At 59.2% G+C, this 50,602-nt stretch carries 43 protein-coding genes, 1 tRNA gene and 2 pseudogenes (1 of these 46 running past the window's edge); 21 read left to right on the top strand and 25 right to left on the bottom strand.

Annotated elements, in window-relative coordinates:
- The first annotated feature begins 64 nt into the window (after positions 1-64).
- Entirely contained in the window at positions 65-1,342 is a 1,278-nt protein-coding gene (locus tag QDX22_RS12010) for an integrase catalytic domain-containing protein (protein ID WP_210403473.1), read from the top strand.
- Positions 1,343-1,424: 82 nt separating this feature from the next.
- On the opposite strand, the gene QDX22_RS12005 is transcribed toward QDX22_RS12010, so the two are convergent.
- The 7 genes and pseudogenes from QDX22_RS12005 to QDX22_RS11975 all read right to left on the bottom strand — a co-directional run bounded on the left by QDX22_RS12005 (position 1,425) and on the right by QDX22_RS11975 (position 6,055).
- Positions 1,425-1,745, bottom strand: a complete 321-nt coding sequence (locus QDX22_RS12005) for a TSUP family transporter (protein ID WP_233492078.1) — start codon at positions 1,743-1,745, stop codon at positions 1,425-1,427.
- Positions 1,746-2,787: 1,042 nt separating this feature from the next.
- Positions 2,788-3,552, bottom strand: a complete 765-nt coding sequence (locus tag QDX22_RS12000; protein WP_110099999.1) for a sulfite exporter TauE/SafE family protein — start codon at positions 3,550-3,552, stop codon at positions 2,788-2,790.
- Positions 3,553-3,610: 58 nt separating this feature from the next.
- Entirely contained in the window at positions 3,611-3,916 is a 306-nt protein-coding gene (locus QDX22_RS11995) for a hypothetical protein (protein WP_146206324.1), read from the bottom strand.
- 260 nt (positions 3,917-4,176) lie between these two features.
- Complete coding sequence (locus tag QDX22_RS11990) at positions 4,177-4,410, bottom strand: hypothetical protein (RefSeq protein WP_110100198.1); 234 nt, start codon at positions 4,408-4,410, stop codon at positions 4,177-4,179.
- A 150-nt stretch (positions 4,411-4,560) separates the two neighbouring features.
- A complete protein-coding gene (locus QDX22_RS11985) occupies positions 4,561-4,866 on the bottom strand; it encodes a helix-turn-helix domain-containing protein (protein WP_110100392.1) in 306 nt (101 codons plus the stop codon).
- Between the two features lie 5 nt (positions 4,867-4,871).
- Positions 4,872-5,108, bottom strand: a pseudogene (locus QDX22_RS11980) (type II toxin-antitoxin system RelE/ParE family toxin); the annotation flags it as partial.
- Between the two features lie 221 nt (positions 5,109-5,329).
- Positions 5,330-6,055, bottom strand: a complete 726-nt coding sequence (locus tag QDX22_RS11975) for a hypothetical protein (protein WP_110100197.1) — start codon at positions 6,053-6,055, stop codon at positions 5,330-5,332.
- A gap of 197 nt (positions 6,056-6,252) precedes the next feature.
- On the opposite strand from QDX22_RS11975, the gene QDX22_RS11970 reads away from it, so the two are divergent.
- A complete protein-coding gene (locus tag QDX22_RS11970; RefSeq protein ID WP_110100196.1) occupies positions 6,253-6,453 on the top strand; it encodes a hypothetical protein in 201 nt (66 codons plus the stop codon).
- A gap of 145 nt (positions 6,454-6,598) precedes the next feature.
- Here QDX22_RS11970 and QDX22_RS11965 read toward each other — a convergent pair whose 3' ends face one another.
- From QDX22_RS11965 to ychF, 4 genes are all read right to left on the bottom strand, one after another.
- On the bottom strand, positions 6,599-7,135 hold the full coding sequence (locus QDX22_RS11965) for a GNAT family protein (RefSeq protein ID WP_158524689.1): 537 nt from the start codon (positions 7,133-7,135) through the stop codon (positions 6,599-6,601).
- Between the two features lie 12 nt (positions 7,136-7,147).
- Positions 7,148-7,573: a type II toxin-antitoxin system VapC family toxin gene (locus QDX22_RS11960; protein WP_110100194.1), complete on the bottom strand. Its 426-nt coding sequence runs from the start codon at positions 7,571-7,573 to the stop codon at positions 7,148-7,150.
- Positions 7,570-7,803: a FitA-like ribbon-helix-helix domain-containing protein gene (locus tag QDX22_RS11955; RefSeq protein WP_110100006.1), complete on the bottom strand. Its 234-nt coding sequence runs from the start codon at positions 7,801-7,803 to the stop codon at positions 7,570-7,572. The genes QDX22_RS11960 and QDX22_RS11955 overlap by 4 nt, the downstream gene beginning before the upstream one ends.
- A 147-nt stretch (positions 7,804-7,950) precedes the next feature.
- Positions 7,951-9,036 carry a redox-regulated ATPase YchF gene (gene ychF / locus QDX22_RS11950; RefSeq protein ID WP_110100193.1) on the bottom strand — a complete coding sequence of 362 codons (1,086 nt, stop codon included), beginning with the start codon at positions 9,034-9,036 and terminating at the stop codon, positions 7,951-7,953.
- A 294-nt stretch (positions 9,037-9,330) separates the two neighbouring features.
- Between ychF and betT the strand changes: the two genes are divergently transcribed.
- The 4 genes from betT to QDX22_RS11930 all read left to right on the top strand — a co-directional run bounded on the left by betT (position 9,331) and on the right by QDX22_RS11930 (position 16,800).
- The gene (gene betT / locus QDX22_RS11945; RefSeq protein ID WP_110100192.1) at positions 9,331-11,538 is read left to right on the top strand and encodes a choline BCCT transporter BetT; all 2,208 of its coding nucleotides are present in this window, start codon (positions 9,331-9,333) and stop codon (positions 11,536-11,538) included.
- Positions 11,539-11,576: 38 nt separating this feature from the next.
- Positions 11,577-13,061 (top strand): aldehyde dehydrogenase family protein, encoded by a 1,485-nt coding sequence (locus QDX22_RS11940; RefSeq protein ID WP_110100191.1) that lies wholly within the window; start codon positions 11,577-11,579, stop codon positions 13,059-13,061.
- 63 nt (positions 13,062-13,124) lie between these two features.
- Positions 13,125-14,702 carry a GMC family oxidoreductase gene (locus QDX22_RS11935; protein ID WP_110100190.1) on the top strand — a complete coding sequence of 526 codons (1,578 nt, stop codon included), beginning with the start codon at positions 13,125-13,127 and terminating at the stop codon, positions 14,700-14,702.
- A 238-nt stretch (positions 14,703-14,940) separates the two neighbouring features.
- Positions 14,941-16,800 (top strand): HNH endonuclease signature motif containing protein, encoded by a 1,860-nt coding sequence (locus QDX22_RS11930; protein ID WP_279696024.1) that lies wholly within the window; start codon positions 14,941-14,943, stop codon positions 16,798-16,800.
- Here the strand turns inward: QDX22_RS11930 and QDX22_RS11925 are convergent.
- Both QDX22_RS11925 and QDX22_RS11920 read right to left on the bottom strand, forming a co-directional pair.
- Positions 16,794-17,366, bottom strand: coding sequence for a cysteine hydrolase family protein (locus QDX22_RS11925; protein WP_110123219.1), 573 nt, complete (start codon positions 17,364-17,366; stop codon positions 16,794-16,796). The two genes, QDX22_RS11930 and QDX22_RS11925, sit on opposite strands and share 7 nt — an antisense overlap.
- A gap of 5 nt (positions 17,367-17,371) precedes the next feature.
- On the bottom strand, positions 17,372-18,205 hold the full coding sequence (locus tag QDX22_RS11920; protein ID WP_110123220.1) for an SDR family oxidoreductase: 834 nt from the start codon (positions 18,203-18,205) through the stop codon (positions 17,372-17,374).
- A 184-nt stretch (positions 18,206-18,389) separates the two neighbouring features.
- Between QDX22_RS11920 and QDX22_RS11915 the strand changes: the two genes are divergently transcribed.
- The 4 genes from QDX22_RS11915 to QDX22_RS11900 are packed head-to-tail and all read left to right on the top strand — an operon-like array spanning position 18,390 to position 21,788.
- Positions 18,390-19,256 (top strand): ABC transporter ATP-binding protein, encoded by an 867-nt coding sequence (locus QDX22_RS11915; RefSeq protein ID WP_110100187.1) that lies wholly within the window; start codon positions 18,390-18,392, stop codon positions 19,254-19,256.
- Complete coding sequence (locus QDX22_RS11910; RefSeq protein ID WP_279673603.1) at positions 19,253-20,095, top strand: ABC transporter permease; 843 nt, start codon at positions 19,253-19,255, stop codon at positions 20,093-20,095. The genes QDX22_RS11915 and QDX22_RS11910 overlap by 4 nt, the downstream gene beginning before the upstream one ends.
- 11 nt (positions 20,096-20,106) lie before the next feature.
- A complete protein-coding gene (locus QDX22_RS11905) occupies positions 20,107-21,186 on the top strand; it encodes a sensor histidine kinase (RefSeq protein WP_279673602.1) in 1,080 nt (359 codons plus the stop codon).
- Entirely contained in the window at positions 21,183-21,788 is a 606-nt protein-coding gene (locus QDX22_RS11900; protein ID WP_279673601.1) for a response regulator transcription factor, read from the top strand. The genes QDX22_RS11905 and QDX22_RS11900 overlap by 4 nt, the downstream gene beginning before the upstream one ends.
- Before the next feature lie 8 nt (positions 21,789-21,796).
- Here the strand turns inward: QDX22_RS11900 and QDX22_RS11895 are convergent, their stop codons facing one another.
- Both QDX22_RS11895 and QDX22_RS11890 read right to left on the bottom strand, forming a co-directional pair.
- Complete coding sequence (locus QDX22_RS11895) at positions 21,797-23,437, bottom strand: SLC13 family permease (RefSeq protein ID WP_279673600.1); 1,641 nt, start codon at positions 23,435-23,437, stop codon at positions 21,797-21,799.
- Positions 23,438-23,580: 143 nt separating this feature from the next.
- Entirely contained in the window at positions 23,581-24,468 is an 888-nt protein-coding gene (locus tag QDX22_RS11890; RefSeq protein ID WP_279673599.1) for a hypothetical protein, read from the bottom strand.
- A gap of 91 nt (positions 24,469-24,559) precedes the next feature.
- Here QDX22_RS11890 and xseA point away from each other — a divergent pair, with 91 nt between their 5' ends.
- Both xseA and QDX22_RS11880 read left to right on the top strand, forming a co-directional pair.
- Positions 24,560-25,813: an exodeoxyribonuclease VII large subunit gene (gene xseA / locus QDX22_RS11885; RefSeq protein ID WP_279717886.1), complete on the top strand. Its 1,254-nt coding sequence runs from the start codon at positions 24,560-24,562 to the stop codon at positions 25,811-25,813.
- Positions 25,810-26,082, top strand: coding sequence for an exodeoxyribonuclease VII small subunit (locus QDX22_RS11880; protein ID WP_233487795.1), 273 nt, complete (start codon positions 25,810-25,812; stop codon positions 26,080-26,082). The genes xseA and QDX22_RS11880 overlap by 4 nt, the downstream gene beginning before the upstream one ends.
- Positions 26,083-26,085: 3 nt before the next feature.
- On the opposite strand, the gene QDX22_RS11875 is transcribed toward QDX22_RS11880, so the two are convergent.
- Together QDX22_RS11875 and QDX22_RS11870 are read right to left on the bottom strand one after the other, a co-directional pair.
- Positions 26,086-27,318, bottom strand: a complete 1,233-nt coding sequence (locus tag QDX22_RS11875; protein ID WP_279674867.1) for a pyridoxal phosphate-dependent aminotransferase — start codon at positions 27,316-27,318, stop codon at positions 26,086-26,088.
- A gap of 36 nt (positions 27,319-27,354) precedes the next feature.
- Positions 27,355-28,392: a hypothetical protein gene (locus QDX22_RS11870; RefSeq protein WP_110100180.1), complete on the bottom strand. Its 1,038-nt coding sequence runs from the start codon at positions 28,390-28,392 to the stop codon at positions 27,355-27,357.
- Between the two features lie 74 nt (positions 28,393-28,466).
- Between QDX22_RS11870 and QDX22_RS11865 the strand changes: the two genes are divergently transcribed.
- Entirely contained in the window at positions 28,467-30,278 is a 1,812-nt protein-coding gene (locus QDX22_RS11865) for a tetratricopeptide repeat protein (RefSeq protein WP_110100179.1), read from the top strand.
- Between the two features lie 28 nt (positions 30,279-30,306).
- Here the strand turns inward: QDX22_RS11865 and QDX22_RS11860 are convergent, their stop codons facing one another.
- The 3 genes from QDX22_RS11860 to QDX22_RS11850 all read right to left on the bottom strand — a co-directional run bounded on the left by QDX22_RS11860 (position 30,307) and on the right by QDX22_RS11850 (position 33,150).
- The gene (locus QDX22_RS11860; RefSeq protein WP_110100178.1) at positions 30,307-31,494 is read right to left on the bottom strand and encodes a phosphotransferase; all 1,188 of its coding nucleotides are present in this window, start codon (positions 31,492-31,494) and stop codon (positions 30,307-30,309) included.
- Between the two features lie 65 nt (positions 31,495-31,559).
- Entirely contained in the window at positions 31,560-32,480 is a 921-nt protein-coding gene (locus tag QDX22_RS11855) for a UbiA family prenyltransferase (RefSeq protein ID WP_279717885.1), read from the bottom strand.
- Positions 32,481-32,490: 10 nt separating this feature from the next.
- Positions 32,491-33,150: a GNAT family N-acetyltransferase gene (locus tag QDX22_RS11850; protein WP_110100176.1), complete on the bottom strand. Its 660-nt coding sequence runs from the start codon at positions 33,148-33,150 to the stop codon at positions 32,491-32,493.
- 158 nt (positions 33,151-33,308) lie between these two features.
- Between QDX22_RS11850 and QDX22_RS11845 the strand changes: the two genes are divergently transcribed.
- The 4 genes and pseudogenes from QDX22_RS11845 (at position 33,309) to QDX22_RS11830 (ending at position 35,175) form a co-directional block, all read left to right on the top strand.
- The gene (locus QDX22_RS11845; protein WP_110100175.1) at positions 33,309-33,956 is read left to right on the top strand and encodes a 5-formyltetrahydrofolate cyclo-ligase; all 648 of its coding nucleotides are present in this window, start codon (positions 33,309-33,311) and stop codon (positions 33,954-33,956) included.
- Positions 33,957-34,012: 56 nt separating this feature from the next.
- Positions 34,013-34,153: pseudogene (locus QDX22_RS12040) on the top strand (FmdB family zinc ribbon protein); the annotation flags it as partial.
- Between the two features lie 196 nt (positions 34,154-34,349).
- Entirely contained in the window at positions 34,350-34,625 is a 276-nt protein-coding gene (locus QDX22_RS11835; protein WP_279717884.1) for a hypothetical protein, read from the top strand.
- 82 nt (positions 34,626-34,707) lie between these two features.
- Positions 34,708-35,175 (top strand): RNA polymerase sigma factor, encoded by a 468-nt coding sequence (locus QDX22_RS11830; RefSeq protein ID WP_255410727.1) that lies wholly within the window; start codon positions 34,708-34,710, stop codon positions 35,173-35,175.
- A 1,223-nt stretch (positions 35,176-36,398) separates the two neighbouring features.
- On the opposite strand, the gene QDX22_RS11825 is transcribed toward QDX22_RS11830, so the two are convergent.
- Complete coding sequence (locus tag QDX22_RS11825) at positions 36,399-37,070, bottom strand: type I restriction-modification system subunit M N-terminal domain-containing protein (RefSeq protein ID WP_279717883.1); 672 nt, start codon at positions 37,068-37,070, stop codon at positions 36,399-36,401.
- A gap of 346 nt (positions 37,071-37,416) precedes the next feature.
- Between QDX22_RS11825 and QDX22_RS11820 the strand changes: the two genes are divergently transcribed.
- Positions 37,417-37,490, top strand: a tRNA-Pro gene (locus QDX22_RS11820).
- Positions 37,491-37,581: 91 nt separating this feature from the next.
- Here QDX22_RS11820 and QDX22_RS11815 read toward each other — a convergent pair.
- Entirely contained in the window at positions 37,582-39,213 is a 1,632-nt protein-coding gene (locus tag QDX22_RS11815; protein WP_110100170.1) for an ABC-F family ATP-binding cassette domain-containing protein, read from the bottom strand.
- Positions 39,214-39,495: 282 nt separating this feature from the next.
- On the opposite strand from QDX22_RS11815, the gene QDX22_RS11810 reads away from it, so the two are divergent.
- The 3 genes from QDX22_RS11810 (at position 39,496) to QDX22_RS11800 (ending at position 44,517) form a co-directional block, all read left to right on the top strand.
- Complete coding sequence (locus tag QDX22_RS11810; protein ID WP_279717882.1) at positions 39,496-40,764, top strand: integrase catalytic domain-containing protein; 1,269 nt, start codon at positions 39,496-39,498, stop codon at positions 40,762-40,764.
- Positions 40,765-41,854: 1,090 nt separating this feature from the next.
- A complete protein-coding gene (locus QDX22_RS11805) occupies positions 41,855-43,063 on the top strand; it encodes an IS110 family RNA-guided transposase (RefSeq protein WP_279717881.1) in 1,209 nt (402 codons plus the stop codon).
- A 254-nt stretch (positions 43,064-43,317) separates the two neighbouring features.
- A complete protein-coding gene (locus tag QDX22_RS11800; RefSeq protein WP_110100105.1) occupies positions 43,318-44,517 on the top strand; it encodes an IS110 family RNA-guided transposase in 1,200 nt (399 codons plus the stop codon).
- 403 nt (positions 44,518-44,920) lie between these two features.
- Here QDX22_RS11800 and QDX22_RS11795 read toward each other — a convergent pair whose 3' ends face one another.
- The 3 genes from QDX22_RS11795 to QDX22_RS11785 form a co-directional block, all read right to left on the bottom strand.
- Entirely contained in the window at positions 44,921-48,841 is a 3,921-nt protein-coding gene (locus QDX22_RS11795; protein WP_279717880.1) for a DUF4011 domain-containing protein, read from the bottom strand.
- A 117-nt stretch (positions 48,842-48,958) separates the two neighbouring features.
- Positions 48,959-50,569, bottom strand: a complete 1,611-nt coding sequence (gene guaA, locus QDX22_RS11790; protein WP_279717879.1) for a glutamine-hydrolyzing GMP synthase — start codon at positions 50,567-50,569, stop codon at positions 48,959-48,961.
- Between the two features lie 4 nt (positions 50,570-50,573).
- On the bottom strand, positions 50,574-50,602 hold the 3' portion of the coding sequence (locus QDX22_RS11785; RefSeq protein ID WP_279717878.1) for a DedA family protein. The gene runs 661 nt beyond the window's last position; 29 of the gene's 690 nt are visible here — the last part of the coding sequence; its start codon lies off the right edge, out of view; the stop codon is at positions 50,574-50,576.

The following is a 50,602-nucleotide window of genomic DNA, read 5'->3' as shown; positions in this document are numbered from 1 at the left end:
ATATTGAGCGCGTAGCTCAGGTCGTGCCTCACGTATCGTGAGCGCGAAGCCATAGTGTGAACGCATGGATAAGGACATTGTCTCGATGAGTGCTCGGATTGAAGTCACCAAGCAATTACGTAGGGATTATCGCACGGGGTCCAAGGCGGAGAAGTCAGCGATTTTAGATCAGTTTTGTGCTTCCACTGGGTTGGGCCGGTCCACGGCCAGGCGGTATCTGACGTCGCAGACCATCGGGGTCAAAAACGTGGTGCGCATTGACCGTCGAAAGCATAAACCCACGAAGTATTCGGCGAATGCGAAAAAGCAGTTGATCCGGGTGTGGCGGTTGATGGGCATGCCCTCGGGCAAATACATGAAACCGGTGATGGAAGACTGGTTAGACGCGTTAGAAGCCCACGATGAGTTGGCGTTTGGCCGCTCCGGGTATAACCCCACGGTGCGTGCCCAGCTGGTGGCCATGAGTGCCGCCACGATTGACCGGTATCTCAAGGCCGAACGCGACCGGTTACGCCTCAAAGGCATCGCTACGACCAAGCCTGGGGCCTTGTTGCGCAACTCGATTACGGTGCGACAAGCCGGCGATGAGGTCGAAGACGAACCAGGGTTTTTCGAAACCGACACGGTGGCCCATTGCGGGCCAACCCTGCAAGGCGAATTCGCCCGCACCCTAACCATGACTGATGTGCGCACCGGGTGGGTGCACCTAGAAGTGCTCCGTCATAACGCCCAAGTGCACATCCTGGCAGGATTGGACCGGGCCGCAGCCGCCATCCCCTATGGGATCGCGGGCTTAGATTGTGACAACGGGTCAGAGTTCATCAACCACGAAGTCATGCACTGGGCTGCTGACCGGTTGATCTTTTTCACCCGGGGCCGGCCGTATCAAAAAAATGATCAAGCCACCGTGGAATCCAAAAACAACCACGCCGTGCGAAAATTTGGGTTTCACTACCGGTACGACACCGCAGATGAACGCGCCATCCTGGCGGCCCTATGGCAGGTGGTGGGTTTGAAACTCAACTACTTCACCGCCACCAAAAAACCCACCGGCTGGACCCAAGACGCCAGCGGGCGGCGCAAACGCCTCTATGACAAACCCAAGACTCCCTACCACCGGCTGCTGGATGCCGGGATCCTCTCCACCGCCCAACAAGAAGAGCTAGCGGCCATCTACCGCAGGATCAATCCAGCCCAGCTGACCCGCCAAATCCTGACCTACCAAGACCGGCTGATCAGCCTGGCCAAAGACAAAACCCTCACCATCGCCGCCGACCTCGACAGCAAGCACCAGGCCCGGCAAAAACGCCGCACCACCGGCATCCGCACCAAAGCCAGCTAACCCAAGTTTTCGCGCTCAAACTAGCTGAGGCACGACACTGCAGCCACGCGACCTCTCGCGCTCACGATCTGTGAGGCACGACTTACCCTTCGCGCTCAGTTTGACATGAGGCACTACGCCACGCGGCAGAAAGCTGACTCACCAGCCAGGCGCCCGCCCACGCACCTGGAAGGGCCGGGATAATGATCCACCAATACTGGCGCCAACGAATTCTTGACCACACGCTGAGCATAAGCAGAAAGCCAGAAATCGTCGTGGTCATGTTGGTCAGCAACACCCCGGCGGTCGGCCCAAGAACCAACGACAGTACCGGAGCGACGACCAATCCCACGCCGGTCCCTGACAATCGTTGCAGGACCGTGCCAACCATCACGGCTAGCACGATGATGATAAGCGTGCCCACGATCTCATCGTATGTCAGCACCGAAAACTATGTGATGTGTTGCACGCTTTCAGCGAGACACCGCCCCTCATGAACCGGTTGACTGGAGTCTTGGACCCACGGCACATAACCAATGCGTCGCCCATTGTGGTCGATGAGCACGCCCATCCTTTTGAAGTACTGCAGCACGAGGCTCCGGTCTACAACCCGTACCGGAAGATCGGAGACAATCTCAGCTTCTGTCTCAGCAGCATCACGGAGGGACTTCAACCACGTGACAACATACAAATTCGCGCCTCCGCCCACGAGTGTTGCGCATAATCTGGCACCTGGTATCTGTTCGATTCGCCTCGAAACGTCCAGGAGGCGATGTGCTGAGACCATCATCCACAGCACCAGGACTCCTGACCACTGATCTTGCATATGAGCTGCTTCAACTCGTTGGGCTATCTGCCGGGACCCGAGCAACCGCCGTACGATACGGCGAGCTTGAGCAGGCCCGAGGTTCAGACGCCGACTCGCCGTTGCGGAATCTACTCGACCGTCACATTCCAGAAGACTCAGAACAGTATAACTACGGTCGTCGAAGGCCATATCAGACAGATACAGAGTTTTGCTCTTGTCCTGATGTCGACGACCAAGCGCACCGCTGTACCACCCAGATCCGTCGAATCTAATATCCGACATCAAAGACACAACGGTATCTGATATCCCTTCAACCAAGTCGACATCCTGATTGAGGATTTCTTATACCCTGGTTCGAGCACGAGTCATGATGAACAGTTGCAGATGATAGGGGCCGGTTGTCTCATTACCAGCAACTGAACGAGATTTTCTCCTAATCAGTATCCTGCCGGCCTCAGCGCGGGAGCTGGATGTCTCCCCTATCTGCCGAGCCGTGCTGATGGTGAGCAATCGCGTGACCAACCAACTGGTGTGCGAAACTCTCGCACACCTGCGCACAACGCTCGATCATTGCGGCACGTTGCACCCGTCTTCCACCACTGCTGCTCGGTGCTCGTGACGCCATTCGTCTTTTCACCATGCAGATCGAGGCTCATGGTCAAGCCACTAGCTGAAACACTCCCCGCATTATCGCACTGACGCCACCGAGGCCGGCCAGTGTCATGGCCATTCTGCGTGCTGTCAGAGCGGAGACGTAGCGGGAGAGAAAAAGCGCGACCGTCAAACCCAATCCCACCGCGACCACAATACAGACCAACAACACCACCAGCGGGATGTCTGGTTCTGGGCCGTCCATCACCGTTCCCATACCTAGTTTCATCACGACAGAGAGTGCTCCCATGGTCATGAAGATCGGCTGGAGCGTGGCCGCAAAAGAGCGCTGGTCCCACCGTGAGAGCCGGGAGTAGATTACCATCACCGGCGCGGCGACTCCCGACGTTGAATTAAACAGTCCTCCCAGTGCACCTGCCACCACTGTTGTGGGGCGCCCCGTTAACTCTGGTAGCTGACGTAGGGACACGGTGACCACTATGGCAAGCACGACGATCGCTCCCAGGACGATAGACAGCCAGGCGGCAGAGAGCTGGCTCACCAGCCAGGCTCCCGCCCATGCACCGGGAACAGCTGGGATAATGATCCACCCGTAGTGACGCCAGCTAATGCTCGACCACACGCTGAGCATAATCAGAAACCCGGACACCATCGTGGTCATATTGGTCAGGAGTACGCCGAAGGCCGGACCGAGCACAAGTGACAGTACGGGGGCAACAACCAGGCCCACACCGGTTCCCGATAGCCGTTGCAGGATCGTGCCGACCAGTACGGCTATCACCGTGATGGTGACGATGGTCCAAGCGTTCATGTCTCCACACTAGGTTAACATCGACAAGTGTCCGTCGTCTCAGGCGTGCACGAGAGCTCTAGTGCTGTCCCTTTGCGTCGTTATCCCGGCCCCGTTGATACACCCCAACGAACATCCCCGGGTGACGCGGCGGTGGACTGAGCCGTTGGTTACGCACCGAGATGCTCCACCAGATGAGTGTCACCAGATAAACAGCCAGGCCACAGAGAGCGAGCCCACCCCAGAGGGCAAATTTTTGGGCCAGATCCACGGAGTCCGGAGTGCGTTGGACGGCTGCCAAGATCAAACCACCCAATAAAGTCACCAGAAATGCCGGAAGCCCGACAATCAGGCCGAGAACCTGTGTGTTTGGTTTCGAGGTCATCTTGATCAGGAAATGGGCCGCGGCATGTGGCCGAACACAGAGCGTGACACAATAAAATACCACCGTGGCCAATGCTTGTGGCTCGCGAGAAATTGAACCAATCACAGTTCCTGGTGAATATTCGGCCGTTTGCCAGGTGACGAGAAGGACAGCCACCACGGTGAACAAGACCCCACCGATGATCTGCGAGAACAGCAACGTCGGAATAAAGCGAGGGCTTTGCGCAATATAGTCATCTTTTACACCGCAAGGGCCCTGTGTTACACGGGGTAGCATCCCATAATCCCGCCCCAAAAAAGTAACACAAATTCCGCAGGTACGGGATCATCACTGCCCACATCACCCCTCAGCACGTCCGCGGCGGCCAGGACAACCAGGAGGGCCAGCACCAAGAGAGTTGCAATATATACCAAGAGCTGTTGGCCAATATCGGCGATCCAGTTAAATTTTCCGGGCGACGTGAACGAGGGATCCCGCGTTACGGCCGAGGACATATCAGTACTGTAAACCGATCCTAACGGATCATCCAGGAAGTGAGGAGACAACCGTCACCTAATCTTGCAACGAGACGGCGACCGAGACCCTCCAACGCTACACGTTAAAGCGGAACTCGACTATGTTCTGGCACGGACAAACATCTGCCGTTAGGCGACCTTCATTCGCTGGTCTCCCATCACGTACTCAAGGGAGAGTTCGCCACCGACGGCCTCAAGGTAACTGCGGATGGTGCCAACCTTCGCGCTGTCGAGGTCGCCTTGCTCGATCTTCGAAACCTGCCGCTGCCCGACGCCAATGCGCTCTGCCAGCTGCGCTTGCGTCAGTCCGGCCTGCTCCCGTAGCTCTCGCAGACGGTAGGCGCGAACCTCAGCAAGCATCCGCTTCTTGTGCGCCTCAACCCGTCCCCGGTCAACAGGATGCTCGGCGACGAAATCCTTCAGGTTCTTTGGCATTTCAATCACTCTCTTCTCAGTCGGGCCAGATGCTCGTCGAAGAGGTCGTCGGCCAACGAAATGTGCTTCTTATACCAGCGTTTCCAATCGCCGATCTTATCTTCGGCGATCAGCATGATCGCCACTCGCTCTGGATCGAACGCGAACAGAACGCGCAACTCGGACCGGCCAGACGAGCCGGGCCTGAGCTCTTTCATATTCTTATGCCGGGACCCGGCTACACTGTCGACGATCGGTCGACCGAGCTGGGGCCCTTAATCCTCCAGCAACTCGATCGCGGCGACCACCTGCACACGCGAACCGTCATCCAGTGAAGCGAGCCACTCTTCAATTGGCTCAATGTCGACGCTCCACATGCCCTCACCATAGACCCTGCAAGTTCTACACTCAAGTTCTCATAGGGACTGGGAGTGCTCCCAGAGATTAGAGCGAAAATCGCCACCCCATATTTCGGCAACTTTTCCTATGCTCCGCGAGAGCTCGCCACGCATACAACGAGAGTTCGTCCTTCCATTGCCGTCCGCATCGACAAATCTCCGCCCCGGTCCGATGCCCTCTTCACGGGTGCGCATTCAAGGGTTGCCGAGGGCAGCGTAGAGCCCCTCGGCAAAGGCACGAGCCCCACGGTGGAGATTTTCGTACGTCTTGTTGCCGTCATCCTCGACCAGTCGCCACCTAGTGGCTTCAGATTTGGAGGGGTCAGCGAGAACGCCTCGTTGAACAGCGCAGTCTCCGAGATATCCTTCCGGCCAAGCTTGGCCTGTGACTCGACGTTCATCCGGATGGCGACGTGCATGACAGTCTGATGATAGTGCCGGGTTTTCCAGTACAAGCGCCCATTCTCCCATGCCCACGGGTGGACATTGGCTGCGTCCATATCCGGGGCGTTGTCCTCGAGCTTCTCGGCGAGCCCTACTTGCCTCCGCAGTGCGACCTTCGCCCGAGACGCCTGATCGCGCAGCCACGAGTAGTCCTTGTCCTTGTCCGAACGGTTCCGCGACCACCCCGGCAACGCCCGATCAAGGATTTGCTGGATAACATGCGCTCGCTCTGACGCCTCGGTCCTGGGGCCACGCATGACGGTGCCGACAAATGCAAGCCCTGAACCCGTGCCCGGGTGGACCTGCGCCGGTATGGGCGAGAATCGGTCGATCTCAATGATCGCCCAGCCGGTGTCGAGCTTCGCCATGACCTAAGTCTGAAGGAAGCCCCGTCACATTTTAAGCATCCCCACCATCTGTTCGGATAGAAGGGAGTTACTGGCCTGAGGACTCCGACATGACGGATGCCACGACGTCGAAGTCCTGGTACACCGTGAGGAAGAGAATCACCTTCTCGGGGAGCAGCGTCACGATCTTGTTCAGCACTCCCTGTGGGTAGCCCTTGGTGGGCGTGCGTAGCTCGGGGGTGGACCTGAAGCTGGGTCGTGCTTTCCAGCTTCGCGACAGGCAGGCGGGCCTTGTCGATGATCTTCTTGACACACTGGATCCAGAGCTTCGGCAGGTCGACGGCCGGGTACGAGTCTTAGATCTCAGCGAAGACAGGCTTTTCGACGACAATTTCGTCCGGACCGTCGTAGAAGCCTAGCAATCGAAGCTGAGCCTCGACGAAATCCTCGGTCGGTGATCCGTTCGTTCGCCATCGCTACTTCTTCGCACCGGTGGTTGATCCGCTACACGTTAAAGCGGAACTCGACCGCATTCCGGCACGTACGGCCATCTGCAGTCAGCGACTACAAAGCCCGTCCGCGCAGGTCGACGTCGCCCTTTGGCCACGACTCGAGCGGGGCGATTGGCAGGATGAGGATCGACGGGCCGAGCTCATCCACGACAGATTCGCCGTCACGTCCGATCGACTTCTCGCGGGCATAGATCCGAGGCCAACCACATGGAGCGTAGAACGGGACGACTTGCTCTCGACAGCACAAGTAGTCGAACGCGAGTTGGTCAAGATCCCGCACCGACTGCTCAGCCCACCCCATGAGCTCACCCCCGAGACGCACCCCTTTTGCGTCAGCGCAGATCAAGACACCGCCGACTCCCACGATCGCGACGACCTCCGTACCGACAGCGATCTCGCCGCGCACCCATCCCACGTGGTCGACGACGCGGTTCTCGGCCCGTGCCCTGACGTGGACATCATGTGACGCGTAGCCGTAGGACTGCTGCGGATCCCACTCTCCGAACTCCTCGAGATACTCACTACCGAAGAATTCTCGAAGCTCACGCCAGATCTGCCTCAGTGCGTTGCTGATGGGCGATGACCTCAATCGAATGATGCTTCACGCATCGACCTTCCACGGATCCACCAGTTCTACGCCGGTGTGCTGGAAGTCCTTCACATTGCGCGTAGCGCAGGTTGCTCCGTGCGCCAGGCAGATCGCGGCGGTCTGCGCGTCGGCGGTACTGATCGGCGCTCCCGCGCGCTCTCGAGCCACGAGCACGTCGGCATAGCGGTCGGCGGCCACGTCATCGAACGGCAACACAGCGCGGCCGCCCCTGTACGGTGCGAGCGCCACGTCAATTCGTCTGGTCAGCGCATCTCTGCGCCGACCATCCGGCAACCGCCGCAAACCTGCCAGCAGTTCTGCGAGCGTGACGGACGTGATGGCTACGTCACCCTCCAGGGACGTGAGCCAGTCCGCTACGCGTGGCTCGGGCAAGGGTCGAAAGATCTCCGAGATCACGTTTGTGTCGAGGATGATCACTCGAAGTCCACCGCCCGCGCGACGTCATCGCGCACCGGGATCGGTAGCTCCTCGACTCCCCCGACATCCTGCGCGGCTGCCAGCAGAGCGATTCCTATGTGCGGCCGGCGTGCAGCTTTGGTCAGGATGGCGCGAACTTCGGCTTCCATCGACCGACCGTGCTCCTTCGCCTGTGCAGCGAGTTGCTGCTTCACGGCGTCGTCGAGACCGCGAACGATGATGGATGACATCTGCGAACACCTCCTCTGATATCAATCATGATAGCAGAGCACCTAGCAACCGCGACAGAGGCGAGGGCCCTCCAAGTACGGCACTGCCCCGGTCCTCTCATGACGAGGCAACCGGGGCGGTGCTCGGATCATCGCAGAGAGCGCCGATCACACGTTGAACCTGAACTCGACCACGTCGCCGTCTTGCATGATGTAGTCTTTGCCCTCCATTCGGACCTTACCGGCAGCCTTGGCCTCGTTCATTGATCCGGCCGTCATCAAATCGTCGAAGGAGACGATCTCGGCCTTGATGAAGCCCCGCTGGAAATCAGTGTGAATCACGCCGGCAGCCTGTGGAGCGGTGTCTCCTTGGTTAATGGTCCAGGCCCGGGCTTCCTTCGGGCCGGCGGTGAGGTAGGTCTGCAATTTTAAGGTGTCGAAACCAACGCGTGCTAGCTGGTCCAGTCCTGACTCTTCTTGGTCGTTCAGGGCCAGCATCTCCTGGGCTTCTTCCTCGTCCAGTTCAACCAGGTCTTCCTCGAACTTGGCATCCAAGAAGACTGCCTGCGCCGGCGCGACCAGCTCAGCTAGTTCTTTTTTCTTGGCCTCATCGTTCAGGACCGTCTCATCGGAGTTAAACACGTAGATGAACGGCTTGGCAGTGAGCAGATTGAGCTCTTTGAGCGCCTCGAGATCAAGTTTCTCCGACTCGATGACCGAGAAGATCGTCTCGCCACGTTCCAGCACCTTCTGGGCCGCCACCATGGCATCCAGTTCCGCCTGCGGGCGTTTCTTGCCTTTGACTTCTTTTTCCACTCGAGGAATAGCCTTCTCGAGAGTCTGCAAATCCGCCAGGATGAGCTCGGTGTTAATGGTTTCCATATCGGAGGTCGGGTTGATCTGTCCGTCGACATGAACCACATCGGAGTCCTCGAAGACCCGCACCACCTGGGCAATGGCCTGAGCTTCACGAATATTGGCCAAGAACTGGTTACCCAGCCCCTCGCCTTCCGAGGCGCCTTTGACGATTCCAGCGATATCCACGAACGATACCGTGGCCGGCAGAATCTTTTCCGAGTGAAACATCTCCGCCAGCTGGTACAAGCGCTGATCGGGGAGGTTGACCACGCCCACGTTCGGGTCAATAGTCGCGAAGGGGTAATTCGCTGCTAGCACGGTCTGTCGCGTGAGTGCATTAAACAGGGTTGATTTCCCCACGTTGGGAAGTCCGACGAATCCAATAGTTAAAGCCACGGTGTATCACTCTACCGCGTCGCGGTTTCGTCTCCAGGCATGATATGTCCCGCTCGCCAAGACCCGTGGTCAAGGTCATATCGCAACCGCTGGTGAGATGTTGAGGGCGTTATTCGGTCAGAGTAGCCTAACGTAGGTTACCGTCGAGACAGATCGGCTGTGCTTGCGTTTCATCGATCACGCTCGGCGGTTGTGTGTCGCTTATCCATACTCGATCACCTGCGTGCCCGGCTCAGGGCAAGGTACCACCGGGGTCGCAGGACACAACACCACAGAAAGTTGAGGTCCGACTGCATGTCAGCCGCCACTTCAGTGACTGAAGCACAACAGTCACCAGAAGACGATCTTTCCGACTCTTCCGCACCGTCAAAGGTCAATTGGCCGGTCTTTTGGGGCGCCCTGATCATCCTGGTTGCCTTCGTGTTGTTTGCATCGATCTGGCCATCCACCGCCGAAGATGCCATCTTTGGGGCCATGGGATGGGTCTCGGAGAACTTTGGCTGGTACTACGTACTCACCGCGGCCATCGTTGTGGTATTCGTACTGATTGTGGCGCTCACCCGGTCCGGACATACCCGGCTCGGCCCGGACCATGCCCGCCCGAAATACAATATGTTCACGTGGGCGGCCATGCTTTTTGCCGCCGGTATTGGCGTGGACCTGATGTTCTTCGGCATCTCCGGTCCGGCCACGAACTATCTGACTCCCCCGGATGTCGCTCCCGAATCTGAAGAGGCCGCTCGGATGGCCCCGATCTGGACCATCTTCCACTACGGCATCCCCGGCTGGGCCATGTACGCACTTCTGGGTATGGCTTTCGGCCTGTTTGCCTACCGCTACCACTTGCCGCTGAGTATCCGCTCGGCGCTGGCCCCGATCTTCGGCAAACGCATCCACGGCCCGGTGGGCCACACCGTCGAGATCGCCGCCACGATCGGCACCATCTCCGGTATTGCCGTTTCCCTAGGTATTGGCGTGGTGTTTTTGAACTACGGCCTGTCGGCCATGTTCGACATCCCCCAGTCCATGACCGTACAGATCGCACTGATGGCCATTTCGGTGCTGATCGCCATCGTCTCCACCGTCTCCGGTGTGGATAAGGGTATTCGCCTGCTCTCCGAGCTGAACATCTACCTGGCCATCGCTCTGCTGGCTTGGATACTGATTGCCGATAACACCACCCAGCTACTCAACGCCCTGGTCCAAAACATCGGGGATTTCTTCTCGTCCATGCCCTCGATGCTGATGAACACCTTCGCCTACACCGATGGTCAGGCACCTGAGCTACCCGCTGATCAGTGGATGGCCGACTGGACCTTGTTCTTCTGGGCATGGTGGATCGCCTGGGCGCCGTTCGTTGCCCTGTTCCTGGCGCGTATTTCCCGCGGTCGCACGCTACGCGAATTCGTCGTCGGCGTGCTACTGATTCCTTTTGCCTTCATCCTGCTGTGGGTCTCCATCCTGGGCAACGCCGCGCTGGGCTTCTTCCAGTCCGATCCCACCTTCCTCGAAGAGACCTACAACACTCCCGAATCTGGGTTCTTTACCCTGCTGGAGCAGTACCCGGGCTCGCTCTTCACGATCGGATTGGCCGTGCTGACCGGCCTGTTCTTCTACGTCACCTCGGCAGACTCCGGTTCGCTAGTGATGGCCAATATGACCTCAAAGGCCACCATGGCCGACTCCGACGGCCCCAGCTGGTTGCGTATCGTTTGGGCGGTGGTCACCGGTGCACTGACCCTGTCGATGCTGTTTATTGATGGCGTTTACACGCTTCAGGCCTTTACCGTGATCGTGGGTCTCCCGCTGTCGATCATGCTCTACCTGGTGATGTACAGCCTGTGGAAGATGTTGCGGCATGAACGCCTGGTCGCCTTGTCGCAGGCCCGGGCGCTACCCACCGCGCTCTCCTCGCGCACGAACCAGTCCGGTGAGCGCATCAAGTGGCAGCAACGTTTGCGTCATCGGATGAGCTTCGCCAGCCACAAGCAGTTGACCGAGTACGTCAACACCGTCGCTGCTCCGGCGATCGAAGAGGTCGCCGCCGAAATCGAGGCCCTGGGCGGAGATGTCCAGTGCCACCGTGGCCAGCACCCCGAGCATGGGCTACCCTATGTGGATCTGGTCGTGCACTTCACCGATCAGGAAGACTTCAAGTACCAGGCCTACCCGGTCGCATACCCTGTGCCGAGCTTCGCCACCAACATCCGCACCGTTCAGGAGGTCTTCTTCAAGCTGGAGGTCTTCTCCAATACCGGCTCTCGCGGGCGTGATATTTACGGTCTGAGCAAGGACCAGGTCATCTCCGACGTGTTGGATTCCTACGACACCCACATGGCGTACATGTCCATGGCCGGTGAGGACGGGGCACCGGTACCAGCCGATGAGACCTTCACCCCCGAGACCTGGAACGACACCGACCAAGCTGATACGAGTTCTATTGACCAGGTACCGGTTCCTGAGCCCACCAGCGCCCAGGACACCAACTCCAAAAATTCCTGACCATCTCCGACGGATTCCGCAAGGCTAGGTAACACTCTATGAGCACAACCGAACCGACAACCCTGTACATCAACGGTCAATGGAAGCCAGCCTCTGACGGCGGTACCCGCACCGTGATCTGCCCGGCCGATGGCACCGAGGTGGATGTGGTTTCTGAAGCCACCACCGCCGACGTGGAAGAAGCCATCGCCGCCGCCCGCGCCTGCTTCGACTCCGGAGTGTGGAGCTCAGTGCCCGCCGCCGAACGCGGTGACTTCCTGCTTCGGGTCGCCGATGCGATCACCGAACGTAAGGACGAGTTCGCCCGGGCTGAAGCCCTGGATACCGGCAAGCGCCTGGTCGAGGCCGAAGGCGATATGGACGACATTATCGGTTGCTATCGCTACTTCGGCAAGATCGCCGATGCCAACCCGGGTCGACTGGTCGACACCGGCGACGCCTCAGTGATCGACCGCGTGGTCTACGAGCCGGTCGGCGTCGTGGGGATGATCACCCCCTGGAACTTCCCGCTGCTACAGGCCGCCTGGAAGATGGCCCCTGCCCTGGCCGCTGGGAACTCCTTCATCATCAAGCCCGCCGAGCTGACCCCGCACACCACCATGTTGATCATCGACGTCTACGACAAGCTCGGCCTGCCGGCCGGCGTGGCCAACCTGGTGCTCGGCTCCGGTGCGGTCGCCGGTGCCCCACTGTCTTCTCACCCCGACATTGACATGGTCTCGTTTACCGGTGGGCTCAAGACCGGCACCACGATCGCCCAAGAAGCTGCCAAGACCGTCAAAAAGGTCGCCCTGGAGCTGGGCGGCAAGAACCCCAACGTGGTCTTCGCCGACGCCGACTTTGACTCCGCCGTCGACAACGCCCTGACCGCAGCGTTTTTGGACTCCGGGCTGGTGTGCTCGGCTGGCACCCGATTGATCGTGGAAGAGTCCATCCACGATCGGTTCGTCGACGAGCTGGTTGCCCGGGCCGAAAAGATCGTGATGGGCGGCCCCTTCGACGAGAATGCCGAGACCGGTCCGCTGATCTCCGCCGAACACCGCGAGAAGGTCACCGATTACGTCAAGCGTGGTGTGGAAGCCGGCGCCACCCTACGCGTGGGTGGCCACTGGGGCGGTGCAGAGCACGAGCACGGGTTCTTCTATGCTCCCACCATCTTGGACAACTGCACCCAGGAGAACCCCGCGGTGATCGAAGAAGGCTTCGGCCCGGTCATCACCGTGGAGACCTTCACCACCGAAGAAGAAGCCGTCGCCATCGCCAACCACACCGAATATGGTCTGGCTGGGGCCGTGTGGACGCAAAATATGGGGACCGCCAACCGTGTCTCCCGCGCTCTGCGTCACGGTACGATCTGGATCAACGACTACCACCCCTACGTCCCGCAGTCCGAGTGGGGCGGGTTCAAGCGCTCCGGCATCGGCCGGGAACTGGGCCAGATGGGCTTGGGTGAGTACGTCGAGGCCAAGCACATCTACCACAACACCGAGCCGGCCCCGGCCGACTGGTTCCCTCGCCACTAAAAATCCCGGTTCTTTGATCCCGGTCCATTGGACCACCCAACCGAAGAAGTGAAGGAAGTATTCATGGCTGACCATACCGATCCACACTTTGATTACATCGTCGTCGGCGGCGGTTCCGCCGGTGCCGTGATCGCCGCTCGACTCTCCGAAGATCCCAGCATTCAGGTCGCGCTTTTGGAAGGTGGCGACACCGACCAGGGCCACGACGAGGTGCTGACCCTGAACCGCTGGCCAGAGTTGCTGGAATCCGGATTTGACTGGGACTACCCCATCGAGCCACAGGAAGTTGGCAACAGCTTCATGCGCCACGCCCGTGCAAAGGTACTGGGCGGTTGTTCCTCGCACAACTCCTGCATCGCCTTCCACCCGCCCAAAGAAGACCTGCAAGCCTGGGTGGAGATGGGTGCCGCCGGCTGGGGCCCCGACGAGGTGCGTCCGCTGATCAAGCGCATGGAAACCAACGACAACGACTATGATCACAACGGCTCCGACGGTCCGGTGGAGATCATGAACGTCCCACCCAAAGATCAGGTCGGTGTGGCCATCCTCGAAGCTGCCGAACAGGCCGGGCTGCCCACCGTGCAACACAATTCCGCCGACACCGTCGGTGATGGTGCCGGCTGGTTCCAGATCAACTCCAAGAAGGACGGCACCCGTGCCTCGTCCTCTGTGTCTTACCTGCACCCAAACATGGATCGCGAGAATCTGCACATCTTCACCGGCCATCGGGTCACCCGGGTGCTGTTCGACGATGTTGCCGGGTCCAAGAAGAAAGCCGTTGGGGTCGAGTATGAAGACAACGCCTTCGGCCGGTTGAAGACCATGCGTGCCGACCGCGAAGTCATCGTCTCCGCCGGTGCGATCGACTCGCCGAAGCTGCTGATGCTGTCCGGTATTGGCCCAGCCGAGCACCTCAAGGAATTCAACATCGACGTGGTCGTGGATTCCCCCGGTGTGGGCTCGAACCTGCAGGATCACCCCGAAGCTGTCATCTCCTGGGAGTCCAACGTCACCATGACCCGTGAGGCCACTCAGTGGTGGGAGATCGGCATCTTCAAGGACACCACCGGTGAGCACGATCTGCCCGATTTGATGATGCACTATGGTTCGGTCCCCTTCGATATGCACACCCGCCGTCAGGGCTACCCCACCGCTGACGAGGCCATCGTACTAACCCCGAACATCACCCACGCTAAGTCGCGCGGTACCGTTCGCCTACGTTCGATGGACTATCGGGACAAACCGAAGGTGGATCCCCGCTACTTCACCGACGAAGAAGGCCACGATACCCGCGTGGCCGTCGAAGGCATCAAACTGGCCCGCAAGATCATGGATCAGCCGGCCATGGCCCAGTTCAAAGGGCGCGAGCTGTTCCCGGGCGAAGATGTCACCTCCGATGAAGACATCGCCGATTACGTGCACAAGACCCACAACACCGTCTACCACCCGGCCGGCAGTGTCCGCATGGGTGCTGACGATGACGAGATGTCACCGCTGACCTCGGACCTGAAGGTCAAGGGTGTCGATGGCCTGCGCGTTGCCGACGCCTCGGTGATGCCTCAGATCGTGGCCGTGAACCCGAACATCACCATCTACCTGATCGGTGAGCGGGCTTCCGATCTGATCAAGGGCGACCAGTAACAGCCTCTCTCGTCGCCGGGTCGACAACCTGGCACCGAACCGGGCCGGGGTGGAGAGTCCTCACGGATTCGCCACCCCGGCTTTTTCTTAACGACAAGGGAACAACCCGCCAACTGTCGAGATACTGTCAGCGCACACCGTCTCTCCCCACCCTCATGGATATAGAACGCTTATTCTAGTCACTCTCCACAATTCACTCGATCTCACCTTATCTTGGCATATCTGTTCTATAGAATGGATGGCAAGAAAGGAGGAGTCGACCATGGTGCGCACCGCCAGCCCAGCCCCACCGCACGGCCCGGACATCACCGCGTTCCTTGATCTGCAAGCCGCGGATCAAGCCTCCTTAGGCGAGCTCGCTCACGGGATCGCTCAACTGCTATCGGCTTTTAACGCGAAATTGGATGCCGAGGACAGTTATGAGATGTTCGCGCATTGGTCTCGTGCCGCAGAAGTCTCCGACTGGAATACGTCTCTGGCTGGCTCCTCTGAACCACAACACCCTCAAGAACCGGAAGATCTCCTCGCCCCAGAGGAACCGCATAATGCATTCCCAGAGGTCGCGCGTCGCGTTGAACAATCAGCAACCCTGCTCACCAGCGTTCAAACTCGGCTACTGTCCTTCGCCCATCAGGCCACACGAAGCCCGGAGGATCAACGAGCTCTGCTCGGTGTCCCCACAGGTTCATCAATGACTTATGGAAACGGGCGAATCTTCTACCTCGAAGCACTCGGTCTGGGTAAGCCCGATCTCAAACGGCGTCAAACTCGAAGCGAATATCTGGTCCCAGCTCCTCCGCCAGGCTTGGGTGAGGCACAGCCAGTCCAATATCCCGAGCTCATCGAAGCATTCAGTACCGGTCGCATCTGTGTTGATAACGCCGACCGGCTCATTAAGCTTCTCAAAGATCTCCAGCGTTACGGCCGCCAGTGCCAGGTTGATCAGGAGCGTATCACAGAGGTCATTCATGCGATCTTGCCCATTCTGATTGAGGATGCAGCGTCGATGAGCGTCTCTGAGTTCAGCAAAGTCTGCAAAAACCGGCTACAAACACTCACCTACTACTTGGACGAAGATGGCCCCGCACCCGAAGAAGAACTCGACCCCAAGAAGGCCACGGATGAATTTTGGGTGCGACCACTATCCGGCGGTGGCGTGGAATTCGGGGGCAGAGCTTTCGGCTTGAGTGCAGAGCTATTGTCAACTTTGGACCACGCGGCCAATAACTACGCCGTGTTGAAAAATCATCGTGGCGCTGGTGCTGGAAACGCAAACCCAGAGACCAGGGTGCCTGAGAGTCCTATCGCCACTGCGCTCAAAGCCAACTTCCCGCAAGTCGACCCCGAAGCAGTAGCTGCCATCGACGAAAATTCCCGAGAGATCCTTTATGCCGAGCACGCTCTGTTCAATCATTCAACCCGTAAACGGCGTAGCTTCGAAGCTCTCATGGCAGTGTTAATCGCAGGCATTGGTGTGGGACAGAAAAAGAACGGTTTAGCGCATACCCGCGGACAGGTCACCAAGGTCCTTGTCACCATGGACTACGAGACCTTCTCCAAACAACTTCCCGAACGGTATCGACCAGAACAACCTCGCACCGGGGCCGAGCAGTTCCTCAGATCAAAGCCACCGGGGTCAGATGGCCCGGATCGGCCCGGAGAAAACGGACACGCTTTTAGATCTGAAGGACAGTTCACCGGAAGCATTCACCCATCCAGACTCCGAACGCTGGCCTGTGAAGCGGGAATCGTTCCGATACTTTTCGACGGACGAAACGACATTCTGGACTACGGACGAGAACGCCGGGACTTTAGCCCTGCCCAACACCGAGCCTTGGTCGCACGGGACAAGGGGTGCACAGCCCCCGGATGCACCATGCCTGCGTCCTGGTGCCAGGTGCATCACATCGTGGAATGGGAAAACCACGGAGCAACGCGAATCGATAACGCCGCACTGGTCTGCTCGCGACATCACACGGAAATTCACCAAGGGAAATGGAGTATTGCCCGGATCGATCGAGACGGTGTCTGGTACGCCGCCGCTCCGTGGCATCTTCCCGACCTCACCTTACGTCGCAACGGCTATTTCCTTCAGTGATCTGCCGATAGCAACCGAAGCACCTCGCTCGTTGAGACGGTGGTGACATGCGGTGATTGGAGCTCTATCAGACGAATCGCTTCACGATGCAGTTCCGGTGTCGCTCCGGCACAAGCATCTTCCACCACCACGACGCGTTGCCCAGCATCGATGGCACTGAATACCGTCGAGAGCACGCAACAGTCCGTGGCAACACCACACACCACTAATGCGGAATCGCGATCGACATGGCGCTCAAGCCCCTCGGTCCATTTCCCGAACGTGGGACGATCCACTACGGTGTCATCCGAAGGGCTCGTCAAATCCCAGATCGGGTCCTCGGGGTCAAGCCGAAATTGGTTCCAGCGATCGTAGTAGGCCCGCCAACTTCCGGTTTCGTGGGGATCGCGGACGAATCGGGTGCGAATCACCGACAGCCCGCGAGCGCGAATGGCTTGAGCGATCTGCTCAGCATGGGCCTCGGCCTCGAGGTATCCCGGACACCCCCACCCCAGCTCAGGGTCGTGGAAGACCCGCTGAAAATCAATCAGCGCCAGGACGGGGTGTGGGCCAAGAACAGCGTTCATCTGATCTAGTCCACAAAGAGATCTTTTTGCAGGTCCTTCTCATCCACGCCCGGGCTGTACTTGGAAAAGTCCGTCACGCCGTGATCGCGCAAGACCTCTTCACACAGCACGGTGGCTCCGGCGTACTTCTGCGGTGCTGAAGTCAGGATCACATGAGCCGAATCCGAGTATACATCTGCCGTGCGGGAGACCTTCATCATCTCGTCTCCGCCCAAGGCATACTGTACTGCCGCGGTCTGGATGGTGGTTTCAGGCCATAGCGTGGTAGAGGGGATACGGTGTTCAGCGCCAATGCCCAACGCAGCGAGGGTCATCCCATACTTGGCCAGCATGTATGCCGGGGCTACACCTAGCCACTTCGGCGAGGTGTTCAGCGGTGGCGACAGGGTCAAGATCCGCGGGTCGGAGGACTTCTTCAGGTACGGCAACGCCGTCCGAGTCAACAAGAACGTCCCACGGGTATTGATGTCATGCATCAGATCCACCCGTTTCATCTCGATCTTGTCCGAAGGCTCAAGATTAATAGCGGAGGCGTTATTGATGACGATATCGATTCCACCGAATTCAGCCACCGTCTTGTTAACTGCCTCGACGACATTGGATTCCTCACGCACGTCCCCCACGAGAGGAAGCGCTTTCCCACCTGCCTCACGGATCTCATCGGCTGCGGTGTAGACCGTGCCCGGTAGCTTTGGATGAGGTTCAGCAGTCTTGGCCAGCAAAGCAATCTGGGCCCCGTCGGACGCTAGTTTCTTGGCGATCTCTAAACCGATACCCCGTGACCCTCCAGAGAGAATAACGGTCTTGCCGCTCAAAATGTTGGATGATTCGTGAGTCATCGTGGTGTCCTTTCTCAACACAGCCGAAGTGATCTGAGGCACACCCATAGCCTACCGCTGTCAGAGCCGGCGGAGATAACCTGGTTACAGATAACGCCCACGGTGGTGGAACTGACTTTTGTCACTCGAGAGTCCTGATCGGCGACACTGCACCACAACGAGCCGGTACGGAAAAGTGGATGTCATGACTACTCCAGCGATCGACATCGAAAATGTCACCAAAAGATTCGGCCAGTTAACCGCCGTGGACCACCTCTCACTGCGTGTTCATTCTGGCGAGATCCTGGCCTTGTTGGGCCCTAATGGGGCCGGAAAGACGACACTGCTCGATATGATTCTGGGCTACACCACGCCACAAAGCGGATCCGTTAAGGTCCTAGCAGGCCCGCCGACTGAGGCCAGTGGCCGTATCGGTGCCGTGCTCCAGACCAAAGGCCTATTGGAAGACCTCACGGTCGAAGAGACCCTACGCATGATTGCTGGTCTGCATCGACACAGCCTCCCGATACCGGAGGTGATGGAAAAGGCTGGGGTCACTGCTTTCAAGAAGACCAAGGTCGGCAAGTGTTCGGGCGGGCAAGTCCAACGACTCCGGTTCGCCCTGGCGATCCTTCCCGACCCGGAGATTCTGCTACTCGATGAGCCCACCTCCGGCATGGACATCACCTCGCGTCGAGGGTTTTGGGACTCGATGACGAGCTGGGCGCGTGGTGGGGGAACCATCATTTTTGCCACGCATTATTTGCAAGAGGCCGAAGAATTCGCCGACCGCATCGTGGTGATGAAATCTGGGTCCATCACCGCCGACGCACCGGCTGACCAACTCGGAGGCACCAGCACCATCACGGGAACATGGCGCCACTCTCAAGAACCCTTCGAGGTACTACCGGAAAAAACCGCACTCGATTGGGACCCAGCAAAACGACGGATCAGCATCCGAACCGATCGGTCCGATCAGCTGGCTAACGAATTGCTAAATCACGGATGGATTTCCAACGTTCAGATTACTCAACACGGGCTGGAAAACCTGTTGGAAGGAGACCCCTCATGACCGCCATAGCTTCACACACCACCACGAAACCTTCACACGGGGGTTCGCCAGCTCGGTCCACCCTGAGCATTTTCGTCCACTACCTGGCCTGGGACACGTGGCGGTCCCTACGGATGTGGGAGTCGACCTTCTTCATCCTGGTCTTACCGGCCATGTTGTACCTGATGTTTGGGGTGGCCGGTGATGTTGCCGAGTTGAACTTCGGCGACGGCAATATGACCGCTTGGGTGATGACCTCCATGGCTTGCTACGGTTCGGTGATCGCTGCTACGGCGGTCAGTAGTTCCGCGGTAGTGGAAAAGCAACACGGCTGGAATCGAGTGTTAGCGCTCACGGGGCTGTCTAACCCCTTGTTTATGGTGTCCAAAATGCTGATGGGCATGATTTTGGCCATTCTGCCCACCACGCTGATCCTGATTCTAGGAGCCACCACGGGAGCGGAATTCGATACGGTGGGGCATTGGATAGCTACGGCAGCACTGACCATTGTTGGCACTATCCCGTTCGTGTTCTATGGGCTCGCCGTGGCGATGATTTTCCGTGCCCAGTCCGCGGTCGCCATTGGGTCTGGTTTCCTGGTCGTGTTGGCCTTCCTCGGTAACCTGTTTATGCCCTTGAGCGGAACACTTCTCGAGATCGGTCGCTTCACGCCGATGTATGGCACTGGCCAGCTGGCTCACTATCCCCAGGCTGAGGGTCTCATTCTGGATCAGGAAGCTTTCGTCGCCGGCGAGTTTGAATCCGATTCCCTCGCCTGGATTCTGGGGATCTCCCTAGCCTGGACGGTGGTTTTCGCCGGCTTGTGCTGGCTGTCCACCCTACGCTCTACTCGCCGATAAGATAAGAGTCGATGTATCCAGATCAGCTCAGTCAGGAGGAGCAACGCGAGCAACTGCGCTACGGCGGCGGTTGGCTCGCGCTGTTGCTCATCCCGGCTACGAGCGTCGTCCTGTCAGATCATCCGCTGTGGGCCAAGATCGCCGGCATCGCCTGTTTGGTCCTGTTCGCCGGGTGCTATCTGTGGATGTTGACCCATCCGCGCCCGTGGCCACTGCTCCCCCGGGTCGCCACGACCCTTGTCTACACCCTGGTGCTGGGTCTACTCGTGGTCCCAGTGGCGTTGCTGACCGGAGCGGATGCAGGGATGAGCCTGACATTTGTCGCAGCGCTGTGGCTGTTCACGCACAATCTTGTTCCCGGGGCAATTGGTTCCTTCGTCTCGACCACACTGGCCGGCACAGCGTTACTGATGATCAGCGACCAAATGGATCTCTGGTGGCCCCTGCTGCTGTCACTGACCTTGGCCTGGCTCATGTTGTTTTTCATCCGCTATGTCGTCGAACGTCAGGAAGTGGAGCGCCAAGTCTCGGAGCGAGACGCACTAGCCGCCCAACGGGAAGAATTAGATCGCCAGGTCCACGATGTCTTAGGCCAGTCGCTGACCGCCATCACGGTCAAGACGCAGTTAGCCATGCGATTGCTCGACACTGACCACCAGGCCGCCCGCGCGGAGCTGGAGAGTATCCTGGGATTGGCCAGGTCCTCCATTAGCAATGTCCGCACTGCGATCACCACTCTGGAAGCCCCGGATTTAGGCAACCAGTTGGAGGTCGCACTGGAGATGCTCCGTAACCAAGGAATCCACGTCACGACCACAGAAATCCCGCGACAGATCGCCCCGGCCACCGCGGAACTATTCGCCTGGTGCCTGCGTGAAGCGGTCACCAATGTGCTCCGGCATGCGCAGGCGAGCACCGTGAATATTGAGATCACCACCCATCGGTTGCGCGTCAGCGATGACGGGATCGGGATCACTCGTCCCACCACCGGATATGGTCTGGCTGGGCTTCGCCATCGAGCCGAAGCAGCCAAGGGGACTTTGACCATCTCGTCCTCGGACCGTGGCACTGTGTTGGAGGTGAGTCAGTGAATCCGATTAAGATTGTGCTGGCCGATGACCAGGCGCTGGTTCGTCAGGGGCTGGCGGCCTTATTAGATTTGGAACAGGATCTTCAGGTGGTCGCACAACTGCCCGATGGCGCCTCGGTGGTGGAAGCCATTGCAGACCACAGCGCGGATCTGGCCATCCTCGACATTGAAATGCCCGGCACGGACGGATTGGCCACTGCCGCTCAGGTCAGCGAGCAGACGCAGGCCAAGATTCTGATCCTGACCACCTTTGGTCGCGCCGGATACTTGCAACGCGCACTGGATGCCGGGGCACAGGGGTTTATGGTCAAGGATTCCCCCGCTGAGGAGCTCACCGCAGCCATCCGGTCGATCATGGCCGGTCGGACCGTAGTCGATCCGGCCTTGGCTGTCCAGGCCCTCACGCAGCAAAACCCTCTCACCTCCCGGGAACAGGACGTGTTGCGCGCGACGCTGACCGGTCGTTCAGTCCGGGACATTGCCGAGCAGTTACACCTCTCCGCGGGGACGGTGCGGAACCTGCTCTCGGAGGCAATCAGCAAGACCGGCTCGAAGAACCGCGCCCAGGCCGCCGGATACGCCCGGGATCAGGGCTGGTTGTAGAGCTGGTTTTAGAGGAAGACCCACACCAGCAAGGTCATCGAGACCAGAGTGATCAGGATGGCAGCGACGATATTGACCAGCACACCTCCTCGCACCATCTGACCGATGGTGACGTAGCCAGAACCGTAGGCGATGGCGTTCGGCGGGGTAGCCACCGGAAGCATGAACGCACAGGTTGCGGCCAGCGCCACGGGTGCACACAGCATCAGTGGTTCCACCCCGGTCCCCATTGCCACGCCGGAGGCTACGGGCAAGAACGTGGCAGCGGTGGCAGTATTGGACGTCATTTCGGTCAGGAGCAAAATCGCCACGGCCGCCAACGCCACCAGGATCCACAGGCTCATCCCGCTCAGACTGGTCGCTTGTTCACCCAGCCATTCCGAGAGTCCGGAATCGCTGAACTGACCCGACAGTGCCAGGCCACCGCCAAAGAGCAGTAGCACACCCCAGGGAAGTTCCACGGCAGATTCCCAATCCAATAGGCGCACCCCCGACTCGGCGTCCGGACCGGCCGGCAACAGGAATAGCAACAGGCCGACAGCAATGGCGATGCCAGCATCGGAGATGAAAGCATCTTCCAGGCCGAACACGTACTCCGACAGCAACGGGATGAAGACCCAGCTGACCGCCGCCAGGATAAAAATGATCAGGACCCGGCGCTCACCGGAACTCACCGGCCCGAGTTTCTCCGACTCTTTCTGCAACATCTCACGGCCACCGGGAATGTGCTTGATCTCGGGTTTGAACAGCACCTTGACCAAGATGAACCACGTGGCCAGCATCAGTACCACCGCCAAGGGCACCCCGACCAGCATCCATTGCCCAAAGCCAATGGTCATGTCCTCGTTACTGGACATGTGAGCGGCCAACAGTGCATTGGGCGGAGTTCCAATAATGGTACTGACCGAGCCAATGGAGGCCGCATAGGCAATGCCCAGCATCAGCGCGGTGCCGAATTTCGTTTTCACCATCGACTCCACGCTGGCCTCGGCGTCGCCTTCCTGTGTCACTTGATTGACCAGCACCAGCACCGACACACCGATAGGCAACATCATCACCGCGGTCGCGGTGTTGGAGACCCACATCGACAGGAAACCGGTGGAGATCATGAAACCGCCGACCAAGGCCGAACTATTTGATCCCATCGAGCGCAACACCAGCAAGGCAATGCGACGGTGCAAATTCCAGCGTTGCATCGCCAGAGCGAGCAAGAAGCCACCTAAGAACAAGAAGATGACATTATTGCCGTAGTTGGCCCCGACCGTATCAAAGCTGACGCCCTCGCCCTCTGGAGTTTCCTCGGCGGGAACGAACACCGGAAAGATCACCAGTGGCAACAAAGCGGTGGCGGGAATCGGGATCGCCTCGGTCATCCACCACACGGCCATCAATACCGCGGTGGCACCGGTCAGCCGGGGCCAGACTCCCGTGTCTGCGGGAAGCAGGAAGTACACCAGCAGTGCCAGCACGATGCCGAGACCAAGTCCGATCAACCGACGCATCAAGTCACCGTCCGCCGGAGCTTTCATCCCCTCAGAGAGTTCGGTCTGGGTCGAGCGATACTGCGTGGACGGATATTGTGACGAAGCGTGTTGAGTCTTGGTGTAATGCGACGAGGCGTAATGACGTGTCGACTTCTCTGAACTCATCGGACTGTCCCCCAACGGTCCTCAGCGCATCACGCGCCAGCGCACACGCTGTTGCTACATATTCCTGTCATCTTCTCATACTGGCGTTAGTCAATACTGACGTTATTTATCTCACGTTAGCAGGTTCAGCAACGGGGCACGAACTAGGCGCTACTGGTCTCGCGCCCCATCGCAATCAACGCGCCGATCAAGCCCACGCCGGCCACCACCGCGCCACCGATCATCATCACGTTCAGTTGGGGATAGCTCCAATTGGCGAACGCATGCATCAGGGGCTCGACAATCGCCACGGTGCCGTCTTCGACTGTGGCAGCGATCGAGTCGTCCACCAGCCGGCCGATGCCGGTACGCAAGGTGACTCCGCCAAGCACAATCACCGCCCCGGAAATCAGCCAGACGCTCCAGCGGGCTCCGGGGGCGGCCAGCAACAGCGCTAGGACGAAGGCCATCGCGGCCCCGCCCAGGACCAATGGCCAGTAGGTCACGTACTGTTCGATCAACACCAGGTCATCGGCCGAGATGAGTTCTGAGGGAGGAACTTGCGTGTCGATCACCAACTCGCTGGGTACCCAGCCAGTGGGATCAACACCGTCGAGCAGGGAAATCTGGTCGAGTTGCTCGCCCAGCACAACACCGGCGAGTTGGGCCACCGGGGTGAGATGGATCGAGAGGTATCCGGCATCGGGTTCGGCCGGGGTGGAGGCCTGTTGTAGCCCCTCAACCCAGTCCTGACGGGTCATCTCCACGGCTTCGCCCCACGCCTGAGCGAACCGGGAGTCCTCTACTACCAAGGACGCAAAATTCTCGGTCACCCCGCCCAGCGCATCGGAGAAGGGCAACTGGGATTCCGCATTCGAGGTCACCTGATCGGCCACTAATGCCGGGACCGCGTCGAGCACCTGCTCATCACCAGAAATCTCCCGTAATGGTTCTGCGGTGTGTAACAATGCATCAGCTCGCCATCCGGTCAAACCGATCACAGTGACGATGCCGATAACCAACGCAAAAATGCTGGCAAAAAGCGTTCTCATGGTGTCCTTCTATCCCGGCGGTAGTAGTCTGGGGGACGTCCCTAGACTACTGTAACGGAGGCAATGTGAGTGGTGGTTGTGTGGTGAGCGCATGGTGATCGATGAACCTGCACTACCGGCCACAGCGGCGCAGACCTCGGCGGATCGCCCCTGGCCGGTGCGCTTACTGTCGGAGAATCTCAAACACTATATTGATCGGGCCCCGGCGACCTGGGTGGAGGGTCAGCTGATCGAGCATCGCGTGGTACGTGGCAATGCGTGGATGACACTGCGCGATATGGAAGCCGAGATCTCCCTGCCGGTCACCGCCTGGCGCAATGTGGCCTCGCACCTGGACCCTGGAGTGCAACAGGGCGCGCGTGTGGTGGCCTGGGTGAAGCCCAACTTTTACACCAAGACCGGTCGGTTGTCGATGATTGCCCAGGATATTCGCCCGGTAGGCATCGGTGACTTGCTGGCCCGAGTCGAGCGCTTGCGACACGCGTTGGCCGAAGAAGGCCTGTTTGCCCAGAAGAAACCGTTGCCCCTGGTGCCGGCACGCATCGGTCTGATTACCGGCAAAGACTCCGACGCCATGAAAGATGTCATGCGCAATACGCTCTTGCGTTGGCCGGCCACTGAATTCACCGTGGTGCACACCGCCGTCCAAGGCGCCCAGGCACCCACCGAGATCATCGAGGCCCTGCACCAGCTTGATGCCGATGAGCGGGTGGATCTGATCGTGATAGCCCGTGGCGGTGGGGCCTTAGAAGAGGTGATCCTGCCATTTTCGGATGAACGGCTCGTGCGCACGGTGGCGGCAGCAACCACCCCGGTGGTCTCGGCAATCGGGCACGAAGCCGACCGTCCGGTGCTCGATGATGTGGCTGATCTGCGGGCTTCCACTCCCACCGATGCGGCCAAGCGTATTGTTCCCGACGCGACGGTGGAGGCCGAGAGCATCGCTCAGGCCCGGTTAAGGATGGCTGCTGCGGTGCAGCGGCTCGTCACCGAGCAGGCCACCCACCTGGCTACGGTGCGTTCCCGGCCGGTGCTACTGCATCCTGAAACGATGATCACCACCCGCCACGAGGAACTCACCGGTGTGCTGACACGAGCACGAACGGCCGTGCGTCAGCTGATTTCTCGCGAGCGCGAGGTAGTCGAGCAGGTGATGGCTCGGGTGCGTTCGCTGTCTCCGCAGTCCACACTCGACCGTGGCTATGCGGTGGTGCAGGCTGAGCAGGGCTTGATTCGACGGGCCGATCAGTTACAGGTCGGCACCCCGGTCAACATTTTGCTCTCCAGGGGAGACTTCCAGGCCGAAGTCACCTCAATCAACCCCAGCACAGACGACGAAGGATGATGATGACACAAGGATTCTCGACCGCCGATACCTCCGATATTGCCCAGCTGAGCTACGAGCAGGCCCGCACCGAACTGATTGAGACCGTGACCCGGCTGGAATCCGGTGGGGTGGAACTAGAAGAAAGCTTACAACTCTGGGAGCGCGGTGAAGCCCTGGCACAACACTGTCAACGTTGGCTGACCGAGGCCCAGCAACGCATTGACCAGGTCCGTGCCGAGTCCGAGACGACGGCCAGCACCAACGAGACCGATGAGACCGATGAGTAGGACTCAGCCGTGGCGGTAGCCCTCTAAAAACTCGGCGATCCGGTGGATGCCTTCTTCGAGATCACGCACGGCCGGCAAGGTCACCAAGCGGAAATGGTCGGTCGTGTCAAGATTGAAGGCCCGACCGTGTGAGACCAGGATTTTTTGTTGTCGAAGCAGGTCGATCACGAACTTCTCGTCATCGTCAATCGGATACATCTCAGGTTCGAGTTTCGGGAACAGATACATCGCGCCGTGGGCCGGTTGCACGCTCACCCCCGGGATGGCCTGGAGCATTTCGGTGGCCAGGTTGCGCTGTTCCAGCAGTCGTCCACCCGGGAGAATGAGGTCGTTGATGGATTGATACCCGCCCAGCGCCGTCTGGATCGCGTGCTGGGCCGGAACGTTGGCGCACATGCGCATATTGGCCAGCAGAGTCAGCCCCTCAAGGAAGTCTTGAGCGCGATATTTGGGCCCGGACACGGCAACCCAACCGGCCCGGTATCCAGCCACCCGGTACGCCTTCGACAACCCGGAGAACGTCAGGGTGAGCACATCATCAGACAGCCCGGCGACGTTAATGTGGCGTGCTCCGTCGTAGAGAATCTTTTCATAAATCTCATCGGCGAGTAGCACCAGCCCGTGCCGGCGAGCGATCTCGACCATTTCCATTAGTACGTGGCGCGAATACACCGCCCCGGTGGGATTATTCGGGTTGATCAGCACCAGAGCCTTGGTACGGTCGGTGACCAGAGACTCGATGTGCTCGGTGTCGGGGACCCAGCCTTCCTCTTCCACACACCGGTAGTGCACGGCTTCACCACCGCAGAGCGTGGTGGCCCCGGTCCACAGCGGATAATCCGGCGCGGGAATCAGTACCTGGTCCCCGTCATCGATCAGGGCTTGGAGGACCATGGAGATCATCTCTGAGACCCCGTTACCGATGAAAACATCATCAACCGAGATATCCCGGATGCCACGGGACTCATAGTACTGCGAGACGGCGGTGCGGGCCGAGTAGATACCCTGAGAATCGGAGTACCCCTGGGCATGGGGAAGATGGGAGACCATATCCTTCAGGATCGCCCCGGGGGCGTCAAAACCGAAGGGGGCCGGGTTCCCAATATTCAGTCGCATGATCCGATGCCCGGCGGCTTCGAGACGCTGAGCTTCTTCCAGGATCGGTCCGCGCACATCGTAGCGAACATTATGCAACTTGGATGACTGGCGAATTTCACGCGGTCGTGCTGGTGTCATCGGGACCGACCTCCAGGGTCTAAGGGGTTGTGTTGATTAGAGAGTACTGGGTGCTGCGGACGGTTCGTCCAAAATGTCGGAGGCCTCCAGCAAACCCGCTGACGACAACCACGACCGCGCCGCTGAGGCCTCGTCGAGGTCCAATCCCTCAGCGGGCCGCCGGGCCTGGTACACCATCCGGCTCAGGTTGGCAAGTTCTTCCCCGCTCACCGCCTGGTAGAGCTCATGGAGTGGTTCTTCCACCGATGCTTGAATCGACTCCGGGTCACCGATCACCAACATCCGACCTTCCGGGTAGTCGTGGCTTTCCAGCACCCGAAAAGACAGGTCAGCGATGGCTGGATCGGGCGCGTACAGCCACGTCAGGGCATCTGGTTCAGACTGTAACCGGGCCAGCTCCTGCTGGTATCCCGCAAAGGACTGTGGTGGTTCCGACCACCCCTGATCACAGGGCTCCAGCTCGGCTGCCACAACCTCCACCAGCTCATCGGTCAGCGCACCGGTTCCCATCTGTAGGTGCTCACACCGCAAGGAAGACTCCTCAGCGCTCTGCGAGGAGGTAGCCGGCGAGACAGCGGAGTCGATGTCAACCGAGTTGTGCAGATCGTCGGCTGATTCCAGTTCGTGGTAAGCAGCCGTGGCGCGGGTAACCACCGGCTGGATACGCAGGGTGGCCTCTGAGGTCGACAGAATATCGGCGGATGTGGAATTGACGATCTGATCCGCCGAGTCGACCGATTCGTCTCCGGACGTGTCCTTCATGGCCTGTTCGGGGTCGTCAGCGGCGACCAGCTGCACCGAGTTGGCCACGACCAGGGTGTTCTCGGCTTCCAGCGCCTCCGAGAGTTGTTGCCCGGAACTGGATTCCAACCCATGGCGCTCAGCGGCAATACCGCGGGTGCTCAGAAACTCCACGGTGGCCACGGCCATGGCTTCATCCAGGGGGTCCGGGCCGGCAAGCACGCGGACGGTAGCGACCGAAGGATCAGGATCGACGGCTTTCTGATCGCCACAGGCGCTCAGGCCCATCACCGCTACCAGAGTGATCGACAGCGCGCGGAGGCTACGGGGCATGCCCACCAGTCTAAAGGTTTCGCCCGACCACGTGCTGAATCACAACACCTCACCACAGTTACTACACTGGGAGTATGGCAGAAACGACGTCGTCTGATTCGGGACGGAAGCTTCCGTTCTCGATGATCAGAAAACTCGACGATATCTTGCACGGCCGTGTCCACCATCTGGTGCGCCACCATGCCGATACCGCCAGTGGCTGGTTGGACCTAGCTCAAGAAGCCGCCTACGCCCAGCGAGTGGAACAGTGCTTAGAGGCCTTGACTCAGCTCGAGCACGCCCCGGGGTCTGATCGACCGGAGGTACGGTTGGCTGCCTATCGCACTCGGGCCTCCGTGCTACATTCGCTGGGTGAGACCCAGCGGGCCGAACAAGATGTGACAGCACGTGCCGAGGTATTGCGTTCGGTAGGCCAGTACCATCAAGCGGATCTGGAAGAGCAACTGGGGACCATGTTGTTTGCTGAACCGGATTCGTTCTCGGCCACGGTCCTGCAGGGTGTCGTCGATACCGAACGGGAGGCGCTCCAACGCCACCGTTACGACACAGTCCTCTCCGATGCCTTGATTGCCCTGGCAACGATTCGGGTCTGCGAACACGCCACCGAGGAAGCCCTGGAGTTGATTACCGAGGCTCTGGACGTCATCCGATGGCGACGCGACGAGGGATTGGTGGTTTCCCGGTCCGCGACCGATACTGCACACATGTTTGCCGCCCACGTTTATTTGATGACCGAACAGTTCAGCGCCGCTGCCGCTACCGCCGGCGAGCTACTCTCGACCGGTTGCCACCGCGCGATTCGGGCTGCGATGTGGATGGTACAGGCCGCAGTGGCCCACCACCGGGAAGACTCTGCCTTAGCCGCCGAGTACGCCGTGCAAGCCCTCGAGACCTACGTGCGGATCGGAGCCCGATCTGGCGCTGCCTCGGCAGCGGGGCTGTGCGCTGCCATGGCCTCCCAGCTGGGCGAGACCTCCGTGGCAGTCACCGCCTGGAAGATTGCCGCGGCCGAAGCCGAGCAAGGCGAAATCCCCGAGTCCGGCGGATTGCTCTTTGCCTTGGGGCATCAGTTGTTAGAGGCGGAGGAGTATAAGGACGCCGAAGAGGTACTCACCGGTCTGGTCCGGCGAGCCGAGATCTCCGGCGACCGTGCCTCTCAGGCTCAGGTGCTGGTGGATTTAGGGCAAGCACTGCGCCGTCAACACCGGACCCAGGAGGCCATCGAGCATTGGCACCAGGCCATTGAGCTGATGCTATCGACTGGGGCCCGCCAGGAGGCGGTGCACGTTTATTTGGCCCTGGGCGCACTGCATTCGACCGAAGACGAGCCCCGGCGTGCGCGCACCGCCGTCCAGCACGCCGTGACAGTAGCCCGTCAACTGCCTACACCCAATATGGTCTTGGCGCAGGCTCTGAACGCGCTGGGTCATTTAATGTGTGACCAGGGCGATCATGAGGGCATTTTGCATCTCAACGAGGCCATTGAGATTGCCCAGCATACCGGGGCCACCTGGTATCAGGCTGACTACATGGACACTCAGGCCCGCGGGTATTGGTCGTTGCACAACGGCGTCAACGCGGTAGCCACCGCGCTGAACGCTGCCGATCTGTTCACCACGGCCGACGATCCCGACGGCGCGGCCCGCGCGGAACTTTTTGCCGGCCACGTCTTGCTGGAACAGGATCGCGAGGTCGAAGCGGCCACCCTATTGTCTCAGTTGCTCGAGACCGAGACGCTGGATACCGGTGCCCGCATTGCTGCACTGATGGGCTTGGCAGAAGCTCAGGAACGCACGGGAGACAATATGGCCGCCCAACAGAGCCGACGGCGGGTCGAAGAATTGGAAGCCCAGGCGCTGAATCGTCGTGATGAGAGTACGTGCTAGCGTGAGCAACTTGATCGAGTAGCTGATCTCACGAGTGCTCAAGGAGTCGCTCGGCCAACTCCAAGCGCTGCTCGGCCGCCTGGACGTCGTGCTCGGACAGTGTGGACAACAGGCTCAGTACTACCGCGGCGGCTCGCCCACCCAACCCAGAGGCGTCGACCGGATCCCGAAACGGAGCCGTTCGGGCCATAAGGTTTGGGTGTGTGAGCTGGTCGAAGTACGTCTCGACCAGGCGCCAGCGCTGGTGTAGTGTCACGCTCGTCTCAGAGACCGCCAAGTGACCGATCAAGCAGGCCAAATCGTCAATGTGGTGACCCGGTCCGGCCGCATCCACGTCGAGAATCGATCGGATCGCACCGGTGGTGGGGTCCAGCAGCAGGTGCGCTTCATAGAGGTCACCGTGGACAGCAACCTGGGGGCCGGGATCGGTGGCATCCAGACGGCGATGAATTTCGGTGCTGAGCTGTTCGATCCGGCCAGCCTGACCGAGGAACTGATGCTGTGCCCCGACCGCGAATTCACTGACCCGCTCGGCCCAGGAAGCACGATGGGGCAGATCCACTAGCTGGTCGGGAAGTTGTTCCAACACCGCGCGCAGTTCGCACAGGCTGAAGGCCTCGCCACGACCCGAATTGACCAGTTCGGTCAGCGAGATTCCGCACCCGGCGTCCAGGACCAGGATGTCGCGGGACGGCTCAGCCACGGGAAGCACCACTGGCACGCCGGCGTCTGCGCACACCAGATGCTTCTGGTAGATCTGGTCAGCTTCTCCTTCCGGCAACACCTTCAGAAAGAAGCTATGGTCCAGTCCTCGACCGAGGTGGAAATCCGCCCGTAGCACCGCGCGCCGCAACGGACGGTAGGCCACCATGCGCAGACTCCGCAATTTTCCCAGGTGTTCGAAACGTTGCTGGACGGTACTGGGAGTACTGGCCAGTTTCAATCCGGGCAACAACGGGTCAGCCGGATGCTCCCAGAGCTCCAATTCGGTGCCATCGTCTGCGGTGATCATCTCTGCCACACCCACCGGCAAGATCTCGGTGGTGATACCCCAGTACCGGCGACTCTCCCGGCCACCGTCCACCACAAAACCTTCGATTAGCCAGGTCAGCTCGGGCCCGCGTCGTTGGGTGTCAATCACCGCGGCTCGATCGAGACGAAACCCCTTACGCGCACAATAATCGCGCAAGAGCTCAATCAAGTCATGGCTGTTCATAGCGGATTAGGCTACCAAATCCCAGCCGTATCGGTTCGCGACGGTCGGCAAATGTCCCCGCCAGACTAGATCGCCCGGCGCCGATCCAAGACTTTGTCGAGGTCGAGTTTGCGGTGGGCCTTGGCAGTAACCTTGGCCTGATACTGCGGGGAAACGCCGTCTTTCAGCTGCGTATCGGCCGACGGTTGCGGAGTAACCTCGGTCGCCAACGGTTCGGGTTGTTCGCGAACGATTTCGGCAGCGTCCAGATACATCGGCCGTGGAATACCCCGGCGGGCGACTGACTTTTTCGGCACCGGGGCTTCTTTGATCCTGAGCTCAACCAGCGGGGTGTGGTCCTGTTCCTCAGACCGGCCCGGCTCGTCAGTAGTGCGCTCTGCTACGGCACCGGCCTGTGCTTGACGATCAAAGACCGGATGGTTGTGCTCAACCTTGGCCGAGCTCTCAGGTGTGCGATCAGCGTCGTGCTCGGTGTCGGTGTCAGCTGACGATCCGGCTTCCACCGTCGTGGCAGGCCGTTCGCTGTGACGCTGAGCATCGGCCCGACGGTACTGATCGCGGATCGCCAGGGCGCGCAGACTGGCCAAGGACGCCACGGAGACCACAAGCGACAGCAAGGCCCAGGCCCACATAGCGGCACCAAATAGTCCGGCAACAGCAGTCACGATGAAGACCAGGGTCGCCAAGACGGCCACAGCAAAAATTGCTGTTCTCCCCCACCGGATCGTGAACGTCGGGGTTGATGTCTGTTCTGCCATGATTCTCCTTGGAGCGGTGGCGGTCACCTTCGGCCGGCGGACTCGGACGTCTTCGCGACGACCCATCATGATCATCCACACCAGAACTGCAAGCACCACCACCACGGAGGTTGCAATCTGCAGCTCGGGCAGGTATCCCAACGCCTGCGACAGGGATTCCTCGAGCTGGGTTATCCGATGGTCCACTCTTTGAGAGTACTCGCCCAGAATCACACCGGTGTGATTCACCGGTGGTGTGTCACTGCTTTAGCGGAAAATCCGCCTGTAACTGGGCCACAAGTCCACCTAACGGCCACTCTTCAGTGCTGATGGCAAAACTATCGTGATCGGTCCACATGCCATTGATGTGCAGATAGTTTTTTCGCAACCCCTCATACCGCATACCAAGTTTTTCGACGACCCGGTGTGAGGCAATGTTCTGCGGAACGATATTGATCTCCACCCGGTGTAATCCCACCCGATCAAACAGATAATCGATCGCCAGCGCAACCGCAGTAGGCACAATATTGCGCCCGGCGAGGCGGTGATCGACCCAATACCCCAACGCGGTTGACCGGACCGAACCCCACTGTACCGGCGCGGCCACCACTTGGCCGGCCACTCGGGCATGGTGCTGACCGGGTTGTTGAACACAGAGCACCCAGGGAAAAGAATGCCCCGCGCGGGCGTCACGATTCATCGCCCGCACCATGTGGCCAAAGGTCGGCAATCGGTCAGCTTCGCCCCATACCGGTGGATGGGTAGCATCCCACGGCTGAAGCCATTGGGCGTTCGCAGCTCTGACGCTATCCCACTCGGCGCCGTCGCGTCGTTTGAGAGGACGCAACACGAGGTTCTGCCACCGCAACGCGACCGGCCATTGCGCCGAGACGCCTTCAAAGATCTGCACCTTCCCCATGGTAGAACACACCCCTCCCTGATGCCCCAGTACATAGCTCGCTATCAGTGGTCTCACGAGTATGTCCGCAGATCACGCTCGCTCCCGTTCACGCTGGGAGAAGGTGAGACAATGGAGACGACAGCTAGGTGCGGTCGAGTAGCCAGCGAAGGAGGAGAATGGACAAAAAAGCTTTCCGAACCTTGATGAGACAACGCCGTGTCGCACTGGGCAACGCTGAACGTCTGCGACAGTCACACCTGATCTGCGAACAGTTATTGGGCTGGTACGACGCACAGCGGGATGCCGGTTTAACACCGTTTAGCCGGGTAGCGTCGGTTATCAGCTACGGCACTGAGCCGGATACTACCGAATTCGTCACCGGACTTCATGAGCGCGGGATCCAGGTAATTGTCCCGGTTCCCTACGCCGATCACACGATGCGGTGGGCTGTGTGGACTCCCGATGTCGAGCTGGAAGAAACCGAATTGAAAGGACTCAGCCAGCCCGTTGGCAAGCGTTTTGATCACGACATTCTCACCGAGGTGGAAGCGATCCAGGTTCCAGCGCTCGCCGTGGACTCTCACGGCCACCGCATGGGGCAGGGTGGCGGCTTTTATGACCGTGTTCTTTCCCACCTTGCACAGACTCTCGATCAGCCTGTCGTAACCCTCAGTCCCGTGTTCTCGCACGAGTATTACCCGGATTTCTCGCCGATTCCAACCGATGACCACGATCAACCCGTCAACGGCGCGGTCACCACCGCTGGAATCCATTGGACCGTGTCCGACACGAAAAATGAGACGCGAAATCTGCGGGTAAACTAGCGACGTTATCTTCTCGTTATTTTTTTCATTCGGGCCAGGATCAGGAGTGCCTTACTATGCCGGTGTATTCATATGTTTGTCGAGACTGCTCTCATGCTTTTGATATTCACCAGTCTTTTTCCGAGGACTCCCTGACAGCCTGCCCCAAGTGCGGTGGCGTCTTACGCAAGAAATTCGGCTCCGTGGGGGTTAGTTTCAAAGGGTCCGGCTTCTACCGGAACGATTCTCGGAGCTCAACGGACTCGTCGTCAACTTCCTCGTCGAGCGAGGCGAGCACGTCATCGTCTAGCACGACCTCTTCATCACAGTAAGACATACGGGAACAAATTCGACAGTGCATTTATTGCACTATTGACACAGTAGCGACGCTCGAGTCTCAGGAGGACATCAGCGATGTCACCACGTAATCACGCAATCCCAGACCTGACCGATGAATTTGACGAGACCGACGAGTACGTCCTGCCGGATTATCGAGATCCTGAAGCCATCCCTGAACTGTCTGGTTCCCAGCTAGAGCAGATGCTGTCTGTTGCGACCAACCCAGAAACCCCTGAACCAGAAGACGAGTTGGTCCCTGACGACGCCGTGCCAGAACACGACTTAGACGCAGACATGGCCAACAGCGCTGATCTGTGGTCCGAGGAGGATGTTTCAGACCCCCAGCTGTAGAAAGTAGCTTCATGCCTGTTGATCCTGCTCAACTCGATCTCATCCATCGTGCTCAACACGGGACGAAAGCGCCTTCGCCACCTTGGTCGAGGGCGCTTCTCGTCGAATGTGGGCAGTGGTTTATTCGATCACTGGCAATCAGCACGATGCTGAAGACGCCATGCAGAATGCACTAACGTCAGCATGGAGAAATTTGCACCAATTTGAACCGCGCGCCAAGTTCTCAACGTGGGCATACCGGATCGCCGCCAACGCAGCCCGACAGATTATTCGTGCACGACGCGATGTCCTCGACGACGAGATCGGGATGACGCAGGCCGATACTAGCCCCACTGCCGACGAGAAAGTCAGTACCGTCATGGTCGTCCGAGCTGGCCTCGCCCAGCTAGGGGAAGACTTTCGGGAAGCCCTGATCTTGCGCGAATATGGTGGTCTCACCTACGAAGAGATCGCGACACACCAAAAAATCGGCATTCAAACCGTCAAATCCCGCATTAACCGCGCTCGCACGAAGCTCCGTGAAATCCTCAGCGAACAAGGTGTTAAGTAGTCGGTCTAAACCTCGGGATACTGGTCCAGGAACAATCTCATTCGCTCTCGCGCCTTGTCGTCTGCCGTTTCACCCTCATATTCAGAAACCGGGATGTATCCGACATCAAACATAACCATCGCACAACTTATCACGATGGATACAAGACCCAAGTGCAGAGTGGTGCCATCGGATAGCGTCATTACCGGCTATGACCTGGGAATTCGTACCGGCGTCGTCGTTTGGAGATTAACCTGCTGAACCGCTGAGTGTCCGGCACGCCTCCACTTCGGCTGGTGCCCGTAGAGGGGTGAACCAGTCGGGATTTCGCGCGCAACAATAGCGGGGCAGCAGCTGGCCGCAGCAGTATTAACTGACAAAACCTCCGACTGCTCTTGGAGCGCCAAAAGGCCTAGAAGTCGCCGAATGGTATCGCCGTCAACGAGTTGCTATTAGCCTAATCAGATGGTGTTCGTACGTAACACGAAAGAAGCCGACGCCATGAAAAACGATGATCAACGGACTAGCCACTCTGGATTCATTACCGCTTGGTCAATTCTCTTCTGGTGAGCTTGGGCACCCAAGAGCCCATTGAATGAGCGGATACATTCCGAGCTCACCGCCACACGACTGAAGTCTCGGGCAGCGCAGAGGAGGCGTACCCACCTAGTCGTCATCGATTGGGTGCTTACTAAGCACTTGCTCGACCATTAGCCACTCAAGGTCTTGCTGCACGGCTGTGTCGTCAGGCCATAAGGCGCTTGTACCAGCTAGTTGAATCTTCTGAGTCAGCTTTCTATGGGTGCAGCCGAAGTCGGCTCCGTATCCAGGGACCATGTAGACCGTTTCTGAGCCCCCTAGCGGAACCTCGAGATGTTCTGACGAAAGAACGACAAGATCTAGGAGACGGAGGCTACGTGCGATCGGCAACCTTTCTGACGAGATGACGAGCCGATTTGTTTCACGGCGGATGATTCCCCTAGCAACTGCAGATTGAATGGCTCGAGCGACCTCGTCGGGGGGATAGCCTTCGCTCTTCAGGTACTGCTGGACTCTTTGTAAATCCCCTTCTGGTGAGAGCATCACTGCATGCTCGATTTCGCGAGGGGTAAGGAAACAAATCTGCTGAAGTGCTCTGCGTAAGCGCACCAGGATTGACTTAACCTGTATGAAATCCTGAGTGGATTCGAAGTTCAACATGTGTCCAAGGTCGCCACGCAAAGCCCCCGCGTATCCTGCGCCGTCTAGAAACTTGAGGAACACCGAGTTTGGGTAGTTTCCTCGAGTCTGCGTCTAGAACTATTTGTCTGATCATAGACAGTGCGAGAAGCGCCGTCGGAGGTCAGGCCAACGTCGTCGGAAGCGAATAGAATATCCACCATCAGCCGGATCGCATCACGCGGGGTATAAAACGCACCCGCAGCGTTACCCTTCGTGTCAAAGGCCTTGTACATGACGTGCTGGAACAGGTCGCCCATCTGTACGTCGGGCAGATCCTGCATGCTCATGTCGATGGTGGCGAAGTGCTTCACAACCGGCCACAAGCGGTGCGCAGTGTCAAGGGTCTTCATCTTCACTGCGAAATCGAAGGCATCCAACACGTCGCGCACGGAGGAAGAAAACGCGCCAACGTAGTCCATCAGCGCGTCGTAGACGTGATCGTCGAGCTTGGCAATGGTGGTCAAGTTCAGCCGGGAGGTATTGAAGAAGGACAAACCGAACTTGCTTTGGACCTCCCAATCAATCATTTCCTCGCTGTACCCCTCCGAGCATGCTTCCCTGGGGCTAAAATCCCTACGGTAAACGTACTGTCCAAAAACATTCTCGGGACACGCACATTCCGTCTCGTCTTCTATTGCAACACCATGGATAGACACCACCCGGTTACGCTCGAACAAAGCATCGAACTCCCCCACGCACTACCCCTTCGCTCCATACGAGAAAAGAAGCTTCCCGTTTTGAGAAGAATCTTTCGAAAAGACCCCCCATCTCCGGGACCTGCTCGTCTCCTCGATTCACTCTTCGCCTGCGGCCTCATCGCCTGGGCCGTGCGACTGCCGCCCTTCATTGGGTTCGTCGCCTCCGGCTTCGCACTCAATGCCGCGGGTGTGAAACATGTCGAGTCCCTCGATCTTCTCGCCGTCATCGGCGTGACCCTCATGCTGTTTTCCATCGGCCTGCGCCTACGTACTGGTCATGACACTCATCTGCGCGGGCTTCATCAGCGCCCTTATCGCCGTTGCCCTTTTTAAAGGGTGGCGGCGGACTGTGGCGCAGCTTGGTAGCGCACTACACTAGGGGTGTAGGGGTCGCAGGTTCAAATCCTGTCAGTCCGACAAAATCTTTAGGGGGCTATTCGTCCAGCTCCCCCATCTCCTTAGCAGCAGCCATCAGCTCTGCCAAAGCTTCAATGACGGTTCCCAATTCTCATATTGATGGTGACTGGCGCATAGGCTTGAGGTGGAGATGGCGTCCGTGCCAGTGTTCAATCAGCCAACGGTCATGACTGGCGATGATTAGGGTTCCTTGCCAATTGCGCAGCGCTTCTTCAAGCGCGTCCATCGTCTCCAAATCGAGGTAGTTGGTAGGTTCGTCGATTATTAGCACGGTTGGACGACGGGCCAATGCGATTGCGAGTTGGGCGCGGCGTTGATTCCCTGCCGACAAGTCGGGAATTGGGGTGCGCCACATAGACGGATGCAAGATTCCTTTCCCAGCCGAGCCAACCCCGTTCCTCCACGTCTGCGATTCAAAGCCTGGGTCTGACTCAGCTGGAAGCCTCTGCAGCACCTGACCGACGGGTTCATCGCGGGTAATGGTGCCCTTGCTGGTCACCTTGGTCGGCGGGTTACCGGAAGCAACCCAGCTCAGCAGGGTTGATTTCCCTGCCCCGTTTGTCCCCGTCACGAGGAGGTGTTCGCCTCTGCTGAGATCGAACGTGACCGGCGCAAGCCGACCTACCACCGTCGCGTCCCTGGCTGAAACGGCCAGACCAGATCGAGGGTCAGTTTCGAGGGAGGGGAACTCCAAATCGTAGTGACGGGGTTTTCGTACCTCGCGCTGGACAAGGCGCTCCAAGCGAACATCATCTGCACGCGTTCTCTTTACCGCTGTCGCTGCCGCCCGGTCCGTGAAGAACTTCTTCTGCTTGCCAACCGCTGTTTCGACCCGGACACCACCGCGGCCAATCTTCATGCTCTCGTGCCGGTGCTCGTGCAACTCGCGCTTTTCGTCCTGTTGCGCGGCGTGGATCTGCAGGTGCTTCTCTCGGGCGGTCGCCTTGGCGGCTAGGTAGTCAGTGTAGTTGCCCGCGTTGCGGTAAACGCCCACTAGCTCCTCACCGTCTACTTTGGCTAATTCCTGCCACACGGTGATATCCATGTCGTAGATAACGGTGGCGGAATTCTCGATGAAAGCCCGGTCATGGCTGGCGGCGAGCACTGGACCGTCCCAGTTATTGACGACAGTTGCCAGGAATTCGATGGCCTCGCCGTCCAAGTGGTTGGTCGGTTCATCGAGGATCAGCACCTCAGGCCGGATGATCAGCAGCACAGCTAGCTCCAACCGCGCACGCTGGCCGGGCGAAAGTCTGACCAACATCCGATTTGCACCAGACCCAGTCAGTTCGACGAGACCCAGCCCGGCAAGAGTCTCGTTCACGCGTGAATCCAATGACCATACATCCAGCGCGTTCAACCGAGCGAGGATCTGATCGTACTCGCCCGCAAGACCATCCTGCCCAGACGCGATGGCCTCAGTGACTTGCTCAAAACGCAACAACAGCTCCCTGAACGGTGCCAGTGCCGAGTCGAGGAACTGCGCAACGCTGCCGTCGAAAGACTCCGGATCGGGAATACGCTGAGGAACAACGCCAGAAACAACTCCTCCCGAAACGGGTATCAGATCACCGGTCAGAATTTTCAGCAGCGTTGATTTACCGACCCCGTTCGGGCCGATTAAGAAGGCTCGCTCACCGGCAGAAACGTGCAGACTCACACGGTCGAGGACGAGACGGGAGCCATAGGAAAAAGAAACATCATCGAGGGCAATTGCGGGCATAGTGATCTCCGGGGGGTAGAAGCTTGGGTCACTTCTCAGCAGGGCTGAGTGGAGATCACATGTTCACCGGAACTGCACACTCCTCGATTAACGGGCGTCACCAACTGGCAGGGTATGACGAGATTCTACATGCCGAGCACAGGCTAAATCCAGAGATCGACGAGACTCATAGAAAGTCCCCGCGTAGGCAGGGGCCGTGCCTCAGGTAGTTTCCCCGCGAAATGTCTTTACCGGTGGGCTGGGGTGGGGCGACGATGGGGTATGACGCATAAGGATGTTTCGATGCAGACTCGGATTAAAGTCACCAAGCACTATGCGGCCAGGTATGCTGCGGCTTCCAAGAAGGTCAAGGGTCAGATTCTGGATACGGTGGTGGAGCTGACTGGCTGGCACCGGGATCATGCCCGTCAGCAGCTCAAGCGCCGATTAGCTCAGCCTAAGGGTCGGGCCACCGCGACGGTGGCGGTCATCGATCGGCGCAAGACCAAGGCCCGCAAATACTCCTATGACGCCGTGAAAGTCTTGCAGTCGGTGTGGTCGGTCTCGGGTGGGTTATCGGGCAAATATTTGGCTGCCTCGATGGCTGATTGGCTCGAAGGCCTGGAGGCCTACGGTGGGCTGGTGGCCGGTCACAACCGCTACAGCGCCACAGTACGAGCAGAGTTATTGGCGATGAGTGCTGCCACGATTGACCGGTATTTGCAACCGGTGCGGGCCAAGGATCCGATCCGAGGCAAAGCCGCTACCAAACCCGATAGCCTGTTGCGCAATTCGATCACGATTCGTAAAGCCGGTGACGAGCTCGACGACGAACCCGGAGTGTTTGAAGTCGACACGGTGGCCCACTGCGGGCCCACGCTCAAAGGCGAATTTGTGCGCAGTGTCAATTTCACCGATGTGCGCATCGGCTGGGTCTACACCACCGCGATCCGCAATAACGCTGCGAAACACGTTGTGGCCGCCTGCACCAACTTTGTAGACGCGATCCCGTACCTGGTCACCGCCATGGACTTCGACAACGGCAGTGAATTCATGAACTACGACCTGTTGGACTGGTCCGCCGACCACAAAGTGTTTTTCACCCGTGGCCGGCCCTATCAGAAAAACGACCAAGCCACCATCGAATCCAAGAACCATCACGCGGTGCGCAAATACGGGCTCTACTACCGCTACGACACCGCCGAGGAACTGGCGCTGTTACAGCGGTTATGGCCACTGGTCAATGATCGACTGAATTTCTTCACGCCAACCAAAAAACCCACCGGCTGGACCACCGACGCGGTGGGCCGCCGCCAACGAGTCTATGATCAGCCCACCTCGCCCTATCAGCGCCTTGTGGCGTCGGGGATCCTCAGCCCGGCACAACACCAACAACTCGCTGCTTACGAGGCCAGTCTGGACCCTGCGGCAATGGCCACCGAAATTGATGCCATCCAGCAGCAACTCATCCGCTTAGCTGCTGCTAAAACCCGCCAACTCCAACGCGAACTTGACGCCGCTGATCGGCCACCACACCCTGCTGGCATCAAGATCCACCGCCGCGCCAGCTAATCGAACATCCGGGGATTATTTGTCTGAGGCACGGCCTACCTTTCGCGGGGATCTTGACATGAGGCACCCCGGAGATGCTTCATTTGAACTACTCCCTACGCGACCAGTTCGACAGTTGGGAAATCTGGGACAACAACCGATACTTTTAAAGTGGCGACGGGCAGCCCCCATGGTGGACAGTGGCACGCCAGCGGCACGGAATGACCAAACCGCAGCCACCGTACAAGCAGCCGGACTTGACAGATCAAAAGTGGACTCCCCGTCAATCTTCCAGGAATTGATAATCGCGCAGGTCGCCCGTCAGATCACTCGGGAGGAAGCGGAAGCGCTACTGGCGTAAACCAGCGTCGCGCAGCGGACATGACCGAAGCGGAACGCCACGAGGCTATCGTCGATATGAACAACCGCTTGCTGGACGGCGCAATCGACGTGGAGCCGCGATAAGCTGCCGAACGCGAGTAAAATCCGGCGCCTACACAAGGCATTGCAGGATCGGGGGCTAGACGTTGGTTTGGACCAGATGGGCGTAGCCAGCGACCAGTGGGGGTTCGCTTCTCCCATGTTGGACAACTACCGCCGGACGGGGAGCCTAAAAGGTGTTGAGCTCCGCTGTACTCATCCGGGCATGCTTCCCTGGGGCTAAAATCCCTACGGTAAACGTACTGTCCAAAAACATTCTCGGGACACGCACATTCCGTCTCGTCTTCTATTGCAACACCACGGATAGACACTACGCGGTTACGCTCGAACAAAGCATCGAACTCCCCACGCACTACCCCTTCGCTCCATACGAGAAAAGAAGCTTCCCGTTTTGAGAAGGATCTTTCGAAAAGACCCGTTACATTTGTTTATAGGTCCTTCTAGGGTATTTCTTAGGTCTATCTAAGGACCTGGTCGCTGGCTCTGGTATGGCTGTGTTGCCCTGTCATTTCATGGTCCGGGGGGTGTTGCCGCCAGAGGTCCAGGACGCGCGTTGACTTCTCATAGGGATGCGGCCCAAGCAGTGTGTTGAGGTCTGTTCGTCACGTGGGTGCAAGCATCGGGTGTCATGATCACAGCGGCCTTGCTACCAGCAGTGAGCAAGACTGCCATGACAACAACCGACGATGTGATCCTGGGGCTAGACGTTGGTAAAAGCGCACATGACGGATGCGCCCTGACAACCACCGGCGAGAAACTCTACGACCGGGAATTACCGCAAGACGAAACCGCATTGCAAGACGTCATCGTTCAGCTCCAAGGGCACGGTTCAGTGCTGGTGGTGGTCGATCAGCCTAACACCATTGGTGCCTTACCGATCGCGGTGGCCCGAGACTGTGACGCCACCGTGGCATACTTGCCGGGCTTGGCGATGCGCAAGGCCGCTGATCTGTATCCCGGCCGGCCCAAAACTGATGCCCGGGACGCGTTCATCATTGCTGATACTGCCAGAACCATGCCCCATACGCTACGAGCCGTGGATCGGGAATCTGATCTGTTCTCGGCGTTGAAAGTCCTGGCTGGGTTTGATGATGACCTGGCTCGGGAATGTACCCCAGCCATCAACCGACTACGATCGTTGCTGGTGCACATTTACCCGTCACTGGAACGAGTCTTCACCGGCACCGTCCTCACACGGCCCATTGTCCTGGAGCTGTTGATTCGGTATCACGGACCCCACGGCCTGCAGGCTGCTAGCAAATCTGGGGTAAAACGCTGGGCGAAAAATCATGCCCGCAAAGACCCCTCCGCGTTGATCGACCAGATCTTCGCGGCCCTAGCCGAGCAAACGGTCACCGTGCCTGGAGCAACTACCGTGGAACTGATCATCCCCAGGATGGCCACCCAGATCAAAGAACTCAAAGCTCAACGCGCTCTGGTGGCCACCGAGGTGGAAGCGATGGTCGATGCTCACCCTCTTACCCAGGTCTTGATTTCTATGCCAGGAGTCGGAATCAAGACCGCCGCCACGATCCTGCTCACTGCAGCAGACTTCAGCTCCTTCCCCACCCCAGATCACCTGGCCACCTACGCCGGCATTGCTCCCGTAACGCGTCGCTCTGAGACCTCGATCCGAGGTGAGTCCCCGGCCCGCTCTAGCAATAAACAACTCAACAACGCCTTATTCCGATCCGCATGGGTGGCCTCCTGCCACGACCCGGTATCAAAGGCCTACTACAACAAGAAACGCGCTGAAGGTAAGAAACATAACGCCGCAGTGATCTGTCTGACACGCCACCGCCTCAACGTCATGTTCGCCTTGGTCCGAGATAGCAACTTCTATCACGCTACCCCAAACAAAGTTCCCCAAGCAGCTTGACTTAAAGCACAGGGGACACCCCGTTACATTCATTTGTAGGTCCTCATCAGAGGATCTGGTCGCTGGTCCTGGTATGGTTTTTTTGCCCTGTCATCGATGATCCGGGGGGTGTTGCCGCCAGGAGTCCAGGACGCGCGTTGACTGCTGATAGGGACGTGGCCCGGCTTTGTTCGAGGTCTCTTCGTAACGTGGGTGCCAGCATCGGGTGTCGTGACATCAGCGACCCGGGTATTACAGGACGAGGGGGACCTGTCATGACAGCCGAATACTCCATCACACTAGGACTCGATGTCGGTAAGACCGCCCATCATGGATGCGCGCTCACACCCGAGGGGCAACGTGTGTATGACCAAGAGTTGCCTCAAGATGAGACCGCGCTACGGAAGGTCATCACCGATTTGCAGCAGCACGGTCCGGTGCTGGTTGTGGTCGACCAGCCGAACACGATCGGAGCACTGCCAATCGCTGTCGCCCGTGATCTCGGTGCGGACGTCGCCTACCTGCCCGGACTGGCAATGCGCAAGGCCGCAGACCTGTATCCGGGACGGTCGAAGACCGACGCAAGGGACGCGTTCATCATCGCTGATACCGCCCGGACAATGCCACACACGCTACGAGCCGTGGACCGTAATTCCGAGGTCTTGTCAGCACTGAAGGTGCTCTCAGGGTTCGATGAAGACCTCGCTCGTGAATCAACGCGCGCGATCAATCGGCTACGGTCTCTCTTGGTCCAGATCTACCCATCACTGGAACGTGTATTCCCCGGTGTCGTTCTCACTCGGGCGATCGTGTTGGATCTCTTGATCCGCTACCACGGTCCCGCCGGACTCAAAGCTGCAGGCAAAGCCGGAGTGAAACGGTGGGCACGTCACCACAGCCGCAAAGACCCCGGCCCGCTCATCGACCAGGTCTTCGCAGCACTGTCAGAGCAGACCGTCACAGTGCCAGGTGCTGACGCTGTCGAACTCATCATCCCGAGGGTTGCCGCTCAGATCAAAGAGCTTAAGCATCAACGGGACATCGTAGCCGAAGAGGTAGAAAAGCTGGTCGACGACTTCCCTCTTTCCACGGTCTTGACGTCGATGCCAGGAGTCGGAGTCAAGACCGCAGCGCAAATCCTCCTGGCCGCTGGCGACCTGTCCGCCTTCCCCACGCCAGGACACCTGGCCGCCTATGCCGGAATTGCTCCAGTAACCCGACGATCCGGAACGTCAATCCGAGGCGAGTTCCCTGCCCGTGCCGGGAACAAGAAGTTGAAGAACGCGTTATTTCGATCTGCATGGGTTGCGTCTTGCCACGACCCGGTATCAAAGGCATACTACGAACGGAAAAGAGCCGAAGGCAAGCGCCATAACGCAGCGATCATGTGCCTAGCCCGGCGTCGACTAAACGTCATGTACGCGATGATGAAAACAGGCACCCTATACGAACCCCGCACCCCGACCGCGGCTTGACAAACACCATAGGGACACCCCCCCGTCGACGGTACTGAGCAAGCTCCGTCGATGCCAGGTTTCGACGATTCCGAGTGAGACAACTACAATGCCGACCAGCTTGATGAGCCCGGCGACGACTACTCAAACGACAGCATCGTGAGCTAACCCCTCATCCCCAGTGTGGGGGACGTTGCTCCAGCATCCACCGGTCGCGTTCAGACAACTGAGCGTGGCCGGTGGATTTTTTAACGCGCGGAGTGGGCACCGGGCGCGCCTGATCTGCGCGGCGTGTTACCTCCGCCGTGGGGTGCTGATCACCGTCGGGGTTAGGTTGGCCTGTCGGCCCCACATCCACCCGACGGTGTCCACGCCGACGCGGTTGCGGGCGGTGCTGAGATGGCTCGTGCGGAGTCATCACGGGTCACTGTTCCGTCACATCGTTGGTGTCGGGCTCTTTGCGGTGGGAGCGGCTACTGCGCCGGGTGCGTTGTTTCTGCTGGTCCATCGTGCCCGGTTGCAGACCGATAAGATCACCCAGTCGGTCCACAGTTTTTTGCGGTTCGGCAAAAGAATCGATACTCCACACCGATACTGGCCGCCAGCCCGCTCGCTGAGCAGCCAGCGGGCGAAGTCGCGATCGCTCACGTACCGAAAGGTGCTGATAGTGGCTACTACCGTCGGTGGTGACCGCCAGGGGGACCGTGTAGTCCTCCCCACCGGGAGTAGGCCGGTAGATTTCTGGATCCGGGTTCCAGATCAGCAAGTCCGCATGTGAAGCAACATCGGTGATCACCCGGGCGCCCCGGGCGAGGAGTTCCTCAGCGATCGGTTGCACCAGGGGGTCGGTGGTCGATTTCGTGACGCCGCCAGCCACGGCCTCGGTGTCTGTCCGTGGGGCAGAAATGAGTTCTATCATCTCCCAGAAGTAGCCGGCCCCAGCGGATAAACGAGCGGGGTCGACCTCTTGGGGGTGAATGCAGCTGAGCACCCGAAACGACTCGCGGGCACGGGTTGCCAGTCTCGCGTAGTACTCCACGCCGTGTTGTTCGGACAGTGGGCCAAAGTGGTGCACCACGGTGCCGTGGGAGGTGCGTCCATAACCCAGGGAGAAGATCACGGTGTCGCGCACCATTGACCCCGCCCGCTCCAGTGGTGCGACCACGAAGGATTCGCCGTGGGGGGCAGTCTCGGCATTGAAGAAGCTGGTGGCCCAGCGGTGATCAGCGAGGTTCACGCGTATTGCTTCGGCCACCCTGCGGGCGTGCAACGGTGTGGTGGTCAACACCGCCACCGAGCGATGGGGGAACGTCTGGAACTGTTCAAAGACCAAATCGACCACACGATTGACTTCAGCAGTGGTGGACTCCACTCCATCGTCGCCGTAGCCCGGGGTACCCGGCGCGGTGAGGTATTCGACCTCGGCCCCTCGGGAGGTATAGGCCCCGGTGATTTCCGCGGCGGTGGCCATTTTGTCCAGTTGTCCGTCATAGAGTTGGGTCCCGAGTAATCGGACCAGCGCCTGGGAGACACCACGGTGCATGGTCGACAGCGCGGTGGTCGGCAACACTCGGCGCAGAGCCACGCACACCGATTCGGTCACGGCTGGTTCGCTACCGGTGGTGGGTTCCACGCAGACGTGGAACGGCTGGGGCCGTTCGGAGACCGGGTCTCCGAAGGCAACCACCTGTTGAGCCCGGGCCATCGCGCCCAGACCCGTGGGCAAAGCCAAGGAACCAGCATCCAGGATCAACACGGCATCGAAGTGCAGTTTCTGCGGAGCTTGGGCCAGGGCCATCGGCGAGGACATCCATACCGGGATCAAGGGCTGCAGGAGCTCGGGATCAATGTCAGCGAGGTTCTCGAGTGTGGTCTCGCCCTCTTTGAGCATGGTCCGTAGCGTCGAAGCGGCAGTCTCGTGAGTGTCGCAGACCTCGTTCCAGCGCTGGGCCAGCGCCCAGTTCAACGAGGAGGCGCCCAAGTCCAGATGCGTCCCATCGGCAAGACGGTACTCGACTTCTAGTGTGTTCAGCTCGTCGCCGTCCATCACAGTCAGGGTCTCGTCGGAGGACAGCATCGCTTCCAGCACGGACTGCCACCAGGCCATCTCGAGTTCAGCGACCACGTTGTCTGCGGTGACTTCCCGTTCGGAGAAGTCGCGAAGTAGCTCACCGAGCCCGTGTTCAGTCAGCTGATCGACGACCAGGGTCCGTTCGGGCAGTGTCTGCAACGTTTCAGCGTCGTCGACCAGACGTTGGACGACATCGGAGAGATCGTTGATCGACAGACGCCCCAGCTCCTCGGCTCGCACCGCTGGTGTGGCCAACCGCTCTTGGAGCTGCGAAATATTGTCGGTCAGCACCGACAGCTCCCGTTCGAGGGTGTCTAGTCCGGTGGGAATTTTGGGATGGCGTTTGGAGGTGGAGTATTGATTCCACGCGGTGAGTTGTTCTTGGACTTTCTCCAGAGCGTCGTGTAAATCGGGTACCGACACGCCGGGCCGCACGTACTCTTTAGCCACACGACGAAGTTTCGACCGCGTCATCGCCGACATCTCGATCTCGTGATCGCGTCGCCAGGATCCTGACCCTGTGGCAGCAATCAGATCGGTCACCGGCCGATCGAAAATATCGGGGGTGAAGTGGTCCAGGGAGCCGCGCACACTTTGCAGCAGGGAAACTTGGTCGTTCCACTCATTGATGTTCGTCCCGGTCCGCAGGTGGGCATCCTCAGTGGCCTGGACCATCAGCTCTCGAACTCGCGGGAGGTGGTCGTTAATGTCTTCGGCCAGCTGGTAGGCAGCTTCGGCTTCTTGCACGTTGCGTAACCGCGCACCGTACCACGGCGATTCGGAGGCGGTCCGTGAGAAGGCACCCAGCCTGGCCGCCGAGGTGAGTTTTTCGGCAATATCGTCCCGTGCCACGGTGGAATCCAGCACCGAACGCTTCAAGCGCACCGAAGTGCGTGGTGGCGGATCCAAGGCGGTGAGCTCAGCCAGGGCGCGCATGGCCTGGTAAGGCGAGCAATTCCACCGCTCGCGCACCCGGTGGAGGCTCTCGGCATGAGCAACCAGCTGATCACGACGTTGCACCAAGGTTTGGTTCACCCGCTGGGTGGCCGGCTCTTTGGCAGCTTCGACACGTAGTAACGCCTGGATCATTTCTTCACGCAACTGAGCGGAAGTATGGGTTGCACTGACGTGGAAGAGCATGCTGGCTAGTCCCACCGCGTCGGCACGACGGTAGAGCTCGTTGAGTGTCGTGGTGCGTTCAGCCACCAGCAACACCCGGCGACCATCAGCGGCCAAGGCTGCTGCAGCGGCCAGCGCGGTCTGGGTTTCGCCGGTTCCCGGAGGAGCGGTTACCACCACGGAATGTCCGGACCGAATCAGGTCCACGGCGGTTTGTTGTGAGGGGTCGAGGTCGAAGACGAGTGGCTCATCGGCGGGGTCGCGCTGGTCCAACGGGGTGAGGTCCACCGCCTCCAGACTCGATTCTTCGGGTTCGACGAGTTCGGTCGCGAATTCGGTGCCGGCTTGCGCACGGTAGAGGTCGCGGAGCACGGGGTGATCAAATCCGGTGATCGCCGAAACCGATTCGTCGGTGAGATCAGCGAAAGTCGAGAGCAGAATACGGTGTTCGACCACCAGACCTCGAACCTCAGAGCTATACTCGCGCATCAGCTCCAGTGCGGGCAGAGGCTCGAGCTTATTGGTGGCGTAGGCGGCACGACGGAACTGCTCTGGGTCAAGTTCTACACCGTAGACCGAGTGGAAGTACCGGGCCAGGGCCGGGTTGAGGATAGCTTGTCCGGTAAGCTGGACGTCAAAGTCTTCGCGTCCATTGCGCTGGCTCAAGCGCACAGGAGCCAGTAACACAGGCGCTGACATCTGGTGAGATGCCCCGCCATCGCTGATCCGCCAGGTCGCAATGCCGGCGGCGACGAAGCCGACGTTGATCCCACGATCTTCAGCGAGTTCGTCGATCTTGGAGATCATGGCTGTGGCGGTAGCTCGAGCCGAGTTTTGTCCGGGTTGATCCCGCATCAGCGTGGAGAGGCGGGTGCGACGTTTGGTCAGAAACTGTGTCAGCCCCGAGGGGTGGGAGTGGGTGATTTCCAGGGAGTTTGCCGTGGTCGGGGCAAACCGCAACATGGTGTCAGACTCTTGCCCGGTCGTGATCTGGTGTAGCCATTGGCCGAAGCTGATCTCGGGATCGTCGAAACCGGCTGTGCTCGGTGCGGAATCATCGGCAATGAAGTCGAGATCGGTGCTGTCCAGTTCCTGGTCTTCGGCGCCACCGAGCTCTGTGTCGTCATCACGACGAGTGGGATCCGTTTCGTTCACAGCAGCCTCGTCCTTCCTGATCGATAGTCCTCGCTGAAACTATCCAACCGCACATTGGGCGAGATCGGGCGGTGAACCACCGAGATGGTCCCAGATTTTCTCACGGGGATCGCTTTATTACTCCCATTCGATGGTTCCCGGGGGCTTGGAGGTCACATCCAATACAACCCGGTTGATCTCATCGACCTCATTGGTAATGCGGTTGGAGATCCTGGAGAGCACGTCGTAGGGCACCTTCGCCCAGTCAGCGGTCATCGCATCATCGGAAACCACCGGGCGTAGTACGATCGGGTGACCATAAGTTCTGGCATCACCCTGCACACCCACGGAGCGAACATCAGCCAACAGCACGACCGGGCACTGCCAGATCTCCCGATCCAACCCGGCTGCGGTCAGCTCGGCGCGCACAATTGCGTCGGCGGCCCGCAGGGTGTCGAGACGTTCTTTGGTGACTTCGCCGATAATACGGATACCCAGGCCGGGGCCGGGGAAGGGCTGACGCCAGACAATCTCATCAGGTAGGCCCAGTTCAGTTCCCACGGCGCGGACCTCGTCTTTGAACAGGGCTCGCAGTGGCTCGACGAGTTCAAATTCAATATCGTCCGGCAACCCGCCCACGTTGTGGTGGGACTTGATCACGGCGGTCCCGTCTCCCCCACCGGATTCGACGATGTCGGGGTACACGGTTCCCTGGACCAGGAACTTCACTGGGGGCAGATCCTGATCAGCGGTTTCTGCCACAATCTCAGCTTGTGCCCGTTCGAAGGTGCGGATGAATTTTTCGCCGATGATCTTGCGCTTGGCTTCGGGGTCACTCACACCGGATAACGCCTGCAGGAAGTCTCCTTCGGCGTCCAACATCACCAGACGGGCTCCCCCGGAAGCGGTTCCAAAAGCACGTTCGATTTCGACTGATTCGTCGTGGCGCATCAGTCCGTGGTTGACATAGACGCAGGTGAGCCGGTCACCAATGGCGCGTTGCACTAACGCGGCGGCCACCGCGGAGTCCACCCCGCCGGAAAGGCCACAGATGGCTCGAGCGTCACCGACCTGATCCTTGATCAGTTGTACCTGCTCGTCAATAACACTGCTGGTGGTCCATTCCGGACGCAATCCGGCACCGTGGTAGAGGAAGTTCGTGATGGTGTCCTGACCGAAGGGAGTGTGTTTCACCTCGGGATGCCACTGGACGCCGAAAATCTTCTTTTCGGTGTTCTCGAAAGCGGCCACACTGGCATGCGGAGTCGAGGCAATGACGGTAAACCCTTCGGGGGCTTGCGACACCGCGTCGGAGTGCGACATCCACACCGTCTGGTCGGCGGGATGATCCGCCAGCAGTACGGAGTCTGTCGCTAGGCTGGTCAGCGGTGTGGAGCCGTATTCGCGCCGTTCGGTCCGCGCCACCGTACCACCCAACGCCTGGGTGATGGCCTGGAATCCATAGCAGAGACCTAGCACCGGGATGCCGGCTTCCAGCAGGTCCGGGTCAATTCCGGGAGCGCCGTCTTCGTAGGCCGAGGATGGTCCGCCCGAGAGGATAAGCGCGGCGGGTTTGCGCGCCACAATGTCTTGGACCGGGGTGGAGTGCGCGACCACTTCGGAGTAGACATGAGCCTCACGGACACGCCGGGCAATCAACTGGGCGTATTGAGCTCCAAAGTCCACCACCAACACGGTGGGAAAATCGGCGGCAATGTCTGGGTTATCTGCGCGGGATGGATCAGTCACCTTCTCAGTCTAACTGAGCCGCACCGGGGCGCT

The sequence above is a fragment of the Auritidibacter ignavus genome (assembly GCF_029853775.1).
Taxonomy (GTDB): Bacteria; Actinomycetota; Actinomycetes; order Actinomycetales; family Micrococcaceae; genus Auritidibacter; species Auritidibacter ignavus.
The sequence above is the reverse complement of the archived record's forward strand: the minus strand, read 5'-3'. Positions and strand labels throughout refer to the sequence as shown.

Coding starts and splice junctions, on each gene's coding strand:
- QDX22_RS12010 (WP_210403473.1), top strand. CDS start 65: ATGGATAAGGACATTGTCTCGATGAGTGCTCGGATTGAAGTCACCAAG.
- QDX22_RS12000 (WP_110099999.1), bottom strand. CDS start 3,552: ATGAACGCTTGGACCATCGTCACCATCACGGTGATAGCCGTACTGGTC.
- QDX22_RS11995 (WP_146206324.1), bottom strand. CDS start 3,916: ATGACCTCGAAACCAAACACACAGGTTCTCGGCCTGATTGTCGGGCTT.
- QDX22_RS11990 (WP_110100198.1), bottom strand. CDS start 4,410: ATGTCCTCGGCCGTAACGCGGGATCCCTCGTTCACGTCGCCCGGAAAA.
- QDX22_RS11985 (WP_110100392.1), bottom strand. CDS start 4,866: ATGCCAAAGAACCTGAAGGATTTCGTCGCCGAGCATCCTGTTGACCGG.
- QDX22_RS11975 (WP_110100197.1), bottom strand. CDS start 6,055: ATGGCGAAGCTCGACACCGGCTGGGCGATCATTGAGATCGACCGATTC.
- QDX22_RS11955 (WP_110100006.1), bottom strand. CDS start 7,803: ATGTCATCCATCATCGTTCGCGGTCTCGACGACGCCGTGAAGCAGCAA.
- betT (WP_110100192.1), top strand. CDS start 9,331: ATGTCAGCCGCCACTTCAGTGACTGAAGCACAACAGTCACCAGAAGAC.
- QDX22_RS11940 (WP_110100191.1), top strand. CDS start 11,577: ATGAGCACAACCGAACCGACAACCCTGTACATCAACGGTCAATGGAAG.
- QDX22_RS11935 (WP_110100190.1), top strand. CDS start 13,125: ATGGCTGACCATACCGATCCACACTTTGATTACATCGTCGTCGGCGGC.
- QDX22_RS11930 (WP_279696024.1), top strand. CDS start 14,941: ATGGCAAGAAAGGAGGAGTCGACCATGGTGCGCACCGCCAGCCCAGCC.
- QDX22_RS11925 (WP_110123219.1), bottom strand. CDS start 17,366: ATGAACGCTGTTCTTGGCCCACACCCCGTCCTGGCGCTGATTGATTTT.
- QDX22_RS11920 (WP_110123220.1), bottom strand. CDS start 18,205: ATGACTCACGAATCATCCAACATTTTGAGCGGCAAGACCGTTATTCTC.
- QDX22_RS11915 (WP_110100187.1), top strand. CDS start 18,390: ATGACTACTCCAGCGATCGACATCGAAAATGTCACCAAAAGATTCGGC.
- QDX22_RS11910 (WP_279673603.1), top strand. CDS start 19,253: ATGACCGCCATAGCTTCACACACCACCACGAAACCTTCACACGGGGGT.
- QDX22_RS11905 (WP_279673602.1), top strand. CDS start 20,107: ATGTATCCAGATCAGCTCAGTCAGGAGGAGCAACGCGAGCAACTGCGC.
- QDX22_RS11895 (WP_279673600.1), bottom strand. CDS start 23,437: ATGAGTTCAGAGAAGTCGACACGTCATTACGCCTCGTCGCATTACACC.
- QDX22_RS11890 (WP_279673599.1), bottom strand. CDS start 24,468: ATGAGAACGCTTTTTGCCAGCATTTTTGCGTTGGTTATCGGCATCGTC.
- xseA (WP_279717886.1), top strand. CDS start 24,560: ATGGTGATCGATGAACCTGCACTACCGGCCACAGCGGCGCAGACCTCG.
- QDX22_RS11880 (WP_233487795.1), top strand. CDS start 25,810: ATGATGATGACACAAGGATTCTCGACCGCCGATACCTCCGATATTGCC.
- QDX22_RS11875 (WP_279674867.1), bottom strand. CDS start 27,318: ATGACACCAGCACGACCGCGTGAAATTCGCCAGTCATCCAAGTTGCAT.
- QDX22_RS11870 (WP_110100180.1), bottom strand. CDS start 28,392: ATGCCCCGTAGCCTCCGCGCGCTGTCGATCACTCTGGTAGCGGTGATG.
- QDX22_RS11865 (WP_110100179.1), top strand. CDS start 28,467: ATGGCAGAAACGACGTCGTCTGATTCGGGACGGAAGCTTCCGTTCTCG.
- QDX22_RS11860 (WP_110100178.1), bottom strand. CDS start 31,494: ATGAACAGCCATGACTTGATTGAGCTCTTGCGCGATTATTGTGCGCGT.
- QDX22_RS11850 (WP_110100176.1), bottom strand. CDS start 33,150: ATGGGGAAGGTGCAGATCTTTGAAGGCGTCTCGGCGCAATGGCCGGTC.
- QDX22_RS11845 (WP_110100175.1), top strand. CDS start 33,309: ATGGACAAAAAAGCTTTCCGAACCTTGATGAGACAACGCCGTGTCGCA.
- QDX22_RS11835 (WP_279717884.1), top strand. CDS start 34,350: ATGTCACCACGTAATCACGCAATCCCAGACCTGACCGATGAATTTGAC.
- QDX22_RS11815 (WP_110100170.1), bottom strand. CDS start 39,213: ATGCCCGCAATTGCCCTCGATGATGTTTCTTTTTCCTATGGCTCCCGT.
- QDX22_RS11810 (WP_279717882.1), top strand. CDS start 39,496: ATGCAGACTCGGATTAAAGTCACCAAGCACTATGCGGCCAGGTATGCT.
- QDX22_RS11805 (WP_279717881.1), top strand. CDS start 41,855: ATGACAACAACCGACGATGTGATCCTGGGGCTAGACGTTGGTAAAAGC.
- QDX22_RS11800 (WP_110100105.1), top strand. CDS start 43,318: ATGACAGCCGAATACTCCATCACACTAGGACTCGATGTCGGTAAGACC.